A 57,671-nucleotide genomic window follows, 5' to 3' on the forward strand; every position below is an offset into this window, starting at 1 on the left:
CAACAGCGATCCCATCATCACCGTCGCCGCCGGTACCACAAACGCGATGTCGGGGCCTATCAGCGGTGCCGGCGATATCGTGCTCAACGGGGGCGGCAGGCTGGTGCTGTCCGGAGCGAATACATATACCGGCGGCACCACGATCTGCGGCACTGCGTGCGGCGTTGCCGGCGGCAGCAGCGTGCTGCTAGTCGGCGTCGACACCGTGGGTACGCCGGGCGCGATCGTCTCGTCGGCGATCGGCACCGGCCTGCTGAGCTTCGACGGCGGGACGCTGCAGGCCGGCGGCAACTACACGATCGCGAACAACGCACAGGTCAACGCTACCGGCGGCAGCATCGACGGCAACGGATCCACCTTCACTTACTCGGGCAACATTGGCGGCGCCGGTGGACTGTCAGTGCTGGGCGCTTCGGCCTTCGTCGGCCGTGTGGTGTTGACAGGCTCCAACACCTATGCCGGCGGAACCACGATCTGCAATTGCGCAACGCTGCAACTCGGCGACGCCAGCCACACCGCCTCGATCGTCGGCGAAGTCGCTGTCAACGGCAGGTTCGAGATCGTCAACGCCAACACGGCGGGCATCACCAAGATCGTCAACGACGGCTCCAACGGCGCCAGCACGACGTTCCACAATTCCACGACGGCGTCGACGGCCGTGATCGTCAACCGGAATTTCGGCGCCACGGTGTTTCGCGACAGCAGCACCGCGGGCAATTCCACCATTACCAATGGTGACAACACCAATGGTAACAACGTCGGCTCGACGTATTTCCTCGAATTTTCGTCGGCGGCGTCGGCGAAGATGACGACGTCCGCCACCGGCTATATAAGTTTCTTCCAGAGCAGCACCGCGGCGAACGCGACCATCGACAACAGCGGCGTGACCTATTTCGGCCCGTTCGGCGAGGCGACCGAAGCGCCGACCGCAGGCAACGCGACGATCACCAACCGGTCCGGCGGCGCGCTGATCTTTGCCGCATATGCGACGGCCGGAAACGCCATGATCACGACCGAGAGCGGCGCGAGCGTCAAGTTCGTCGACAACGCGACCGGCGGTGCCGCGCAGTTCATCACCCAGGGAACCGGCTATGTCGACTTCGGCGGCAGCCTTGGGCCGAACGGTGATGGTCGCATCACCGCAGGTTCGATCGCGGGCTCGGGCACTTACTACATCGGTGGGGGCAACACGCTCGCGGTCGGTGGCAACAATCTCTCGACAGTCGTCAGCGGCGTGATCGCGGATTCCAATCCCTGCGGTTGCGGCCCGGCCGGGCCTGGCAATCTGGAAAAGACCGGCAGTGGCACGCTGACTCTCTCGGGTGTCAACGCCTATACCGGAACCACCGTTGTCAATGGCGGCATTCTGCAGGTCGATGGCTCGATCGTGTCGTCGAGTTCAGTCACGGTGAACTCAGGCGGTGCGCTCTCCGGCATCGGCACTGTCGGCAATACGACGATCGCGAGCGGTGGCATTTTGCTGCCAGGCAATGCGACACCGGGCACATTCCTCAACGTGGCGGGCAATGTCGCCTTCCAGTCTGGTGCGCTGTATCTGGTCGGCCTCAATGCGACCGCCGCCACATCAGCCAAGGTGACCGGTACCGCGGCGCTTGCCGGATCGGTGGGTGTCAGCATCGCTGCCGGCAGCACGATCGCCAGGCAATACACCATCCTGTCGGCGGCCGGCGGTCGCAACGGCGTGTTCGCCGGTGTCGCTTCAACAGGGTTGCCGTCGGGTCTGGTTGCAACGCTCGGTTACGACGCAAACAATGCCTATCTCAATTTCGCGCTCGATTACGCCGTGAAATCGAAGCTCAACGTCAACCAGAGCAACGTTGCCGCGACGCTGCAGAACTTCTTTAGTGGCAATGGCGGCATCAACGTGGCTTATGCGGGACTCTCGCCGAACGGCCTGACCCAGGCCTCGGGCGAGGGGGCGACCGGATCGCAGCAGGCGACGTTCAACGCGATGAACCAGTTCCTAGGTCTGCTGACCGATCCGTTCGTCGCCGAGCGCGATGGTGGTTTCGGTAGTGGCGCGAGCGCTACGCCGTTTGCCGAGGAGAGCGCGTCGCTGGCGTACGCGGCGCGCACGACCGAGCCACGCGATGCGCTGGCCGCGATTTACGCCAAGGCACCGCCGCCGCTGCAGCCCGACTTCGAGCAGCGCTGGAGCATCTGGACAGCGGGCTATGGCGGTTCGCAGACCACCAGCGGCAATGCGGTGCTCGGCTCGAACAACACCAGCAGCAGCGTTTACGGCACCGCGGTCGGAGCCGACTACCGCTTCTCGCCGAACACCATTGCGGGCTTTGCGCTCGCCGGCGGTGCTACCAGCTTCAGCACCAACGGTCTCGGTTGGGGTCGCTCCGACCTGTTCCAGGCCGGCGCGTTCGTTCGCCACACCGTCGGCGCGGCGTATCTGAGCGCCGCGCTCGCCTATGGCTGGCAGGACATCACCACCGACCGCATCGTGACCGCCGCGGGCGTCGACCACCTGCGGGCGAACTTCAACGCCAATGCGTGGTCGGGCCGGCTCGAAGGCGGCTATCGTGCCGCCACGCCTTGGATCGGGCTGACACCTTACGCGGCGGCGCAATTCACCAGCTTCGAGCTGCCGGGCTATGCGGAGAGCGTGGTCGCCGGTGGCGGTGCCTTCGCGCTGAACTATGCGGCAAAGAGCGTTACCGACGTCAGGAGCGAACTTGGCATCCGCTCCGACAAATCCTTCGCGGTCGATGGCGGCATCGTGACGCTGCGCGGCCGCGTCGCCTGGGCGCACGACTTCAACCCGAACCGCAGCGCCGCGGCCGTGTTCCAGGCGCTGCCGGGGGCGGCCTTCGTGGTCAACAGTGCGGCGCAGGCCAGCGAGTCCGCGCTGACCACCGCCTCGGCGGAGATCAAGTGGCGCAACGGCTGGTCGGCGGCTGCGACTTTCGAGAGCGAATTCTCCAGCGTCACCCAGTCCTACGCCGGCAAGGGCGTTATGCGCTATACGTGGTGACCCTCCGTGCTATAGCCTCCCGCAGCGAACGCCTGTCGCGGACTTGATCCGCGACCATGTATTTCGCGAGACGAAATACGCATCAAAATGAGTGGGACAAAACCCACGCGGGAGGAAACATGCGCGCAGCGATCTTCAGAAACGGCGAGATTGTCGTCGACGAGATGCCGGAGCCGAAGCCGGGCGCCGGCCAGGTACTGGTCAAATCGCTCGCCTGCGGCATCTGCGGTTCCGATCTGCACGCACGCAAGCACGCCCACCGCATGGTGGAGCTGAGCAAGTTCCTGCCGGGCCGTACGCCGATGGACCTGTCGCGCGACGTCGTGTTCGGCCACGAGTTCTGCTGCGAGATCCTCGATTACGGCCCGGGCACCACGCGCAAGCTGAAGCCCGGCACGCGCGTTTGCTCGCTGCCGGCGCTGCTGACGCCGGAGGGCCCGAAGGGCATCGGCTATTCCAACGATTATCTCGGCGCCTATGCCGAGCAGATGCTGCTCAGCGAGCCGCTGCTGCTCGAAGTGCCGAACGGGCTTGCCGCCGAGCACGCCGCGCTCACCGAGCCGCTCGCGGTCGGCGTCCATGCGGTGGCGATGGCGAACATCAAGGGCGGCGAGGTGCCGCTAGTCATCGGCTGCGGGCCGGTCGGCCTTGCGGTGATCGCGGCGCTGAAGATCAGGGGACTCGGCCCGATCGTTGCCGCCGACTATTCGCCGGCGCGGCGCGCTCTCGCCGAGAAGATGGGCGCCGATGTCGTGGTCGATCCCGCCAGGACGCAGCCCTATGCGAGCTGGGCCGAGCACGCCCAGATGACCCAGGCGGAGAAGGCGGCGCGGCCGCCGATGCAGGCACTGCTGCCGCCGCTGAAGCCGGCGCTGATCTTCGAATGCGTCGGTGTGCCCGGGGTGTTGCAGCAGGTGTTCGAGGGCGCCCCGCGCAGCGCCCGAGTCGTGGTGGTCGGGGTCTGCATGGAGACCGACAAGTCCGAGCCGATGCTCGGCATCATCAAGGAGCTCAACGTCCAGTACGTGCTCGGCTACACGCCGGAGGAGTTCGCCTATTCGCTTCGGCTGATCGCGGAAGGCCAGGTCGATGCGGCATCGCTGGTCACCGGCCGCGTCGGCATCGACGGCGTCGCGCAGGCCTTTGCCGATCTCGCCAATCCCGAGGCGCACACCAAGATCCTCGTCGAGCCGTGGCGTTGAGTTGACGGCGCCGGTTTGCATTTCGCGACGCCGAACCTATAGTTCGCCGTCTCATATCGCACCGACAGCACGCACCTCATGCGCGTTTCAATCATCACGGGAGGCGGCTCCGGCATCGGCGCCGCCGTTGCACGCCGGCTTGCCGGCCCTGATCAGGGGCTGATGCTGCATGGCCAGGGCGCCGAAGCCAGCGGGCTCGCGCGGCTGAATTCGGTTGCGGAGGAATGCCGCAGCAAGGGCGCGAAGGTTGCGGTCTCTACCGGCGACCTCGCCGGGATCGGTGCGGGTACGTCGCTGGTCGAGGCTGCGCGCGCCGCGTTCGGGCCGATCGATGGCATCGTGCATGCCGCGGGCTTTGCCGACCGCCGCGAATTCGCCAGTCTGCCGCGCGAGGCGCTGGAGCGTGCCTTTGCCGTAATGGCGGCTGCATTTCATGAAATCGCGGCGGCTGCGCTGCCCGATCTCGCGCGCAACGCGCAAGGCCGCGTCGTCGCGGTATCGAGCTTCGGGCCGCATCGTTTTGTGCCTGGCGCCACCTATCCGGGATCGGCCGCCGCCAAGGCTGCGCTCGAAGTGCTGGTGAAGGCGCTGGCAATCGAGCTTGCCGCATCGGGCGCGACCTCCAATGCGGTGATGCCCGGCTATACGCGCAAGGATCCCGGCCTGTTCGGCGCGCTCGACACCGCGACCTGGGAGCGGGTGGCGAAGGCCAATCCGATGCAGCGGCTGGCCGAACCCGACGAGATCGCCGCGGTCGTCGCCTTCCTGCTGTCGCCGGAAGCGGGCCACATCACCGGCGCCACGCTGCCGGTCGATGGCGGTCTGACCTTGATGTGACGGCATGAGCGAAGCCGCGTCCGCACAACAGGTTGACGTCGTCGTGCTCGGCGCCGGCATGGTCGGCGTCTCTGCCGGCCTTGCCGCACGGCAGCGCGGGCACTCCGTCATCATCGTCGACCGCCGTGAGCCGGGCAGCGAGACCTCCTACGGCAATGCCGGCATCATCTCGTCCGGCTCGATCCTGCCGCTCAACACGCCATCGCTGCTGAAGAACCTGCCGAAATACCTCACCAACACGCATCCGGCGCTGCGCTGGAATCTTCCGTGGGCGGTCGCCAATGCCGGCTGGGTGATCCGCTTCCTCGCCGCAGCGACGCCGGCCCAGACCAAGCCGCGCGCCGCCGCGCTGCACGGCCTGATCGGGACGTCGCTGACGCTGCATCGCGACTGGATCGTGCAGGCGGGCGCCGGCCATCGCATCCGTGAGACCGGCTGGCTGAAGGCCTGGCGCGGCGACGGGCTCGCGGCCGCCAGGGCCGAGCAAGCGGCGCTCGCCGAATTCGGTATCAAAAGCGAAGTGCTCGATCGCCAGGCGATCTCCGCACTCGAGCCGAACATCATCCCTGCCTACAGCGTTGGCCTGCTGCACAGCCAGACGGCATCGGTCGATTCACCGGGCGCGGTGGTCAAGGCCTATGCGCAGATGCTCGCCGGCAACGGCGGCACGGTGCGGCAATCCGAGATCCGGCGGATCGCACAACAAGGCGCCGGCTGGCGCGTGCAGCTTGTCGACGGCGAGATCGCCGCGCGACATGTCGTGGTCGCGCTCGGGCCATGGTCGGCCGAACTGTTGCGGCCGCTCGGCTATCGCGTGCCGCTGGCATTCGAGCGCGGCTATCACCAGCATTTCGTGCCGAACCCGGCACGCAAATTGCTGCGGCCGATCCATGATGCGGAGGGCAGCTTCCTGATGACGCCGATGGAGCAGGGCGTTCGCGTCACCAGCGGCGTCGAGCTCACCGCGCGCGACGCGCCGTCGAACTATGCGCAGCTCGAGGCGGTGGTGCCGATGGCGCGCGAGGTGGTGGAATTTGGCGACGCGGTCGGCGAGCGCTGGCGCGGCGCGCGGCCGACGCTGCCCGACAGCCTGCCGATGATCGGCGAAGCGCCACGGCATCGCGGGCTCTGGCTCGCCTTCGGCAACCAGCATATCGGCTTCACCACCGGGCCCGGAACGGGTGCTGCGGTCGCGGCGATGATCGCAGGCGCCACGCCGCCGTTCGACGTGAGGGCGTTTTCGCCTGCCCGGTATATCGCGTGACTTGCGCGAGGCCGCCTGCGATGCTGGGCGTCATACGCGGCAACCGAGGGGCAGGATGAACTACGTCTGGGATTTCGGGATCCTCGCCAAGTACAGCCATCTGTTCTGGCTCGGGCTCGGCTGGACCGTGGCCTACACCATCGGCACCATCATCCTCGGCACCTTGATCGGCCTGATCGTCGGGATGCTGCGGCTGCGGCGCATTCCGGTGATCGACTGGCTGCTGATCGCCTATATCGAAACCTTCCGCTGCACGCCGCTGCTGGTGCAGATCATCTGGTTCTACTACGCGTTTCCGGTCGTGATCGGCGTCAACATCCCGGCGCATGTCGCAGCCGTCAGCGTGCTGTCGCTCTATGGCGGCGCGTTTTATGCCGAGATCGTCCGCGGCTCGATCGAGAGCGTGCCGGTCGGGCAGTGGGACGCGGCGAAGGCGCTCGGCTTCCGCGGCTGGCGGCTGATGCGGCTCGTGATCCTGCCGCAGGCGCTGAAACCGATGATGGCGCCCTACGTCAACCAGTCGGTGACGCAACTGAAGAACACCTCGCTGGTCTCGATCATCGCGGTGCCCGATCTCGTCTACAACGCCACCCTGATCAACGCCGACACCTACCGGCCGCTCGAGGTCTACACCATCGTGGCGGTGATCTACTTTGCGATCCTGTTTCCCTCGACGCTGGTGGCAAGGCGGCTGGAGCGCGGGCTGACCTACGACAAGGTCTGAGACGGCCCTTCTCGCTCTCCCCGCTCTTCGCGGGGAGAGGTGAGGCGGAGTCAGCCTGACGTCAGATATTCAGCTCCACCGGCACGTCCTCGGCCTTGACGCCGGCGAGGCCGAGGCCCTTGACGAACCATTCGCGCATCTGGCCGATGCCGCGATTGTAGTCGATCCACACCGAGAGGAAATCGCGCCACCGCTTGTCCTGTTCGCGCCGCACCGCCGTGCCGCTCGCGATCGTCACCGACGGCGAGGCCAGGATCTTGTAGGTGCCGAGGTTCGGGTTCTTGGCGATCGCGGTCAGCCCGAGCACCAGCGCATTGACCACGCAATCGACGCGGCCCGACGACATTTCCAGCATCACCTCGTCGCGCGACTTCAGCGACTTGATGGTGGCGTTCGGCGCAAAGCGCCGCGCCACGGCCTCGTTGGCCGAGCCGACGTCGACCGCGATCTTGACCTCGGGCTTGTTGATGTCGGCCCAGGTCTTGGCCTCCAGCCCCTTCTTCAGCATCGCGCCGAACGGATGCGGGAACACCAGGCTGGTGAAGTCCACCACCAGCGCCCGCTGCGGCGTCGGGTTGAGCGCAAAGCCGAGATCGATCTTGTTGGCCTGCAGATCGAGAATCGAATTGCCGTAGGTCGACTCGACATATTCCAGCTTGACGTCGAGCAGTTTGGCGAGGTCGTTCGCCATCTCGATCGAGAAGCCGGACCAGGTGCCGGTGGCGAGGTCCTTGTTGAAATACGGCAGCTCGCCCGGCAGCACCGCGATCCGCAGCACCTTGTTGGCGCGGATGCGATCCAGGGTGTTGTCGGCGGTCTGCGCCGAGGCCGGGGTTGCCATCGCGGCCGCGAGTGCTACGCCGCTGCCGATCCCGAGCGCATAGCGCAGCGCGTCGCGGCGATCTTCGGAAATTGCGATGTCGTCGGATTGAGTCAAGCGGGCCTCCCTGCACCAGATCGGGGAAGCCTAGCGTCGGTATCCGGCGCCAGCAAGGGCGCGGGCCTGCGCCCAAAGTAGGCGAGCCGAAGAGGAGATGCCTATCTCTTAGCCTGGCCCAGCTTGCGCCAAGCTATCGCATACAGCCGGCTTCCGCAGGGGCGCACTGCCAAAATATCGAAAACAACCCCATGCACAGTAGCCGGGGCGTACCTGCATTCGACACGTCGACTTGACATGTCGGGCAAATCAGTGGCACTATTCTATTATTCCGAAACTGCGCAGGTGCGGCCTTCCCCTCTCCCCGTGAGAGCGGGGGAGGAGAAATCGAGACTGCCCAGCTCAATACCGTCCCGGCACGTACATCTCCGGCGGGATCGGGCCGCGGTGATAATCGGGGTTGCGCACCCGCGGCGGCAGCACCACCGGTTGGTGGGCGACCTGCTGATAGGGAATCTGGCTGAGCAAATGCGAGATGCAGTTGAGCCGGGCGCGCTTCTTGTCGACGGCATCGACGATCCACCACGGCGAGTCCGGCAGGTGCGTGCGCTCCAGCATCGTCTCCTTGGCCTTGGTGTAGAGCTCCCAGCGGGTCCGCGCCTCGACGTCCATTGGGCTCAGCTTCCACTGCTTCAGCGGATCCTGGATCCGCATCGAGAAGCGGAACGCCTGCTCCTCGTCGGTGATCGAGAACCAGTATTTCAAGAGGATGGTGCCGGAGCGGATCAGCATACGCTCGAATTCCGGCACCGACTTGAAGAACTCCTCATACTGCTCGTCGGTGCAGAACCCCATCACCTTCTCGACGCCGGCGCGGTTGTACCAGCTGCGGTCGAACAGCACGATCTCGCCGCCGGCCGGCAGGTGCGAGACATAGCGCTGGAAGTACCATTGCGTGCGTTCGCGCTCGTTCGGTGCCGGCAGCGCCGCGACGCGGCAGATGCGCGGATTGAGCCGCTGGGTGATGCGCTTGATCACGCCGCCCTTGCCGGCGGAATCGCGGCCCTCGAACAGCACCACGACCTTCTGCTTCTCGTGCTGCACCCAGTCCTGCAGCTTGACCAGCTCGCCCTGCAGCCGCAGCAATTCGCGGAAGTAGAATTTGCGGTCGATCGACGGCTTGCCGGCGGCGCCGTCGTGGTCGAGCTCGTCGAGCCTCATGTCGTCGAGCTCGAGCTCGAGCTCCTCGTCGAGGCTGTCGGCCATCTCCTGATGGATGCGGGCGCGCAAGGCTTCGTCGCGGGAGGCTTCATCACGGGCGGCTTCGTCGGTGAGGTCGGAGGCGGTCATGAAGGTCCGTCTTTCAGTGTGTTAGATGGAGCGACGGAAGCATTGACGGGCGATGTTACCCCTCTATGACAACGGCATGACCGCTGTTTCACGCCAGCGCGCGGACTGTGCTATCAAGCGCTGACAAGATCAAAAAAAGGAGACGCCGATGATTTCGCTCACGCCAAAAGATATCCTGCCGGAGGACGGCACCGCCGGCACGCTGGTCGGACGGGTCTGGCTGCCGCAGGCCGGCGGCCCGGCCGTGGTCGCGGTGCGGGCGGACGGCGTGTTCGATGTCACCGCGCGTTTCCCGACCGTAAGCGCGTTGTGCGAGGAAGCCGATCCCGCGGCGGCGTTGCGCGGCACGCGCGGCGAGCGGATCGGCGATTTCGAGGCCATTCTCGCCAACACACCGCCCGACGGGCGCGACGTGACAAAACCGCATCTGCTCGCGCCGGTCGATTTGCAGGTGCTGAAAGCCGCCGGCGTCACCTTCGCGATCTCGATGCTGGAGCGGGTGATCGAGGAGCGGGCGCGCGGCAATCCGTCGTCGGCGGAGGCGATCCGCAAGGAGGTGGTGCGCCTGGTCGGCGACGATCTCTCCAAGTTGAAGCCCGGCTCCGAGCAGGCGATGCGGTTGAAGCAGGTGCTGATCGACCAGAACGCCTGGAGCCAGTACCTGGAGGTCGGCATCGGCCCCGACGCCGAAATCTTCACCAAGGCGCCGACGCTGTCCTCGGTCGGCACCGGCATGGATGCCGGGCTGCATCCGAAGTCGACCTGGAACAATCCGGAGCCGGAGGTGGTGCTGATCGTCTCCGCCGCCGGCAAGATCGTCGGCGCCGCGCTCGGCAACGACGTCAACCTGCGCGATTTCGAGGGCCGCTCCGCGCTGCTGCTGTCGAAGGCCAAGGACAACAACGCCTCCTGCGCGATCGGCCCGCTGCTCCGGCTGTTCGACGGGACCTTCTCGCTCGACGACGTCAGGAAGATGGATGTCGGCCTCACCGTGAAGGGCGCCGACGGCTTCGTGCTCGAGGGGCATTCTTCGATCAGCAAGATCAGCCGCGACCCAACCGATCTGGTCGCCCAGACCATCGGGCCCGTGCATCAATATCCCGATGGATTTGCGCTGTTCCTGGGCACGATGTTTGCGCCGGTCAAGGACCGCGACGCCAAGGGCGAGGGGTTCACCCACAAGCGCGACGACATCGTCACCATCGACGCGCCGCAGCTCGGCAAGCTCGTCAACCGCATGCGGGGCAGCGACGAATGCGAGCCATGGACCTTCGGCGTTGGCGCGTTGATGAAGAACCTGGCGCAGCGCAAGGTGCTGTGACGTAGAAACGTCGCGCGCAGGGTGTGTTGGACGGGCTCCGGCGCAACCCGTCCTGTCACGTGGCGATGCACGCCGCTCTGTGACGTGCTATACTTCGCTGCTGCCGCCCTCGTTGTCGAACATGTTCAGAAACCTGGGCGGCAGATCAATCGCATGCCGCAACTTGTGCGCGCGCAGATGCGCGAAACTCGGAGCGACCGCTTGTCGCGCCGTTATGTGAACCAGTTCATCCTCGTTCGCGCCGATCCGTTTCAGCATATGGGCTCGACGCGAACAGAAGGAGTCGCGGACATGAGCGAGCAGCCATCAAACGGAATGCCCGATTGGCTCACGACGGACATGCTGGTGATCGCCGTCGCACTGGTGATCATCGTGATGGGCATCTGGATCGCGCCGTAGCTGCGCGGCCTACGCGGCGATGCCGCGCCTTACAGGCCGATCATCCGGAAGATCATGCCTCCGATATTCGGGCCATGATGGTGGTGGCGCCGATGACGGCCTCGCGGAGGTTCGTCGTTGCCTGCGGCCATCGAGGTCCTGCCGCCGTCTTGCTCCGGGCCGACCGCGTCGAACGCGGCCTTCTGCTCGTCGCTGAGCGAGCCGTAGAAGGTGTCCAGCGCCGGACGCACCGTGCCGATCGCCTGAAGCATCGTGTCGAGCCTGGCTCCGACCGCTGCAAGGCGTGCCGGTGGCGTGCGCGCGTCGGTGGGCGGACAGGACGATTTCAAGATGTCCTCGGCTTTTGTCGCCGCGTCGCGCAGGGCATCAAGGCTCGCCCGCTGCGCGTCTGTTGGCTTGACGTCGCGTTCGATGACGTCACCGGGCCACGAGATGGCAGAAGGCTGCGCCGTGTTGCAGGTGGCGTTGTCCGACGTCGCCTCACGCTGGCCGCGGTGCTGATCGGCCACCAGCGCGGTCACCTTGGCTTTCTGGTCGTCGCTGAGCAGCCCGTAAAACTTCTCCAGCGCCGGCTGCAGAATGCCGACCGCGTCGCGCATCGCCTGAAGCCGCTGCTGCATCGCGGCGAGGCGGCTCGGTGCGGTCAGCGGCACGTCCTTGGGACACGAATTGAGGATGGTCGCGGACGCCTTCTGCGAAGCGTTGGCGAGGTCGTCGAGCGCGGCGCTCTGCTCCGCGTTGGGTTGAATGGCGCTGCGGAATTGCTCGATCGGGAAGCCCGCGATATCGCCTCTGTCGCTGCCGCACATGTCGGCAAGGGTGGTGGCTTGCGCGCGTGCGCTGGACCGGCCTGTTGTCGGCGGACCGGCGCGGCCGGGCAGGTAGTCGGCATAGCCGCTCAGGGCATCGTAGTCATAGGGACCGAACAGACCGGTGTAGAGGTCGCCATAGCCGTAATCCCAGAAGTACGGGTCATAGCCCCAGCCCCACCAGGTGTAGTCATAGAGATCGTAATAGGCATACGGCCAGAACACCGGGCCGACCCAGCCATAGCCGCCATGCGGATGGCGCCACCACCCGCCGTTTTGATGGCCCCAGGCTTGATGGCCCCAGGCAGCGCCGGCGGCGGCGGTCGTGATCGCGGCGCGCGTCATCGGGTTGCGCAGGCCGCCGGGTCTGCCCATCGCGGTTCTGATCTGGCGTGAGCCCAGCGAGCGTCCGACGACGTTCGCATTGTGCCGCATCGCGGCGGGTGAGGCGGCATGCCGGCCGGCGGCTATGCCCGGCGCGCTGCGTGCGGCGCGAGCGGCAGGACGGAATTGAGGGTGGTGCGCGCCGGCGCCGCTGAACCTCGTCCCGGCTCTTGCTGCGGGACGAATGGTGTGAAAGCCGCCGCCGCGCGGAGCGCTGGCGTGAAAGCCGCCGCCATGAAACCCGCCGCCGCCACCGCGAAATCCTCCGCCGCCGTGGAAACCGCCGCCACCATGAAATCCACCGCCGCCCCCATGGAAGCCGCCACCGCCATGACCTCCCCCTCCGCCACCATGGCCTCCGCCGCCGCGCGCGGCATCGGCACGACCTGCGAACAGCGCTGTCGATGCCGCCACTGCGATGATCGCGGCGAACGCCAACACGGCGTATTTGCTGCGGGCGCCCGTCAGCATGGGTTTCACCCTTCGAACAGTGATGCCTGATGTCAACATCGCACGCCGCCGCCGGGTTCCAGCGGCGATGCGGATATTTGCCGGATCGCCCTGGTGCCTATTGAACCGCGAACCATTCACCGCCGTCGTCCTGGCGTAAGCCAGGACCGATTACCCCAAATGGCAATCGTTGTGCGACACCGGGGCCACGATCCCGTTCATCACCGAATGCGATGGTTATGGGCCTGGCTTTCGCCAGGACGACACTGTGGTGTAGCTGCAGTTCGATTCACCAACCCTACACCGGCAGCGCCGTCGAATACTTCACCTGGCTCAGCGCAAAGCTCGACTCGATCGAGGCGATGCCGTCGAGCCGGGTCAGCTTGTTCTTCAGGAACGCTTCGTAGGAGGAGAGGTCGGCGGCGACGACGCGCAGCAGATAGTCACGGTTGCCGGTCATCAGATAGCATTCGAGCACCTCGTCCCATTTCGAGATCGCGCGCGCGAAGCGGTTGAGGTCCTCCTCCTTCTGCCGCGCCAGCTTGATCGAGATGAAGACCGAGACATGCAGCCCGATCGACTTCTGGTCGACGGTTGCGATGTAGCGGGAGATCACGCCGCGCTCCTCGAGCAGCTTGACCCGGCGGTGGCAGGGCGACACCGACAATCCGACCTTGTCGGCGAGGTCCTGCATGGTCATGCGGCTGTCGGTTTGAAGCAGACTCAGGATCTTGCGGTCGATGGCATCGAGGGCAGGCATTGGGATGAACTCGTAGGTTAAGGCCGGATCGTGGGAATTTATCCCAATTTTTCCTCTGCTGTCGCGTGGAATTGAGATTTTCGGCGGCTGCCGCGGCAGTAACATCGGAGATATCGCCCGGACGATTGCCAGGAACACTGACATGGGTATTGCGCCTGAACGCCTCGACATGCTGTCCGCTTTGGCCCGCAAGGTGCTGTGGCTGTCGTCGTGGACCATCCACCACGCCAACCATGTGCGGCCCTCGACCGACGGGCTGAAGGTCGGCGGTCACCAGGCCTCGTCGGCGTCGCTCGCCAACATCATGTCGGCGCTGTATTTCTCGGTGCTCCGCCCGCAGGACCGCGTCGCGGTGAAGCCGCATGCGAGCCCGGTGTTCCACGCGATCCAGTATCTGTTCGGCCACCAGACCCGCGACAAGCTGGAGAATTTCCGCGGCTACAAGGGCGCGCAGTCCTATCCGTCGCGCACCAAGGATGTCGACGATGTCGACTTCTCCACCGGCTCGGTCGGGCTCGGCGTGGCGCAGACGCTGTTCGCTTCGCTGGTGCAGGACTACGTCAAGGCGCATGGCTGGATGGGCGACCGGCCCGAGGGCCGCATGATCGCACTGGTCGGCGACGCCGAGATGGACGAGGGCAACATCTTCGAGGCGCTGCTGGAGGGCTGGAAGCATGGCCTGCGCAACACCTGGTGGGTGGTCGACTACAACAGGCAGTCGCTGGACGCCGTGGTGCGCGAGGGGCTGTGGGCCAAGTTCGAGACCATGTTCCGCAATTTCGGCTGGGACGTGGTGATCGTGAAATACGGCAAGCTGATGCTGGAGGCGTTCGCCGAGCCCGGCGGCGAAGCGCTCAAGCGCTGGATCGACAACTGCCCGAACCAGATGTACGCGGCGCTCTGCTTCCAGGGCGGCGCGGCATTCCGCAAGCATCTGCGCGACGATATCGGCGACCAGGGCGACGTGTCGGCGCTGATCGAGCGCCGCAGTGACGACGAGTTGCTGGCGCTGATGTCGAACCTCGGCGGCCACGACATGGCGAGCATGATCGAGGCCTTCGAGGCGATCGACCATGACCGTCCCGTGTGTTTCATCGCCTACACCATCAAGGGCGTCGGCCTGCCGATGCAGGGCCACAAGGACAATCACGCCGGCCTGATGACCGTGGCACAGATGGAGAAGTGGCGCACGGCGCAGAACATCCGCACCGGCCATGAGTGGGACAAGTTCGAGGGCCTGTCGCAGGAGCCCGCGCAGCTCGAGGCGTTCCTCGCCGCGGCACCATTCAACCGCGAAGGACGCCGCCGGCTCTCGGCGCCTCAAATCGACGTGCCGGAGCGGCTGGCATTCAAAGCCTCCGCGCAGATGTCGACGCAGCAGGGCTTCGGCCTCGTGCTGCACGAGCTGGCGCGCGGCGAGACCGAGCTGGCGTCGCGCATCGTCACCGTTTCGCCCGACGTCACGGTGTCGACCAACCTCGGCGCCTGGGTCAACCGCCGCGGTCTGTTCGCGAAGGCGGAGAACCATGACCTGTTCCGGCAGGAGAAGATCCCGTCCGCCTACACCTGGGAATACTCGCCTGACGGACAGCACCTCGAACTCGGCATCGCCGAGATGAACCTGTTCATCATGCTCTCTGCGCTCGGCCTGTCGCACCAGATCAACGGCGCACGGCTGCTGCCGGTCGGCACGCTGTATGATCCCTTCATCGAGCGCGGCCTCGATGCGCTGAACTATGCCTGCTACCAGGATGCCCGCTTCATGGTGGCCGCGACTCCGTCAGGCATCTCGCTGGCGCCGGAAGGCGGCGCGCATCAGTCGATCAAGACGCCCTTGATCGGGATCGGACAGGACGGGCTCGCCTCGTTCGATCCGGCCTTCGTCGATGAACTTGCCGTGATCATGGGCTGGGGCTTTGGCCACATGCAGCGCGAGGGCGCCGAAGGTGGTTCGGTTTACTTGCGACTCTCGACGAGAACGCTGGAGCAGCCGCAACGGATCATGACACCGGACCTGCAGCGCGACATCACCGATGGCGCCTACTGGATGCGCAGACCGGGCCCGAACTGCGACATCGTCGTTGCGTATACCGGCACCGTCGCGCCGGAGGCGATCGAGGCGGTCGGCCTGATTGGCGAGAGCCACCGCGATGTCGGTCTCCTGGCGGTCACCTCTGCCGATCGGCTCTATGCGGGGTGGTCCGCCGCACGGAATTTGCGCCGCGACCGCCGCGGCACGCAGCATTTGAGTCATATCGAGCGCATGCTGGCGCCGCTCGGCCGCGACTGCGGCATCGTGACCGTGATCGACGGCCATCCGGCCTCGCTCGGCTGGCTCGGCAGCGTGCGCGGCCACCGCCTCGAGGCGCTCGGTGTCGAGCATTTCGGCCAGACCGGCACGATCGGCGACCTCTACCGGCACTACGGCATCGACGCCAACGCCATCATCGACGCGGCGGAAAGCGTGTCGGTCGGCGCTCCGGTGCGGCATCGCAAGATGGCGGTGTGAGCCATCATTCTGCCCTCGTCATTCCGGGGCATGCGAAGCATGAGCCCGGAATCCATCGGGCTGCGGAGTTGGTGGAGGAATGGATTCCGGGCTCGCGACTACGTCGCGCCCCGGAATGACGGTTGGAGCAAGCCTTGCCACGCCAGCGGCAGCGACATTATATGCCGTTCGCGTGCACGAGCCGCGCCCCGCATATGGCGGGTTCAATTCGCCCTGCTTTCGTGCAAGGATGCCTGCCGAACGCTTTCCGTTCCCCTTATCCATACGCCCCCTACAAGAGGTTTCCGATGGTCAATCGCATGCAATTCTACATCGACGGCGCCTGGGTCGATCCCGTCGTCAAAGGCAAGTCCACCCCCGTCGTCAATCCGGCGACCGAAGAAGCGATGTATGAGATTGCGCTCGGCTCCAAGGCCGATGTCGACAAGGCAGTCGCCGCCGCCAAGCGCGCCTTCGAGACCTATTCCCAGACCAGCCGCGAGGAACGCGTCGCGCTGCTCACCAAGATCGTCGAGGTCTACAAGGGCCGCATGAAGGAGATCGGCGCCGCCGTCTCCGACGAGATGGGCGCGCCGCTACCGATGGCCGAGAAGCTGCAGGCCGGCGCCGGCCTCGGTCACCTCATGAACACCCTCGAAGTGCTCAAGAAGTACGAGTTCGAGGAGACCATGGGCACCGCCGTGATCGTGCGCGAGCCGGTCGGCGTCGTCGGCATGATCACCCCCTGGAACTGGCCGCTCAACCAGATCGCCTGCAAGGTCGCGCCCGCGCTCGCCGCCGGCTGCACCATGATCCTGAAGCCGTCGGAGTTCACCCCGACCTCGGCGCTGATCTTCGCGGAAATCCTCCACGAAGCCGGCGTGCCGAAGGGCGTGTTCAACCTGATCAACGGCCTCGGCCCGGAGGTGGGTGCGGCGATGAGCGAGCACCCGGACATCGACATGATCTCGTTCACCGGCTCGACCCGTGCCGGCGTCGACGTCGCCAAGCGTGCGGCGCCGACCGTGAAGCGCGTCAGCCAGGAGCTCGGCGGCAAGTCGCCGAACGTGATCCTCGAAGGTGCCGACCTGACCAAGGCGGTGACCGGCGGCGTGATGCACATGTTCAACAACTCGGGCCAGTCCTGCAACGCGCCGTCGCGCATGATCGTGCCGCTCTCCAAGATGAAGGAAGTGGCCGCGATCGCGAAGGGCGTCGCCGACAAGACCAAGGCCGGCGATCCGCGCGCTGACGGCACCACGATCGGTCCTGTGGTCAACCGGGGCCAGTGGGACAAGATCCAGGCGCTGATCCAGAAGGGCATCGACGAGGGCGCAACGCTGGTCGCCGGTGGCCCGGGCCTGCCCGAGGGCGTCAATAAGGGCTTCTATGTCCGTCCGACCATCTTCGCCGACGTCACCAACGACATGACGATCGCCCGCGAGGAAATCTTCGGACCGGTGCTCACCATCATCGGCGCCAAGGACGAGGCCGAGGCGGTGAAGATCGCCAACGACACGCCCTATGGTCTCGCCGGTTACGTGTCGGCCGACACCGTGGAAACCGCGCGCCGCGTCGGCCGCCAGATCCGCGCCGGCAATATCAACCTGCAGGGCGTGCCGAACGAGCGCACCGCGCCGTTCGGCGGTTACAAGCAGTCCGGCAACGGCCGCGAGTGGGGCCGTTACGGTCTGGAAGAATATCTCGAGGCCAAGGCCGTCGCCGGCTACAACGCCGCGTAAGCTCGATCCACGAGAGACACGATTTCCGGCGCCGGGGCAGGCAACTGCTCCGGCGTCAGACGTTTTGGAGACGCAAGATCTTGAAAGTGCGAATCTTGCGAAGATGAAGATTGTAGTTTCGCCGTCATTGCGAGCGAAGCGAAGCAATCCATCTCTCCTCACGCGCGGACAGATGGATTGCTTCGTCGCTTCGCTCCTCGCAATGACGGCCGGGCTAACCTCCCGGCGCCCCCTGGGTGTTGACGTAGAGCGCATAGATCGACTGGCTCGCCGCCATGAACAGGCGGTTGCGCTTCAGTCCGCCGAAGCAGAGGTTGGCGCAGCGCTCCGGCAGCGCGATGCGGCCGATCATGACGCCATCAGGTGCGAACACCACGACGCCGTCGAGTTCGGGATCGCCCATGCCCCAACCGCACCAGAGATTGCCGTCGATGTCGCAGCGCATGCCGTCGGGCGTGCCGCGGCCGGCATCGATGAACACGCGCTTGTTGGAGATTGTTTTGCCGTCGGCGGAGACGTCATAGGCGAGGATCTTGCGGTTCGGCTCGCCGCGGGATTCCACGACGTAGAGGATCTCCTCGTCCGGCGAGAAGCACAGCCCGTTCGGGCCGAGCACGCCTTCGGCGACGACGCTGGCCTTGCCGGTTGCGGGATCGAGCCGGTAGACGTTGGGCGCGATTTCCGGATCCGCCTTGTAGCCTTCGTAATTGCCGAGCAGGCCGAAGATCGGATCGGTGAACCAGATCGAACCGTCTGATTTCACCACGATGTCGTTCGGCGAGTTCAGCCGCTTGCCGCCGAAGGAATCGATCAGCACCGTGATCGATCCGTCATATTCGGTGCGCACCACGCGACGGCCGCCATGCTCGCAGGTGATCAGCCGGCCCTGGCGGTCGCGGGTGTTGCCGTTGGCGAAGTTCGACGGCTTGCGGAAGATGCTGACCGCACCGCTCTCTTCCTCCCATTTGAGGATGCGCTGGTTCGGGATGTCGCTGCACAGCAGATAGCGCCCGTCGCCGAACCACACCGGACCTTCGGCCCAGCGCAGGCCGGTGGCGATGCGCTCGACGGCGGAAAGCTTCAGCCAGTATTTCTCGAAGCGCGGATCGAGCGCGTGGATCGCGGGATCGGGATAACAGGTCGCGGGACGCCAGCCGGCGGAATGAACATCGGACATTTGCTGTTCTCGTTGTTGTGTATCGATGGTGTTTCCTTGAGCGCATGGTTTGCTATCATTGTCGGCCTGCGACCGCAATTCGGCTGCAGCAAACCGGAAAGACGAGGGACGGCATGCCACGCATATTGATGACCGGCGCATCGGGCGGAATCGGCACGAGCCTGCGCAAGCTGCTGCCGCCGATCTATCCGGACCTGCTGCTGAGCGACATCAAGCCGCCCTCCGATCTCGGCAGCAACGAACAGTTCAAGGCGGCCGATCTCGCCGATCTCGCAGAGGTCGAGGCGATCTGCGAGGGCGTCGACGGCATCCTGCATTTCGGCGGCTATTCGGTCGAAGGCTCGTGGGACGCGATCCTGCAGGCCAACATCATCGGCACCTACAACCTGTTCGAGGCGGCGCGCAAGCAGGGCGTCAAGCGCGTGATCTTCGCCTCGTCCAATCATGCGGTCGGCTTCTACCCGCGCCATCACCGCATCGGCACCGACGTCAACGCGCGGCCGGACAGCCGTTACGGCGTGAGCAAGGTGTTCGGCGAGGGCGTCGGCGCGCTCTATGCCGACAAGCACGGCATCAAGGTGACCTGCATCCGGATCGGCAATTTCGGCGAGGCGCCGCTCGATCACCGCAGGCTCTCGATCTGGCTCAAGCCGGAAGATCTGGTGCAGCTCTGCCGCATCGGGCTCGAACATCCCGACATCCATTTTGAGGTGCTGTACGGCGCGTCCTACAACGAGCGCTCCTGGTGGGACAATCACCGCGCCTATGATCTCGGCTATCGTCCGACCGGCCGTGGCGAAGATTTTCGCGAGCACGCGATGGCCGAGCAGGCCAAGCTGCCGCCGGACCCGGTCGGCGACTTCTACCAGGGCGGCACGTTCTGCAGCATGGAGTTCGACGGCGATAGGACAAAGGTGATCGACTGGAAGAAGTGATCAGTCGTCGCACTGCGGCAGCTGCTTCACCGCTTCAGTGTGCTCTCGCTGCGGCTCGTTCGAGCTTTGCCCCGAAGCCTTCGGTGCGCTTCCGGGCCCGTCATAGGTCTGGGAGAAGTGCGCGAGCGGGAAGGTGAGGCTGATCTTCTGCCCGGTCAGGTTCTTGGCTTCGACCACGATCGTTTGCGCGTGCTTCAGCCGTTCGATCAGCTCGCCATTGGCCTCCAGCGTGCCGCCGCAGCCGAGCGTGTAGCAGTGCGTCCTCGCGACCTGCATCGGCTCGTCCTGATCGATCTTGAGGCTGATGGTGCCTTCCAGCATGGTCCGCGTGCCGACATTGGCGGTGAGCAGCGCGCGCGTGCTGGTCTGCGGCGAGATGCTGATGGTGCCGCCCGACGGCGCGCACTGGCCGCGTGCGGCGGCGGCGACGAAGCAGCTCGCCTCGGTGAGGCACGTCTTGGTCCAGGGCTCATAGGTGAGCTCGGTTGCGCGCGGATCGGCCGCCTCGGCAATTCCGCCGAGCGCGAGCTGTGCGGCAATCGATCCCATCAACAAAGCCACGTAGCGCATCGCCGTCTCCTTCACGAGGAGGCCGCGTATCGCGCTATTGCGGCTTTTTGTCGTTGGAGATGCGCACGAGGTAGTCCGCCTTGCTGTACTGCATGTGATCGACGCAGAGCTGCGCCAGCGCCCAGCTGTCGCGGCCCCTCAAGAGCTCGATCATCAATTCGTGCTGGCGACGCGACAAGGCGAGCCCCTCGCTGTCGGCGAGGTTCTTGGCGCGCATCGGCAGCGTCAGGTTCATGTAGTCCTGCAGCGAGCGGACCAGATAGGGATTGCCGCAGGCGGAGAACAGCGCGAGGTGGAATGCATCGTTGCTCTCATGGATGCCGCGCATGTCCTGCGCGTCGGCCCTGAGGCAGTAGTGCCGTTGCAGCTCGCTCAACTGGTCGATCAGCCTGTCAGGCGCGGGCAGGGCGATCATCAGTGCGGCCTGGCGTGTCAGCATCTCGCGCACCTCGTAGATCTGCCGCACTTCCTCGACCGAATAGAACCGCACGGTGGCGCCGACATTCTTCTCGCGCAGCACGATGCCCTGGCGCTCGAGCTGGAACAGCGCCTGGCGGACGAAATGCCGGCTCGCGCCGTAGCGCTGCATCAGGGTATCCTCGACCAGCCGCAGGCCGGGCGCGAAGCGGCCGAAGATGATGTCCTCCTCCAGCCGGCGGATCACTTCCGCCTGTTCCTCCTCGCGCGAGGGGGCCTGGAGTTCGGGCAAGGTGGGCTCGGCTGTCATGCGCGCTCGGCTTCGGGTCGATGCCGGAGGTCAGCACGACGCTATGGTTATTGTCAATAATGGGGGCGATTTTGCCGCAAAGCGGCCAGGCTTCTGCGCCAGATTATCTCGTATTGACAATAATTCCCGCCGCTCCTTAAGTGCGGCCGACCAATGACGGGAAGAGAAGAAAATGGCCGACGGACTTCGCAAGGGACTGACCAGCTATGGTGACGCCAGCTTTTCGCTGTTCCTGCGCAAGGCGTTCATCAAGGCGATGGGCTATTCGGATGATGCGCTCAATCGCCCGATCGTCGGCATCACCAACACCTACAGCGACTACAATCCCTGCCACGGCAACGTGCCGCAGATCATCGAGGCGGTGAAGCGCGGCGTGATGCTGTCGGGCGCGATGCCGTTCGTGTTCCCGACCATCTCGATCGCCGAGAGCTTTGCGCATCCGACCTCGATGTATCTGCGCAATCTGATGGCGATGGATACCGAGGAGATGATCCGCGCCCAGCCGATGGATGCGGTGATCGTGATCGGTGGTTGCGATAAGACCCTGCCGGCGCAGCTCATGGCCGCGATCAGCGCCGATCTGCCGACGGTGGTGATTCCGGTCGGGCCGATGGTGGTCGGCCATCACAAGGGCGAGGTACTCGGCGCCTGCACCGACTGTCGCCGGCTGTGGGGCAAGTATCGCGCCGGCGAGATCGACGATGCCGAGATCGAGGCGGTGAACGGCCGCCTCGCGCCATCGGTCGGCACCTGCATGGTGATGGGCACCGCCTCCACCATGGCCTGCATCACCGAGGCGCTCGGCCTGTCGCTGCCGATGAGCGCGACCATCCCGGCGCCGCATGCCGAACGCTTCCGCTCCGCCGAGGCCAGTGGCCGCGTCGCCGCCGAAATGGCCAAGACCAAGGGACCGAAGCCGAGCGAGATCCTGACGCCGGCCTCGTTCCGCAACGCCCAGATCGTGATGCAGGCGATCGGCGGCTCCACCAACGGGCTGATCCACTTGACCGCGATCGCCAACCGCTCGCCGCACAAGATCGACCTCGAGGCGTTCGACAGGCTCGGCCGCGAGGTGCCCGTGCTGGTCGACCTCAAGCCGTCGGGCGAACACTATATGGAGCATTTCCATCATGCCGGCGGCGTGCCGAAGCTGATGGCGCAGCTCGGTGACCTCATCGATCTCGATGCCAGAACCATCACCGGCCAGACCCTGCGCGAGGTCGTCGCCAATGCGGAGGACGTGCCGGGGCAGGATGCGATCCGCTCCAAGGCGAACCCGATCAAGTCCGAAGGCGCGATGGCGATCCTGCACGGCAATCTCGCGCCGCGCGGCGCCGTCATCAAGCAGTCGGCGGCGAGTCCAAAACTGCTGCAGCACACCGGGCGTGCGGTGGTGTTCGAGTCGGTCGAGGACATGACGCTGCGGGTCGACGATCCCGCGCTCGACGTGACTGCCGATGACGTGCTGGTGCTGCGCAACGCCGGCCCGAAGGGCGCGCCCGGCATGCCCGAGGCGGGCTATTTGCCGATCCCGAAGAAGCTTGCGCGCGCCGGCGTCAAAGACATGGTCCGCATCTCCGATGCGCGGATGAGCGGCACGGCGTTCGGCACCATCGTCCTGCACATCACACCGGAGTCCGCGGTCGGCGGACCGCTCGGCCTGGTGCGGAACGGCGACATGATTCGGCTCGATGTCGCGAGGCGCAGCATCGATCTTTTGGTCGACGAGGCCGAATTGCAGAAGCGCCGCGCCGCGCTTGCGCCGACCGGCACGCCGGATTGGGCCAAGCGCGGCTACGCGCATCTGTTGAACGAAACCATCTTGCAGGCCGACGAGGGCTGCGATTTCGACTTCATGCGTGCCAAGGGGAAGTAGCGCGCGTCGTTCGGCGAGGCTGCCGAATTGTCGATAATTTAAGCGACGCAGCGCTCGTTGGCGCCTACTGCGAGCTGAATATCTCTGTTTTATTGACAATCCCGCGGGACTGGTGGGATGATCGCGTCAATCAAAAACAGGGGGAACGTCGCGATGGGCTATTCAGCTGGGATCGTCGGGATCGCCATGGCCGCGGCAGCGCTGCTGCTGCCGGCGCGCGCCAGCGCGCAGGAGGTCAAGCACTTCCGCTTCGCCTATGACCAGCCGCGCAACACCGGCTACTCGGTCGCCGGCGATCTGTTCGCCGAGAAGCTCAAGGAGTTGAGCAAGGGCACGATGATCGTCGACCAATATCCCGGCGCGCAGCTCGGCCAGGAACCGCAGCTGCTGCAGCTGGTCAAATCAGGCGATATCGAGTTCGCGATCATCTCCTCGGCCAACACCGCGACGATCTCGCCGCAGGCCGGCGTGATGTCGCTGCACTTCCTGTTCCGCAACGACGCCCATGTGATCAAGGCGCTGGCGGATCCGCAGGTGTTCGACGCCATCAGAACGATGATCGACGAGACCGCGCAGGGCCTGCATGTGATCGGCACCGGCTCGCAAGGCGTGCGGCACATCTACAGCAAGCGGGAGATCCACAACGTCGGCGACCTCAAGGGCATGAAGGTGCGCGTGCAGGCGACCGCGACCGAGGACGCCATGTTCCCGGCCTATGGCGCGCAGACCGTGCACATGCCGTTTGGCAGCGTCTACACGTCGCTGCAGACCGGCGTGGTCGATGCGGCCGAGAACAGCATCAACGTCTATCTCGTCAACAAGCACTATGAGGTCGCGCCGGTGCTGTCGATCACCGAGCACGAAGCCAATAATGCGCTGCTGTTCGTCTCCGACAAGCTCTGGCAGGGCCTCTCCGCCGAGCAGAAGCAATGGGTGCAGGCCGCTGCCAACGAGGTCAGCGCCAAGGAGCCGCAGAAGGCCTTCGAGCTGGAGCGGACTGCGTTGACCAAGCTCAAATCGTTCGGCGTCAAGGTGGTCGAGGACGTCGACAAGAAGAGCTTCACCCCGATCGCCGATCCCTATCTCGACAAGCTCGCCAAGGAGCTCGGCCCGCATGCGGAGAAGATCAAGAACCTGATCCGCGCGGTCAACTAGAGCCCGGGTCGACGGGAGCGCGCGCCATGGCCATCGCCGACAGGCTGGTGCTGCAACGGCAGCGGCATCTGAAGTGGCGGGCGCTGGATCGGCTCGAGCTGATCCTGATGATGCTGTGCGGCCTGTTGTGCTTCGGCTTCTCGCTCTCGGTCACCGCCGACATCGTCACGCGCACCATCGGTCACCCCTGGCTGTGGCTGCAGGAGGTGACCTCGACGCTGTTCATCTACGCGATCTTCATTGGGGCTGCGGTCGCGACCCGGCGCAACGATCATCTTTATCTCACCGCGCTCTCGGAGGCGATGCACGGCCGGTCGCGGCTGGTGGTCGAGATCGTCATCCGCCTGGTGGTGTTGGGCGTCGCGTTTTGCCTGGTCTGGTACGGCTATCAAAACTACCTTCGCGGCTTCGGCAGCTTCCGGCTGCCGTCCGGTACGCCGATCGCCTCGCTCTATGCGGTGATCCCGCTGTCCGGCATCCTGATCGGCCTGTTCACGATCGAGCAGCTCGTCAACGGCATCCGCAACGGCTTTGAGCACTCGGAGCCGCCGGACGAGGACCTTGCGATCCCAGCGATCAACACCGGCGCGACCACGGGAGTGCGGCCGTGAGCGCGCCGGTCGTGCTGGTGCTGATGTCGTCCTGCTTCCTGTTCTTCGGCTATCTCGGCGTGCCGGTGCCGTTCTCGCTGATGGCCGGCGTGTTCATCGGCGCGGTGCTGTCGGATGTGTCGCTCGCCGCGATCATCCAGAAGATCTTCGACGGCGTCGATTCCGAGGCGCTGCTGGCGATCCCGTTCTTCCTGCTGGTTGGCGAACTGATGAGCTCGGCGAACGTCGTGGTCCGCATCGCCAATTTGTCGGTGTCGCTGGTCGGGCATATCAGGGGCGGGCTATCGCAGGTCGTCGTCGTCTTCAGCATGTTCTTCTCGGAGATGTCGGGCTCGACCACCGCCGATGTCGCTGTGATGAGCCGGGCGCTCGGCGGGCCGATGCGAAGGGAAGGCTACGAGCCGGCCTTCATCGCCGCGATCATCGCCTCGGCCTCGACCATCGCGGCGCTGGTGCCGCCGAGCATCACGGCCGTGGTCTACGGCGCGGTCGGCAACGTCTCGATCGCCGGCCTGTTCATGGCGGGCGTCGTGCCCGGCCTGATGATCGGCTTCGGGCTGATGATCTATTGCTATTTCTTCGGCCCGTCAGGCCTGCGCAAGCCGCGCGCGCCGCTGCGCCAGATCGCGTTCGCCGCCGGCGACGCTGCGCTGCCGCTGATGATCCCGGTGATCCTGCTGGGTGGCATCCTGACCGGCTGGTTCACGCCGACCGAGGCCGGCGTGGTCGCCGTTGTCTACATCATCGCCGTGGTGATCCCGGCGCTCAATCGTGGTCATCTGAAGAAGATCCCGTACGATTTCTGTCTCGCCGGTCTCATTTTTTCGCTGCCGCTGATCACGATCGGGGCGGCGAACGCGTTCGGCTGGATGCTGGCCTATCTGCGCGGTGCGATCTACATCGCCGACTGGATCACCTCGATCGCCGGCAACGATCCGCATCTCATCATGCTGCTGATGGTATTGCTGTTCACGGTGGTCGGCGATTTCATCGAGCCGGTGCCGACCATCATCATCTTCATGCCGCTGGTCAACGCGCTGACCCAGGCCGGCGACATCAACGGCGTCCACATGGGCGTGGTGCTGATCGCAACGCTCGCCTTCGGCCTGATCACGCCGCCTTACGGGCTGGTGCTGCTGATGGCTTCGAAGTTCGTCGGCATCAGCTTTGCCAGAGCGCTGCGGGCGGCGCTGCCGATCTATGTCGTGTTCCTGGTCACGATCTGCTTCACTATCTATTTTCCGAAAGTCGTGCTGTGGCTGCCCAAGCAGGTAATCCCGGAATCGGTCGGCTGCTTCAAGGCGCCCGGCGGCACCGGATACATCTGCCCGAATTAGGCGTGTGCTCATCAATCCACTACGCATGCGACAAGCGATGACCGCTCCACCGCTGAAAGCGGACATCATGGCGTCGAAGGGCGAGAGCGGCTCTGGGCCAACATCAGAAATAGTCCGCCGCGCGGTTGGATTAACGAGAGATCTTTGTACCAACCGCCGGTTTGGACCAATTCGTCGTCACCTCATTCAATTCCGCATCGGTTCTTGAAAGAAAGGGTCGCTACTGATGGCGTTCACATTGCAGCGGCACCGTTTATTTGCAAACTTCCACGTTTGACGTGAGGCCGGAATTCCCAGTTCGGACCGCTTCAAGGTGACAGCCCGGTTTGACTGGCCGACACCCTCCCGACGAACTACATATCATTTGCCCTGTCGGCTGAGGTTTCGATTTCGCCTCTGCATTCGGCTTTGCACTCTGGGCATAGGCGCTCTCATTTAACCCACCCAATGCCGTTGATAGTAAAACTGCAACCAACGTAGCGCGCACACTAAAATTCGACATGCCCCGCCTCTTTTGCTCATATGGATCAAAATATTAATTTCTCGCGCGCACCCCGGCTAATACTGCGAGGCGCTTGCCAATACAGAAATCGTAACACTGCTTGTCACTCAGTGTCACTAGCGTCAAAGTCCGCTGCGGCTCAAAATGCGCCACTCGAATTCCTCGCAAGGTGCATGGAGCAGCAGCGAAGACTTTGCATGCGGCACGAAAATGCTGAGCCCGATCGCCTCAGGCACGCTTAAACCTTCAAATGAAGACCAGTTCTGGTCGATGGTCGCCCTTCGCAAGCGCGCAAGGCGGACGGTCCCGGACCTATGCATACCCGCCTTGGGAAGGCCGTCGCACGCCTACTTCGACTTGCTGGTGAACTTCTTCACCGCGACGCGGAAATCGTCGGTGTGCATCGAGGTGATGATCTTGTGTTCCTCGGCGTCGAGCTGCTGCTTGGTCGGCGTGGTGGCCGCCTGATAGACCAGCGCCTTGGTCCCGGCGATCGCGGCGGGCGGGTTTTTCGCGAGGCGCTCGGCGAGCTGCCGCGTCGCGGCCTTCAGCTCGGCGGCGGGGACGATCTTGACCACCAATCCCCATTCATAAGCCTGCTGCGCGGCGAAGCCGTCCTCGGCCAGGAAGATCTGCAGCGCGCGGCGGGTCCCGACCGTGCCGACGATACCGACCGTGCTGCCGCCGTCGGGCGACACGCCGATCTTGGCATAGGCGGGCGTGAAGCGGGCATCCTCCGCGGCGATGCACAGGTCGGTCACGAAGGCGAGGCCCATGCCGGCGCCGGCTGCCGATCCGTGCACGCTGGACAGCACGATCTTCGGCATTCGCCGCACCGCCTCGATGAAGGCGTGATAGTGATGAAGCATCTCGCCGACCACGGGGGCGACGTTGTTGGCTTCGGTCGCAGCGCCGATGGTCTGCAGATCGCCGCCGGCGCAGAAGGCGCGGCCTTCGCCCTCGATGACCAGCACGCGGACATCCTTGTTGGCTTCGACCTCGGCGGCGAGCTGCTCGAGCTTCTTGGCAATCGTCATATCGATCGCGTTGAACGCGGCCGGCCGGTTCAGCGTGATGGTCGCGATGGCGCCGTCGATGCGGAGCAAAGCGGGGTCGTTGGCGGAGGCGGGTGCTGGCATTTTTGAAGACCTTGGGCTTGTTGTTTCCGGGCATTTAAGGCCTAGGCGGCAGCCGTGGCAATCCGGCTCCGCGCGAAGGCGCGGTATAGGGTGGCCAGAATCCCCCGAGACCCCCTTGCATCGGCGCGAGCCATGAGGCCAAATGGCCGTCAGCCTTCGGTACGCAGACACGAGCGCTGTGGGGACGGGGCAAGCAAGCTAACATCGACAAGAGGAAACGGCATGGGTCACTCCTGCTCGCGCGTATGTGGGTTGTTCCGATGACAGGCTCGGTCGTCATCGTCGGCGCCGGACATGCCGGCTTCCAGCTCGCGGCATCGCTGCGCCAGGCCGGCTTTGCCGAGCGCATCGCCCTGCTCAATGACGAAGGCCATTTGCCGTACCAGCGGCCGCCTTTGTCGAAGGCCTATCTGAAGGGGACCGGTGGGCCCGAGACCCTGATGTTCCGGCCCGACAAGTTCTACCAGGACAACAAGATCGAGCTGATCACCGACCGCGCCCATGCGGTCGACCGCAACGCGAGGAAGGTGGCGCTCGCTTCCGGCACGTCGCTCGACTACGGCCATCTGGTGTTCGCGACCGGCGCGCGGAACCGGCTGCTCGATATTCCGAACGCCAGGCTCGACGCTGTCCGCTACCTGCGCATTCTCGACGAGAGCCAGGCGTTGCGCGATCTGATCGCACCCGGCATGCGCGTCGTCGTGATCGGCGCAGGCTTCATCGGGCTCGAATTTGCCGCCACCGCGCGGGCCAAGGGCCTCGAGGTCGACGTCGTCGAGCTCGCCTCGCGCGTGATGGCGCGCGCAGTGACCGCAGAGATCTCCGAGTTCTCGCAGTCGCGCCACAGCGCTGCCGGCATCCGGATCCATCTCGGGGTGCAGGTCACGGCGATCGAGGCCGATGGTACGAAGGTCACCGGCGTCAGCCTGAGCAACGGGACGCATATCCCGGCAGATCTCGTCGTGGTCGGCGTCGGCGTGCTGCCGAATGTCGAGCTCGCCGCAGAAGCCGGCCTGCCGGTTGCATCGGGCATCATCGTCGACGAGCATCTCTTGACCGCCGATCCGAACGTCTCCGCAATCGGCGATTGCGCGCTCTACACCAGCAAGCGCTTCGGCGGATCGCTCCGGCTGGAGTCGGTGCAGAACGCGACCGACCATGCGCGCTGCGTGGCGGCGCGGCTGACCGGCAAAACCGAGGTCTATGACGGACTGCCGTGGTTCTGGAGCGACCAGGGGCCCGACAAGCTGCAGATGGCGGGTCTCACCACCGGCTACGACCGCGTCGTGGTGCGCGGCGACCGCGCGCAGGGGGCGTTCTCGGCGTTCTGCTACCGCGGCGACAAGCTGCTCGGCATCGAATCGGTCAATCGCGCCGGCGATCACATGTTCGGCCGCCGGCTGCTCGGCGCCGGCGGTTCGATCACGCCGGAGCAGGCGGCGGATGCGAGCTTCGATTTGAAGAGCGCGCTGGCTAGTTGAATCGTCGTCCCGGCGTCGTGTGCGATTGCGCACGGGGCCGGGACCCATACTCCGCGGCGCTGGTTGGTGGAGACGAACGCAGTCACTGCGCGCGTGCCCCAAACTGTGGCCGGTGGCTATGGATCCCGACGTGTGGAGAGAACGGCCTTCACCTCTTCAACCGTCGGCATCGATGGCGCGGCCCCCATCCGCTGCACGCAGATCGACGCAGCAATGTTCGCATAAGCCAGCGCGTCGCCGAGCGGCTTGCCGATGGCGAGCTGCGAGGCGAGGGCGCCGACGAAGCAATCGCCGGCGCCTGTGGTGTCGACGGCCTTGACCTCGCGTCCGGGCACAAGCAGCGGTTGATCCTCGACCAGCGCCAGCACGCCGCGCCTGCCGAGCGTGACACAGACGGTCTTGCCATGCCCGAGGGTCCGGGCCGCCTCGGCGAAGCGGGATGGATCGTCGCTGTCGCGCAGCTCGGCTCCCGTCAGCAGGCCAAGCTCGGTCTCGTTGAGAATCAAAACGTCGACCAGATCGAGCAGTGCCTTGTCGGCCTGTTTCGCCGGCGCCGGATTGAGGATCGTGGTGGCGCCGGCGGCGCGGGCGCGGCTGAAGAACGCGGCGATCGTCGGCAGCGGGATCTCGAACTGGCTGACAGCGACGTCGCCCTTCGCAAGCACGGGTGCTGCGACATCGTCGGCATCGACCAACCCGTTGGCGCCCGGCACGACGACGATGGTGTTGTCGGCATTGGCAAGCGTGATGATCGCCGTGCCCGAATGGGTGCCGCCGGTGTCCTTGACGAAGGGGAGATCGACGCCTTGCGCGGCGAGGAAGGCTCTCAGCTCCTTGCCGAACGCGTCGATGCCGAGCCGGCCGACCAGCGTGGTCGGCACGCCCTGCTTGGCCGATGCCACCGCCTGGTTGGCGCCCTTGCCGCCGGGGAAATACAGCACCGCCTCGCCGGCGACGGTCTCGCCTATTTTCGGATGGCGCTCGGCGGTCGCCACCACGTCCATGTTGATGCTGCCGGCGACGAAGACGCGCCCCATGACCTGCCCCCTCAGCCCTGTCAGACCGCCGCGCCGAACTCCTGCTTGACCGCGGCGATGTCGGCGAGCGTCGGCAGGCCGGCCTCGTTGCCGAGCTTCTGGATCTTGAAGGTCGATGCCGCGCGCGCGAACTCGAAATGCTCATGCCAGGCTTTGCCGGGATTGGCGAGATAGGAATAGATATAGGCGCCGTGGAAGACGTCGCCGGCGCCGTTGGTGTCGATCACGCGCTTGCGCGGGATTGGAAACGCCGGCAGCGTTTGCACCTTGCCCGCCTCGTCGTACCAGAGCAGGCCGCGCTCGCCCATGGTGACGCCGCCGACCTTGCAGCCGCGGCTCTTGAGATAGTCGAGCATCTGCTCCGGGGTCTTGTCCATCTGCTCGCACAGCCGCTCGGCGACGATCGCGACGTCGATGAAGGCGAGCAACTCGTGGGTGTTGGTGCGCAGGCCGCCGCCGTCGAGCGAGGTCAGGATGCCGTCCTCGCGGCACAGCTTCGCATAATGGATGGCGGCGTCCGGCTGGTGGCCGTCGATGTGCAGCGCGCGGCAGCCCTTGATGTTCAGGAGCGGAAAGGGGTGGATGTGCTGGTCGTCGCGGCAGCGCACGATGGCACGCTTGCCGTCGTTCGGCATGATGAAGGACAGCGAGGAGGAGTTCACCTTGCGCGGATGGAACGAGATGCCGTACCTGTCGGCCATGTCCCAGAACATCCGTCCCAGCCAGTCGTTGGCCATGGTGGCGATCAGGTCCGGCTCGATACCGAGCTTGGCGCAGCAGAACGCCGCGGTCACCGCGTTGCCGCCGAACGACACGGCGTAGGCGTCTGCAACGTGCTTTTCGTCGCCGACCGGCATGTGATCCGTGATGAAGGTGACGTCGATATAGGTCTGTCCAATGAAGAGAGCCTGCATTCGCTTCCCGTCGTCGCTTGGTGTGGTCCCGGCCGACAATGAGACTAGCACCGCTGGTCGGCCGATATCGCTGAAATTATTCGCAACCCTGCTTGGTTTACAGGTAGAGATGATGGATGTGCCGTCCCGTTCTGGTATGCGGCATAACGGCCGGTAGCAGGTCGCGGTTCCGGGATTCGCAGGGAGAAGCACAATGACGGCAGATTCGGGGAGGCCAATGCCATGATTACCGGTCTCGATCACGTCGTCGTCCTCACCGGCGACATCGCTGCCGCCAGCGCCGCCTATGAGACGCTGTTCGCGCGGGCGCCGGCCTGGCGCAACAGCGGCGACGGCGCCGACCGCGTGCTGTTTACGCTCGACAACACGACGCTGGAATTGATGGCGCCGCGCGGCGACGACGCGGCCGCCCAGCGCGTCCGCAGCGCGCTCGTCACGCAAGGCGAGGGGCTTGCGAGCCTCTGCTTCCGCACCAGCGATATCGCCCGGACGCACCGCAGGCTGGACCGGTTGACGCTGAAGCCAGAGCCCGTCGCCGAGGTCGAGAGCCGCGACGAGGCCAGCGGCGCCACGCTGTCATGGAAGCGGACGCGCGCGGCGACCGACGCGACGCGCGGTGTGCGCATGTTCTTTTTGGAGCGGGAGCAGGAGCGGCCGCTGTCGGTGCGCACCACGCCGGCCTCGATCACCGCGATGGATCATGTGGTGGTCTCGACCGCCGATCCGGAACGCGCTGCCGCGCTCTATGGCGCGCGGCTCGGGCTCGACATGGCGCTCGACCGCTCGCATCCGGAGTGGGGCCGGCTGATGTTCTTCCGCTGCGGCGACCTCGTGGTCGAGGTCACGCACCGGCCGGCCAAGGACAGCAGCAAGGCGGAGACCGACGCGCCGGACCGGCTGCGCGGCATCTGCTGGCGCGTCGCCGATATCGAGGCCACGCGCGCGCGGCTGGTTGCCGCCGGGGTCGACGTCTCGGAGATTCGCACCGGCCGCAAGCCCGGCACGCGCGTGATGACCGTACGCAACGGCACATGCGGCGTGCCGACGCTCCTGGTGCAGCCCTCACAGGGGAAGCCAGACTAGGGGCGTTCGTTCTGCGTGTCGTCACGGCAGCGTGCGTGGCGCGCAAATGAGTTCTATTCGTCATTCCGGGCTCTCGCTGCGCGAGCCCCGGAATGACGAAAGAGAAATATTCCCGCATGGCCGTCACGACAACATTCGTTCTCAAACGCCGCGCGTCATGCTACACTTGACAGTTCAGCATCACCGGGCGATCGATTTGGCGAAAGCAAAGCGGATACAGAGATGGCAGCGCGATCCCCAGGGGATGCGGCTGCGGATTCTCGAGGCGGCCAAGCAGGAATTCGCCGCCCACGGCCTCGCCGGCGCGCGGGTCGACCGGATCGCGGCCAATGCCGACGCCAACAAGCGCATGCTGTACTACCATGTCGGCAACAAGGAGGATCTCTATCTCGAGGTGCTGGAAGGCGCCTACGAGAAGATCCGTGCCGAGGAGCGCAACCTCGATCTCGAGCATCTCGATCCGCCCGAGGCGATCGGACGCCTGATTGATTTCACGTGGAACTATTTTCTGCGCAACCCCGAGTTCCTGGCGCTGCTGAACACGGAAAACCTCGCCAAGGCAAAGCACCTGAAGCGCTCGACCAAGGTCAAGTCGATGCACTCGCCCTTTGTCGAGATGATCCGCACTGTGGTGAGGCGCGGGGTCGAAAGCGGCGATTTCCGCGACGAGGTCGATCCGGTGCAGCTCTATATCTCGATTGCGGGGCTGGCGTTCTTCTATCTCTCCAACAGCGCCACCTTGAGCGTGATCTTCGGCCGCGACCTGCTCAAGAAGGACGCCCGCGACGAGCGCCTCGAGCACATGACCGCGCTGGTGCTGGCGGCGCTGACCGGCAAGTCCACTGCAACGTTTGGCAGCGCGATGCCGGTGCTGCGCACGGCCGAACACAGGGCGGTGTGAACGCATCGCAGCCCTGTAGCCCGGATGGAGCGAAGCGCAATCCGGGCAACTCTATCCGTGGACAGATCGGTCCCGGATTGCGCTCCGCTTCATCCGGGCTACGCGTCCTTCATCGATAAAAATTTCGTCTGACGAAAGTCGCGTGCTTGCCGCGATTTTACCGCGCGCGAGGGGCTGGACAGTATTTATCCAACGGGTTAATTTCTGCACGAACAGAGAAGACTGCAAGGGAGTGTGGCGTGGCGGAGGCAAAGAGCCCTTCGGGCCTGTCGAGGGTGCTGAATGCGGCGTGGGTGCGTCCGTTCCTGTTCCTGGTGGTCATCGTGGTGGCCTGGGACCTCGCGATCCGTCTGTTCCACATCCCGGCCTATCAGATCCCGTCGCCTGGCGACGTCGTCGCGGTGCTGTGGAGCGACTGGCCGGAGTTGCTGCGGCAGTCCTGGCCGACCACCTATGCGACGATCTGCGGTTTCCTGCTCTCGGCGCTGTTCGGCATTCCCACAGCGATGCTGATCGCGGGTTCGAGGACTGTCGAGAGCTACGTCTATCCGCTCTTGGTGTTCTCCCAATCCGTGCCGAAGATCGCAATCGCGCCGCTGTTCGTGGTGTGGTTCGGCTTCGGCATCATCCCCAAGGTGATCTCCGCGTTCCTGCTCGGCTTCTTCCCCGTCGTGGTCTCGGCGGTGCAGGGCTTCAAATCGGTCGATCCCGATATGGTCGACCTGGCGCGCGCAATGCAGGGCAGCCGCTTCAAGGTGTTCTGCGCAGTCAACCTGCCGCATGCGATGCCCGCGATCTTCTCCGGCCTGAAGGTGTCGGTGACGCTTGCTGTGGTTGGTGCCGTGGTCGGCGAATTCGTCGGCTCCAATTCCGGCATCGGCTACGTGATGCAGCGCTCGATCGGCACCTTCGACCTGCCGACGATGTTCGCCGCATTGGTGATCCTGGCGCTGCTCGGCGTCATCCTGTTCTGGATCGTCGACCGCATCGAGCGGCTGGTGATCCCCTGGCACGTCAGCCAGCGCGACGACATCATCTTTGCCACGTAGGATTTGTGCACAGAAACAACAGCAAACGTCATTGCGAGGAGCGATAGCGACGAAGCAATCCATTTCCCCACTTGCTGCACGATGGATTGCTTCGCTGCGCTCGCAATGACGAAAAAGAACAACGGGAGGATTATCTGATGCGATTGCTCACTGCCGTTATTGCCGCACTGGCCTGGACCGCGCTCGCGGTGGGGCCGGCGGCTGCGGCCGACAAGGTCGTGCTGATGCTGAACTGGTACGTCTATGGCGAGCACGCGCCGTTCTATTACGGCAAGGCCAAGGGCATCTATGCCGCCGAGGGTATCGACCTCGAGATCCAGGAAGGCCGCGGCTCGGCTGCGACGACGCAGGCGGTGGCGGCCAAGACCGCCGATTTCGGCTATGTCGACGTGCCGACGATGATGCGCGCCGCGGTGAAGGGTGCGCCTGTGATCGCCACCGGCGTGCTGCTGCAGACCAGCCCGATGTCGGCGATGGGCTTCGTCGACAAGAACATCAGGAAGCCGGAGGACATCAAGGGCAAGACGGTCGCGATCACCCCTGCGGATTCGATGACGCAGATCTGGCCGCTGTTCCTGAAGAAGACCGGCCTGAAGGAAAGCGACTTCAATACCGTCGCCGGCGACGGCCAGACCAAGCTCAACGCCGTGATCAACGGCCAGGCCGATCTCCTGCTCGGCTATGTCATGGACCAGTCGATGAAGATCAAGGACGCCACCGGGAAGGACGTCTATCCGATCAAGTTCGCCGACTACGGCATCAACATGGTGTCGTCGGGCATCATCGCGAACTCCGACTATGTGAAGGCCAATGGCGATTTGGTCCGCCGTTTCATGTCGGCGACGACCAAGGCGGTGGAGGCAGCCGAGAAGGAGCCGAAGGCGGCGGCGCAGTCGATCCTCGACGCCAATCCGAAGGGCGGCAAGCTCGACACGCTGACGCAGGGCTTCGAGCTGACGATCCCGCTCTATCGCACGCCGGAGACCAAGACCAAGCGGCCGTTCCAGGTCACCGACCAGAACATGACCGAGTCGGTCGATCTGATGGTCGAGTATGGCGGCCTCGACGCCAAGGCGAAAGCCAATCCGAAGGCGTTTTACACCAACGACTATCTGCCGAAGGGTGACTCGTAAGCCATGAAATCGGCAATCAAGAGCGCTGCCGAGCAGCCCGCCGCGCATCTGCGCCTGGTCTCGGACCGCGCGGCCGGCGCCACCGCCGGCATCAAGCTGTCGGGCGTGTCGAAGACCTACCGCTCGCGCGACGGCGACGTGCCGTCGCTGCGGCCGCTCGACTTCACCATCAATGACGGCGAGTTCTTCGTCGTGGTGGGGCCCTCCGGCTGCGGCAAGTCCACGCTGCTCAAGATGATCTCCGGCCTGCTGCCGCCGACCACGGGCGAGGTGCTGGTCGACGGCGAGCCGGTGACGAAACCGCACGGCAATGTCGGCATCGTGTTCCAGAACGCGCTGTTGCTGCCGTGGCGCAACATCCTCTCCAACGTGATGCTGCCGATCGACATGAAGCAGCTCGCCCGCGACAAATATCTCGCCCGCGCCAAGGCGCTGCTGAAGCTGGTCGGGCTCGAGGGCTTTGAGAAGAAGCTGCCGTGGCAATTGTCCGGCGGCATGCAGCAGCGCGCCTCGATCTGCCGCGCGCTGGTGCACGATCCCAAGATCATGCTGATGGACGAGCCGTTCGGCGCGCTCGATGCCATGACGCGGGAGCGCATGAATGTCGAGCTGATGCGGATCCAGCGCGAGACCGGCAAGACGGTGCTGCTGATCACGCATTCGATTCCCGAAGCCGTATTCCTCGCCGACCGCGTGCTTGTCATGACCGAGCGGCCCGGCGCGATCGCCGCGATCTACGACGTGCCGATGCCGCGGCCACGCTCGCTAGAGACGATGTCCGATCCCGTCTTCACCGAGCTGGTGCAGCGGATCCGCAAGCATTTCTTTACCCAGGGGTCGCTGGACTAACACCGAGCCTCCAATGCCGCCTCGCATCAAAGTCAACGATATCGCCTTCTTCGAACGGCCGCTGCCGTTCGTCCGGCCATTCCGGTTCGGCGCGGTGACGATCACCGCGTCGACCCAGTTGTTCGTGCGGGTCGAGATCGAGGTGGAAGGCAAGGGCCGCGCCACCGGCGCCAGCGCCGAGATGCTGGCGCCCAAATGGTTCGACAAGCGGCCGCACCTGACGGAAGCGCAGTCGCTCGACGGCCTGCGCCGCTCGCTTGCGATTGCGCGCGAACTCTATCTGGCGAAGGGCTTTGACACCGCGTTCGGCCGGCATGCCAAATGTATCGGCCCGCAGGTTGCGGCCTGCGCCGCGGAGGATATTCCGCCGCTCACCGCCGGCTTCGGCCCGGCCGAGATCGACAAGGCGATCCTGGATGCGTTGCTGCGCGCGGCCGGCGTGAATTTCTTCGAGGGGATGGCCGGGAATATCGCCGGTATCGATGCGCGGCTAACGCCGGATCTCGACGACGCGGTCATCGCGCGGTTCCTGTCGACGCGCAGGCGGCTGGATCGTGTCGCCATCAGGCATACGGTCGGGATGGACGACACGGTTGAGGGGGACGGCGGCGTCGCCGACCCCAACGAGAATGCGGATGCGCGCTATTTCAAGCTCAAGCTGAACGGCGATCCCGCCCATGACGCCGCGCGGCTGGCGCGAATCGGCCGAGAGCTCGCAAGGCTGCCTTACGCCACCAAGGTCACGCTCGACGCCAACGAGCAATATGCCGACCTTGCGGCGTTGAGCGCACTTGTCGACCGGCTCGATCACGACGCGGCGCTTCGGCCGATCGCGGCAAACCTGTTCTACATCGAGCAGCCGATGCCGCGTGATATCACCAAAGCCTCGCCGCTCGGGGGGCTGGCCACGCGCAGCTTCATCATCGATGAGGCGGACGATTCCTATGATGCCTTCCCGCAGGCGCGGGCGCTCGGCTATCGCGGCATCTCCTCGAAATCGTGCAAGGGCATCTACAAGTCGGTCATCAACGCCACCCGCGCGGCAGCGTGGAGCGCGGATGGCGGCGAATATTTCATCAGCGGAGAGGACCTGACCTGCCAGGCCGGGCTCGGCGTGCAGCAGGACCTTGCTCTCGGTGCGCTGATCGGCGTCGCCCATGCCGAGCGCAACGGACATCATTACGTCGACGGCTTTGCCGACACCCCGGCCGATGAGGCCGACGCTTTCCTCACCGCGCATCCCGATCTCTACATGCGCGACGGCGGCAAGGTTCGCCTTGCGATCCATGACGGCGATCTGCTGACGGGATCGATCGCCGCAGCATCAGGCTTTGCCAGTTCGATCCATCCGGACTGGTCCACCATGCAGCCGCTCAAGCGGCCAACACCACGCGTTTCGCAGGAGCAGACGATATGACGACCAAACGCCTCGGCCTGATCATGAACGGCATCACGGGCCGGATGGGTCTCAACCAGCACCTGATCCGCTCGATCGTTGCGATCCGCGAGCAGGGCGGCGTGCTGCTCGCCAACGGCGACCGCATCATGCCCGATCCGATCCTGGTCGGCCGCGACGCCGAGAAGGTCGGCGCGTTGGCGAAGCGCTACAACATCGAACGGCACACCACCGATCTCGATCGCGCGCTCGCCGACAAGGGCGATACCGTGTTCTTCGATGCCGCCACCACGCAGGCGCGGCCCTCGCTGCTGACCAAGGCGATCAACGCCGGCAAGCATGTCTATTGCGAGAAGCCGATCGCGACCAATCTCGAGGAAGCCGTTGCGGTGGTGAAGCTCGCCAATGCCAAGGGATTGAAGCACGGCACGGTGCAGGACAAGCTGTTCCTGCCCGGCCTGAAGAAGCTCGCCTTCCTGCGCGACTCCGGCTTTTTCGGCCGCATGCTCTCGGTGCGCGGCGAGTTCGGATACTGGGTGTTCGAGGGCGGCTGGCAGGAGGCGCAGCGGCCGTCGTGGAACTACCGCGCCGAGGATGGTGGCGGCATTATTTTGGACATGGTCTGCCACTGGCGCTACGTGCTCGACAATCTGTTCGGCGAGGTCGAGAGCGTGGTCTGCATCGGCACCACGGACATTCCCGAGCGCTATGACGAGAAGGGCGGGAAGTACCAGGCGACCGCCGACGATTCCGCTTACGCGACTTTCAAGCTGAAGGGCGGCGTGATCGCCCATATCAACATGAGCTGGGTGACGCGGGTTTACCGCGACGACCTCGTCACCTTCCAGGTCGACGGCACCCATGGCTCGGCGGTGGCGGGCCTGACCGACTGCGTGATCCAGGCCCGCCAGGCGACGCCGCGGCCGGTGTGGAATCCGGACGAGAAGCGGCTGCACGATTTTTATGCCGACTGGCAGAAGCTGCCGGAGAACGTCGTCTACGACAACGGCTTCAAGGAGCAGTGGGAGATGTTCATCCGCCACGTCTGCGAGGATGCGCCCTACAAATACACCCTGCTGGAAGGTGCCAAGGGCGTGCAACTCGCCGAATGCGCGCTGAAGAGCTGGAAGGAGCGACGCTGGATCGATGTCGCCCCGATCGTGGTCTGAGAAAGGGCTTTGTCATGAACAAGCCGGTCCTGCCGATGTCGTCGCTGTCGCTGAAGCTGCCGACCGCTGGCGGCAGCCTCGAAACCTATCGCCTGGCGGCGTCGCGGAGCTTTCCGGCAAAGCTCGAGGGCGCGCTCAATCGCGTCGCGTTCTCCGCCGCCCATGTGGTCGCCGATCCGCGTGCCGATATCGATCCCTGGCTGGCGGCCGCGATCGACTGGGACCGGACAATCGCGTTCCGCGAGCATGTCTGGGATCTCGGCCTCGGCGTCGCCGAGGCGATGGACACCGCGCAGCGCGGCATGGGCCTCGATTGGCCGACCTCGCTCGAACTGATCCGGCGCTCGGTGAAGGCGGCGAAGGCCAGAGGCAACGCGTTGGTGTTCTCGGGCGCCGGCACCGATCATCTCGCGGTCGAGGACGCGAAGTCGATCGACGACGTGATCCGTGCTTATGAGGAGCAGATCGCGGCGGTGGAGAAAGCCGGCGGGCGCATCATCCTGATGGCCTCGCGCGCGCTGGCAAAGCTCGGTAGGAATGCGGAGGATTACGCCAAGGTCTATGGCCGCGTGCTGTCGCAGGTCCGCGAGCCCGTGATCATCCATTGGCTCGGCGACATGTTCGATCCGGCGCTCTCAGGCTACTGGGGCACGGCCGATCTCGACAAGGCGATGGACACCGCGGTCGTGATCATCAACGCCAATGCGGCCAAGGTCGATGGCGTCAAGGTCTCGCTGCTCGACAAGCAGCGCGAGATCGACATGCGACGGCGGCTCGATCCGCGCGTGAAAATGTACACCGGCGACGATTTCAACTATGCGGAGCTGATCGCCGGCGACGACAAGGGTTTCTCGCATGCGCTGCTCGGCATCTTCGACGCGATCGCGCCGGCAGCGTCCTATGCGCTGTCGCGGCTGGCTGCGGGCGACGCGGCCGGCTTCCACGACGTGCTGGGCCCGACGGTGCCGCTGTCGCGCCACATCTTCAAGGCGCCGACCCGCTTCTACAAGACAGGCATCGTGTTCATGGCTTATCTCAACGGGCATCAGGATCATTTCACGATGGTCGGCGGGCAGGAGAGCGCGCGCTCGACCGTTCATCTCGCCGAGCTGTTCCGGCTCGCCGACCAGGCCGGGCTGCTCGCCAATCCGGAGCTGGCGACGCAGCGGATGAAGACCGTGCTCGCGACGCGGGGCATCGACGCCTGATGCGCGACTTCTCCAACGACCATCGCTGGCTGTCGCTGAACACGGCGACGGTCCGCAAGCAGGGCGATCTCCTCGCCATCATCGATGCCTGTGCGCGTCACGGCATCCGCGCCATCGATCCCTGGCGCGACCAGGTCGCCGCCGTCGGCCTCGAGCGCGCCGCGCGTGCGGTGCAGGACGCCGGGCTCGACCTGTCAGGCTATTGCCGCGGTGGCATGTTCACGGCTGACAGCGCGCATCGCAGCGAGGCGCGCGACGACAACCGCCGTGCGGTCGACGAGGCGGCAGCGCTCGGCGCGTCCTGCATCGTGCTGGTGGTCGGCGGCCTGCCGCAATATTCGCGGCCGGGCAGCGCAGCGTCCAAGGACATCGCGGCGGCGCGCGATCAGGTGCATGACGGCATTGCCGAGCTGCTGGACTATGCGAAGCAGGCAAAGCTGCCGCTTGCGATCGAGCCGTTGCATCCGGCCTATGCCGCCGACCGCGCCTGCGTGAACACCACGAAACACGCGCTCGACATCTGCGACGCGCTCGATCCCGGCCGCACCGGCGCGATCGGAGTTGCGCTTGATGTCTATCACATCTGGTGGGATCCCGAGCTCAAGAGCCAGATCGCCCGCGCAGGCAAGGATCGCCTGCTCGCGTTCCATGTCTGCGACTGGCTGGTGCCGACCAAAGACATCCTCAACGATCGCGGCATGATGGGTGACGGCGTGATCGATATCAAATCGGTGCGCGCGATGGTCGAGGCGCAGGGTTTTGCGGGCTATTCTGAGGTCGAGATCTTCTCGAATGACTGGTGGGGCCGGCCGCTGGATGAGGTGCTGCAGACCTGCATCGAGCGGCATCGGACGGTGGTTTGATCCGACGGCAGGTTCGGTGGACAAGGCGAAGTGTGCCCGGTATTCCGGATGCGGTGGGTATGAACGGCGCTAAGGGCCGTTGAACCCCGCGGTCCGGACCTTCGGAGCACGACATGCGTTTGAGCGATTGCCACAATTTCCACGACTTCCGCGAGCTGGCGAGGCGGCGGCTTCCGGGGCCGATCTTCAACTATATCGACGGCGGGGCGGACGACGAGGCGACGCTTCGGCAGAACACCGCGAGCTTCGAGCGTTGCGATCTGGTGCCGAATATCCTGCGCGGCGTCGAGAACGTCGATCTCTCGGTCACCGTGATGGGCCAGAAGCTGGCAGCGCCGTTCTATTGTTCGCCGACCGCGCTGCAGCGCCTGTTTCATCATCAGGGCGAGCGGGCCGTCGCTGCCGCCGCGGCGAAATACGGCACGATGTTCGGTGTGTCCTCGCTTGGCACCGTGAGCCTGGAGGAATTGCGCAAGGCCTATGCGACGCCGCAGGTCTATCAGTTCTATTTCCACCGGGACCGCGGCCTGAACACGGCGATGATGCAGCGCGCTAAGCAGGCCGGTGTCGACGTGATGATGCTGACGGTCGACAGCATCACCGGCGGCAACCGCGAGCGCGATTTGAGGACCGGGTTCTCGATTCCGTTCCGGCTCACGCTCGGCGGCATGCTGCAATTCGCCATCAAGCCAGCCTGGGCCATCAATTACGTCACGCATGAGAGTTTCAAGCTGCCGCAGCTCGATGAGCATGTCGATATGGGCAGCGGCACCATGTCGATCGGGCGCTATTTCACCGAAATGCTCGATCCGGCGATGACATGGGACGACGTCTCGCAAATGGTCCGGCAGTGGAATGGCCAGTTCTGCCTGAAGGGCGTGATGTCGGTCGATGATGCCAAGCGCGCGGTCGAGATCGGCTGCACCGGCATCATCCTGTCCAATCACGGCGGCCGACAGCTCGATGGCTCCCGGGCGGCGTTCGATCAGCTGGCCGAGATCGTCGATGCCGTGGGCGACCGGATCGACGTGATGATGGACGGCGGCATCAAGCGTGGCAGCCACGTGCTGAAGGCGCTGTCGCTGGGCGCCAAGGCCGTCGGGCTCGGACGATTCTATCTTTATCCGCTGGCATCGGCCGGCCAGGCCGGAGTCGAGCGGGCGCTTGGTCTGTTGCAGGCGGAGCTGGTGCGGGACATGCGGCTGATGGGATGCTCCTCGATCAGCCAGCTCTCCCGTGCAAACCTGCGGTTCAGATAGCCGCCCATTATCCCGCCATCACGAAAGGTCCTGCGTCAACGCGGCGCCGATCTGCTCCAGCGCCCAATCGACCTGATCGGGCGTAATCACCAGCGGCGGGGCGATCCGGATGGTGTGGTCATGGGTGTCCTTGGCGAGGATGCCCTTCCCGCGCAGCACCTCGCAGTAGCGGCGCGCAGGACCGGCTTCGGGCCGAAGCTCGACCGCGAGCATCAGCCCGCGTCCGCGCACTTCGCGAACCGTGTTGGCACGAATGCTCCGCAATCCCTCGAGGAAGCGCGCGCCTTGGGCGGTCGCGTTCTCGATCATGCCTTCGTCGACCAGCACGCGCAGCGCCGCGCGCGCGATCGCGCAGGCGAGCGGATTGCCGCCGAAGGTCGAGCCGTGCTGGCCGGGCTTCAGCGTGCCGAGCACCTCGTTGTTCGAGAGCACTGCGGAGACCGGATAGAAGCCGCCGGACAGCGCCTTGCCGAGCAGCGTGACGTCGGCCTCGATGCCTTCGTGCTGTTCCGCCAGCAGCTTGCCGGTGCGCCCGAGCCCGGTCTGGATCTCGTCGAGGACCAGCATGATGTTGTTGCGGGTGCAGAGCGCGCGGACTTCGGCGAAATAGCCGGCGGGCGGAATGATGACGCCGGCCTCGCCCTGGATCGGCTCGACCAGGAAGGCGACGGTATTCGGCGTGATCGCATCTTCCAGCGCCCTGGCGTCGCCGAACGGAATGATCCTGAAGCCCGGCGCGAACGGACCGAAATGCTTGCGGGTATCAGGGTCGGTGCTGAAACCGACGATCGCAAGCGTGCGCCCATGGAAATTGTCGGCGCAGACGATGATCTCGGCCTGGTCGTCAGGCACGCCCTTGACCTCGTAGCCCCATTTGCGCACCGACTTGATGGCGCTCTCCACCGCCTCTGCGCCGCTGTTCATCGGCAGCACCTTGTGCGATCCGGTCAACTCGGCGAGTTCCTCGTAGAACGGGGCGAGCTGGTCGTTGTGGAAGGCTCGCGAGGTCAGCGTCAGCCGGCCGGCCTGCTCGACCATGGCGGCGAGGATCTTTGGATGGCAATGACCCTGATTGACCGCCGAATAGGCCGACAGGCAATCGAGGTAGCGTTTGCCGTCGGTATCCCAAACCCAGACGCCTTCGCCGCGCGACAGCACGACGCCGAGCGGCGCGTAGTTCTGGGCGCCGAACCGCGCTTCCCTTGCGATGAAATCGGAGACTGGCGGACGCATGCTTCGTCACTCCAGTTGGGCCGGCACGATGGGTGCCGCCCTGCATATTATCACTGATTTGGGTATCGGCCCGCGCGGCTTAAAGGATTGCTGTGGACCAAATTCGGTCCATTCTGTTCGTGCTACGAATCCTGATCGCGGTGCGCGAGTTCGAGCGTGACGAGCCGGGCGAGCAGCGTCGCCGGATAGAGCTGGCCGAAGATCGCCTCGACATTGCAGAGGCTGCGCGCAATCGGATGCAGCGGCGCGACGTCGCCATAGCCCGTCGTTGTGAGCGTGGCGAAGGAGAAATAGATCAGCTGGCTCGCGAGCGATGGCCGGTCCTCGACCTTCATGCCGGCAAACGCATCCGGCACCAGCGTGCCGATGAAGGTGTAGAGCGCCGCGAAGATCACCGCCACCGTAAGATACAGCAGCACCGCGCCGATCACGCGGTGATAGGTGACGCGTCCCGGCGCGAAGGTCGCGCGCGCGACCGTCACCGCCATCGTGATGCCGACCAGCAGCCACGAGGCGGCGAACAGATTGAGATCGAGGATCGAGGGCGAGCGCAGCCGCAGGATTGCGCCGGTCACGATCATCGCGAGCGCGACCAGCATCGTGACGACGGCAATGGCGCTGCCCGACATCACGAATACGCCGCCGACCAGGAAGATGGCGAGCAACAGCTCGAACACCTGGAACTCGAACAGGCCGAGCGCCTGCAGCGGCGCCACCACGAACATCATGACCAGCAGAAGCACGGTGAGCACCGTCAGCAGCGAATCGCCCCAGCGCTCGCGCAATTGCTCTGTCGTCATCGAATCAAGCACCGCGCCGGCATGGCACGCTGAGGAAGCCGCGGAAGCGCACCCGGCCGCCGCGCACCGGCTCGCCGTCGAGCACATAGTTGGGGAAGCGCTTGAGGAAGCGCGAGATTGCGATGGCGCCTTCGAGGCGCGCCAGCGCCATGCCGGCGCATTGATGCGCGCCTGTGCCGAAGGCGAGGTGGCGGTTCGGCGTGCGCGCGACGTCGAAGTCTTCAGGGTTGGGGAACTGTGCGGGGTCGCGGTTGGCGGCGCCGATGCACAGCGTCACCAGCGTGCCGGGCGGCAGCTTGATGCCGCCGAGCTCGGTCTCCTCCACGATCATCCGGTTGCCGAGCTGGTTCGAGCTCTCGTAGCGCAGCATCTCCTCGACCGCGGTCTTGATCAGCTCGGGCTGCGCGATCAGCCGCTGCTTCTGCTCGGGATATTGGGTGAGCGTCACCAGCCCGTTGCCGATCAGGTTGGTCGTGGTCTCGTGCCCGGCGTTGAGCAGGAAGATGCAATTGTGCAGCAATTCCTTCGCGGTCAGCCGCTCGCCATTGTCCTCACCCTGGATCAACCGCGTCAACACGTCGCGTTCGGGATTGCCCGGCTTGGCGCGGCGGCGTTCGACCAGGGTTTCGAGATAGGCGAGGAAATCCTTCACCGCATCATTGCCGCGGTCGAACGCGTCCTTGCCGATCACCGGCTCCAGCGCGCCCAGGATCGCCAGCGACCAGTCGCGCAGCGGCTCGCGCTCGTCGTGCGGCACGTCGAGCAAATTGCCGATCACCTCGACCGGGATTGCGGAGGCGAAGTCGCCGATCAGCTCGAAGCGGTCGCGGGTCTCGATCCGGTCGAGCAGGCTGTCGACCAGCGCGATCAGGTCCGGCTCCATGCCGGCGATCGCCCGCGGCGACAAGGCACCCATGATCAACCGCCGCACGCGGGTGTGCGCCGGCGGGTCATTGAAGACGAGGCTGGTCGTGTGATGCTCGTAGAGCAGCGAGTTACCGTATTTCGGCAGGAACTCCTTCTTCTTGTCGGAGGAGAACGTCCTGGTGTTCTTGTAGGCGGCGATCAGGTCGTCGTAGCGGGTGAGAAAATAGCAGCCGTTCGGCAGCCGCTTGACGGGCGCGTGTTCGCGCAGCGCGCGATAGGTCGGGTAGGGGTCGGCGTAGAAGTCAGCCGTCAGCTTTTCCAGGTCGAAGCGGTCAGCCAGCTCTCGCGCGTGCCCGTTCATGGCGGATATCCAGCCCTTTATTAGTTTCATTTGCAACTATCGTAAGCTGCGGGCAAGGGCCGCGCAACACAATTTGCAGGATCGGGAGCAGCGCGCCGTGCGCCGCGCGATGCGAGGAAATCGCAGAGCCATATGCGGTTTTGCGCTTTGATGAAGCTTGCGCGCGCCTCTACAGTCGCGACCAAACAACAGAGAGCCGGAAACGCCGATGCACGCCCGAGCCGAGTCCGCGGCCTCTTGGCCCGAGGAGATTTTTTCGATTTTGCAGCGCTTCGAGGTGCGTCAGGTGCCCTATGTGCCGGACGCCGGGCATTCCGAACTGATCGAGCGCGTACTGGGATCGTCTTCGATGCGCGGCATTGCGCTAACCACCGAGGAGGAGGGCGTGGCGCTGCTCGCAGGCGCCTGGGCCGGCGGCCAGCGCGGCGTGCTGCTGATGCAGTCGAGCGGGGTCGGCAATTGCATCAATATGCTGTCGCTGGTGCAGATCTTCCGCCTGCCGTTCCTCACCCTGGTGACGATGCGCGGCGAGTGGGGCGAGTTCAACCCCTGGCAGGTGCCGATGGGCTCGAACACCCAAGGCATTCTCGAATTGGCGGGGATCAAGGTGCTGCGCGCCTCGCGTCCGGACGAGGTGCGCGAGGTCGTCGAGGCCGGCGCGGCGCAAGCCTACAACGCCTGCACGCCAACCGCCGTGCTGCTGTCGCAGCGTCTGATCGGGGCAAAGGTCTTCACCAAATGAGCAAAGCCAATCTCCTCGACCGCCGCGCGGTGGTTTCCGAACTGCTCAGGGATCGCAAGGGCGCCTTCGCCGTCGGCGGCCTCGGCGCATCGACCTATGACATCGCCGCCGCCGGCGACCACGACCGCAACTTCTATCTCTGGGGCGGCATGGGCGGCGCCGTGATGATCGGGCTCGGCCTCGCACTGGCCCAGCCGACGCTGCCGGTCGTCGTGATCACGGGTGACGGCGAGATGCTCATGGGCATGGGAAGCCTTGCGACCGTCGCGCTGCAGCAGCCGAAAAACCTCTCGATGATCGTGCTCGACAACGAGGCCTATGGCGAGACCGGCGGCCAGGCCAGCCATACCGGCGGAACCGCCGATCTCGCGGGTGTTGCCAAAGCCTGCGGAATCGCCGATAGCCGCGCGATCAGCACGATGGCCGAGGTCGAGGCTTTTGCGTCGTCTTTGCAAGATGTTACGACCGGACCACGGTTTGCCAGCGCGAAGATCGATGGGACCAATCTGGAGCGCGTGCTGTCCAGCCGCGACGGCACCTACATCGTCAACCGCATCAGAGGGTCGATCGGCCACACTCCAATTTAAAGTAGCTCTCGCGGTGCAATAGAACCTTGACTTTTGGTAAAGTGAGTGATTACTCACGACCCAAATGTCGACCTTACGCATGACGAGTGACTTGCGGCGTCAGTTGATCCTGAGCGCCGCAAAGCGGTGTTTCGCCCGCAACGGCTTTGCCGGCACCACGACCAAGAGCGTGGCGGCCGCGGCTGCCATTTCAGAAGGGCTGCTGTTCAAGCACTTCCCATCGAAGGCGGCTCTCTACGCCGAGATTCTTGCCGAGGAGTGCGAGGCGGATCCCGATCTCGTGCATCTGCTCGGCCAGGAGCCGTCGACTGCGACGCTGGTTGAACTGGTGCAGGGCATGGTCGGCCACTTCATGCAGTTGCGCGACGCGCCGGACCAAGAAGAGGCGCAGCGGATGCGGCTGATGGTGACGAGCCATCTCGACGATGGCGAGTTTGCGCGCCTGCTCTACGACAAGGTCGGCAAGCTGATCGGCCCGACCTTCGCTGCCTCGCTCGAGCGCGCGATCGCCGCCGGCGAGGCGACGCGGATCGGCGACGAGCCGCTCAACCTGTTCTGGTTTGCGCACCATACCGTGCTTATGGGCGCGCTGACGCAGCTGCCTGCGACACCATGTCTCCCCTATGGCGATGCCGCTGCGGCCGAGCGGCAGCTCTGCCAGTTCATTCTTCGCGGCATCGGACTTACCGAAGCCGCAATTTCAACTCATTTGGGCCGCCAGCCGTCGCCGAGCGCAGGACCGTCGGTAACTGCAGAAAGTGCATGACATGAATATTCAGACCGAAAGCCACATCTCGGGGCAACCGATCAAGGAGAAGCAGGCCAAGCGTCCCGTCCGTCTGGTGCGCTGGTTCATCATCGTGGGATTGTTGCTGGCCCTGCTGGTCGGCGCGCTGGTCGGCTTCAACGCCTTCCGCAGCCACATGATCGCGCAGTTCTTCGCCAACAATAAGCCGCCGCCGTCGAACGTCTCGGTCGCCGAGGCGAAGACCGAGGTGATTCCGAACCTCTTGACCGCTGTCGGCGATCTCGTCGCGGTGCATCAGGTCAACGTCACCAGCGACGTGTCGGGGCGTATTACCGAGATCCTGTTCACGGCGGGCAGCCATGTGAAGGCGGGAACGCCGCTGGTCCAGCTGTTCGATGCTCCGGAGCAGGGCGACCTTGCCAACTACAAGGCGCAGGCGACCGTGGGCGAATTGCAACTCGATCGTGCCAAGCAACTCGCGTCGCGCCAGTTCGGTCCGCAGTCGACCGTCGACACGGCGCAGGCCGCTTACGACCAGGCCAAGGCGGGCATCGCCAAGACCGAAGCCCTGATCTCGCAGAAGCTGGTGCGTGCACCGTTCGAGGGCGATCTCGGCGTGCGCCAGGTCGAAGTCGGCCAGTATCTGACGGCCGGCACGCAGATCGTGTCGCTGACCGACCTGTCGGTGCTGTATGCGAACCTGACCGTGACCGAGAAGCAGAGCTCGCAGATCAAGGTCGGCCAGCTCGTGCGGGTCGCAGTCGACGCCTATCCGGGGCGCACCTTCGAGGGCAAGATCACGACCGTCGAGCCGCAGATCGCGACCGAGACCCGCAACATCCGGGTGCAGGCCACGATCCAGAATCCGGACAGCATCCTCAAGCCCGGCATGTTCGCGACCACCACGATCGTGATGCCCGAGAAGCCACCCGTCGTGACCATTCCCGAAACCGCGGTTGACTACACGCTGTACGGCGACTCGGTGTTCCTGATCACGGAGAAGAAGGGCGACGACGGCAAGACCACGCTGACCGCCGAGCGCACCTTCGTGAAGACCGGCAATCGTGTGCAGGGCCGCGTCGAGATCCTCAAGGGCCTGAAGGCCGGGGACAAGGTCGTGGCCGTCGGCCAGATCAAGCTGCAATCGGGCATGCCTGTCGAGATCTCGAAAGATCCGGCGCCGCCGGTTCCGGCCGAGCCGCCGCGCTACTGATCTTCACAATCTGAACTCGGAGGGCCGGTTGGCCCTCCGCCACATGTTGCCGCAACCGGCAGACAACACGAATCGAGTTGGCGATGGCCTTCACTGATATTTTCATCAAGCGCCCGGTGCTGTCGGTCGTCGTCAGCTTGCTGATCCTGTTGATCGGCTTGCGCGCGGCGATGGTGCTGCCGATCCGGCAATATCCGAACCTGTCGAATACCGTCGTGACGATCACGACGTCGTATCCCGGCGCGTCGCCGGAGCTGATCAACGGCTTCATCACCACGCCGATCGAGCAGGCGGTCGCGTCGGCCGAAGGCGTCGACTACATGACGTCGAATTCGGTGCTCGGCACCTCGACGATCCAGGTCTACGTCAAGCTCAATCACGATCCGAACCAGGCACTCACCGAAGTCCTCGCCAAGGTCAATTCGGTCAAATATCTGATCCCGAAGGAAGCCTTCGATCCGGTCGTGACCAAGGCGACCGGTGACACCATCGCCGTGATGTATCTCGGCTTCTCCAGCGAGGAGCTGACCGGATCGGCGATCTCGGACTATCTGACCCGCGTCGTGCAGCCGGTGCTCTCGACGGTCGACGGCGTCGCATCGGCCGACATCCTCGGCGGCCAGACCTTCGCGATGCGCGTCTGGCTCGACCCGACCCGGATGGCCGGACGCGGCGTGTCGCCGAACGACGTTGCGGCCGCGATCGCAGCCAATAACTTCCAGGCGGCCGCCGGCCAGACCAAGGGCTTCTTCATCGTCTCCAACGTCTCGGCCAATACCGACCTGCAGAACATCGATCAGTTCAAGCGAATGATCGTGAAGGCGAAGGACGGCGGCTTCGTGCGCATCGAGGACATCGCGACGGTGGAGCTCGCGGCGCAGTCGACCGACGCCAGCGTCGCCTTCAACGGCGAGCATGCGATCTTCATCGGCATCAAGGCGACGCCGCAGGGCAACCCGCTGACCCTGGTGAAGGGCGTCCGCGCGCTGTTCCCGGACCTCGAGCGCAACCTGCCGCCGTCGATGAAGATGAAGGTGGCCTACGACTCCACCAAGTTCATCCAATCGTCGATCGACGAGGTCGAGAAGACGCTCACCGAAGCGGTCCTGATCGTGGTCGTCGTCATCTTCCTGTTCCTGGCCTCGCTGCGCTCGGTGATCATCCCTGTCGTCACCATTCCGCTGTCGCTGGTCGGCGTCTGCATCCTGATGCTGGCCGCAGGCTTCAGCTTCAACCTGCTGACGCTGCTGGCGATGGTGCTGGCGATCGGTCTCGTGGTCGACGACGCCATCGTGGTGGTGGAGAACATCCATCGACATCTCGAGGAGGGCCTGCCACCGGTGCAGGCATCGCTGAAAGGTGCGCGCGAAATCGTCGGTCCGGTCATCTCGATGACGATCACGCTCGCCGCGGTGTACGCGCCGATCGGCTTCCTCGGCGGCGTCACCGGCACGCTGTTCCGCGAATTCGCCTTCACGCTGGCCGGCTCGGTGATCGTGTCGGGCGTGATCGCACTGACGCTGTCGCCGATGATGTGCTCGGTGTTCCTCAAGAGCGCTGAAGAGGGCCGTTTCGCCAAGCTGGTCAATCGCGTGTTCGGCGCGGTGACGCGTGCCTATGGCCGCCAGCTCGACCGTTCGCTCGACTACCGCCCGATCACGGCCCTGTTCGCCGTGACCATCCTGGGCCTGGTCGGCTTCCTCTACATGCACATCCAGAAGGAGCTGGCGCCGCAGGAGGACCAGGGCATCGTGTTCGCGGTGACCAAGGCGCCGAAATACGCCAACATCGACTACATCGATTTCTACGGCGACAAGATGGACAAGGAGTTCCAGAAGTTTCCCGAAACCGACCTGCGGTTCATCCTGAACGGCATCACCGGTCCGCAGGGCGGCTTCGCCGGCATGCTGCTCAAGCCGTGGGATGAGCGCAAGCGCTCGGCCCAGACGCTGCAGCCGCTGGTGCAGGCCGAGCTGTCGAAGATCGAGGGCGTCAGCGCGTTCGCGTTCAGCCTGCCGCCGTTGCCCGGCGGCCCCGGCGGTCTTCCGGTGCAGATGGTGATCTCTTCGACCGCCGGCTTCCAGCAGGTGTTCGACCAGATGAACAAGCTGAAGGAAGCCGCGCGCAAGAGCGGCCTGTTCATCGTCACCGACAGCGACCTCGACTTCAACCAGCCGGTGGTCCGCGTGAAGGTCGATCGCTCCAAGGCGAGCGACCTCGGCATCACCATGCAGTCGATCGGCGGCGCGCTGGCGACGCTGCTCGGCGGCAACTACGTCAACCGCTTCAACCTGGAAGGACGCTCCTATCAGGTGATCCCGCAGGTGCCGCGCGCCGCCCGCCTCGCGCCGGAATCGTTCGACAACTATTATGTGCCGACCGCGACCGGGCAGCTGGTGCGGCTGTCGACCGTGGTTTCGGTCGAGACCGGCGTCGATCCGAACGCGCTGACCCACTACAACCAGCTCAACTCGTCGACCTTCCAGGCCGTGCCGATGCCCGGCGTCTCGATGGGCCAGGCGGTCGAGTTCCTGCAGGGTGAAGCCAAGAAGCTGCCGTCCGGCTTCAGCTACGACTTCCTCGCCGACTCCCGGCAGTACGTCCATGAAGGCAACCAGCTGCTGGTCACCTTCGCGTTCGCCATCATCATCATCTTCCTGGTGCTGGCGGCGCAGTTCGAGAGCCTGCGCGATCCGTTCGTGATCATGATCTCGGTGCCGATGGCGATCGTCGGTGCCCTGATCCCGCTGTTCTTCGGCGTTGCCACCATGAACATCTACACCCAGGTGGGCCTCTTGACGCTGGTCGGACTGATCACCAAGCACGGCATCCTGATGGTGGAGTTCGCCAACGAACTGCAGCTCAACGAGGGACTGGACCGCCGTTCGGCGATCGAGATGTCGGCCCGGATTCGCCTGCGTCCGATCCTGATGACGACGGCGGCCATGGTCACCGGCCTGCTGCCGCTGCTCACGGCCTCGGGCGCCGGAGCGGCGAGCCGCTTCTCGATCGGACTCGTCGTCGTCACCGGCATGACGATCGGCACGCTGTTCACCCTGTTCGTGCTGCCGATGGTCTACACCGTGATCGCGACCGACCACCAGGCCGCCGCCCGTTCGGACCGCGCCAAGCAGATCGCCGACTACGAGCTCGAAGGCCGCGGCGGCGCCTTGAAACCGACCTGAGCCCTCCAAGCTCATGCTCGCAGGGAAGGCGGCACTGGCGAAAGCCACTGCCGCCTTTTCTTCGTCTCGTGCTAGCCTCGCCGCAAAGATTGGGAGGAAGCAGGCATGGCGAGCGAATTTGCGGCGGGCAATTACCGGTTCATTCCGGCCGTGTTCCAATATTCAAGCGGTGCGCAGGCCAACGCTGGGTATGAGATCGAGCGGGTGCGCTTCGATCGCCTGGTGCCGCTTGCGGCAGGCTTTGCGCGGATTGCGGCCTACATCAAGGACGCCGGCCGGCCGCTGACCTCGTTCTGTGCCTGCGAGCTGCGTTCGCCGGCAGCCTTCACCGAGGACGGCTTCCGCGCCTTCAACCAGCACTATGTCAAGACGCTCGCCGAATGGGGCCTGTTCGACGGTACTATCAATCCGGTGGCGCGCAGCAATGTCTGTCCCGAGATCGATCCGCCGGCCGAGCCGTCGTTCCACGCGTTCTCGTTCACGCGGCCGAGCACGAGCACGTCACCGTCCTTCGTGATCGCCGGCGGCGCCGAGGCACGCAGCGGCACGGCGAGCTACCCCGACCGCATCGTCTGCTATCGCGATCTCAGCCCCGGCGCGTGGCGCGAGAAGGTCCGCTTCACTGCCAGTGAGATGGAGCGCCGCCTTGCCGAATTCAGCTTCGGCTGGCAGGACACGACCGCGGTGCAGGCCTACACCGTGCACGACATCCATCCCGTGCTCGCCGACGAACTGGTCCGCCGCGGCGCCACACGCTCGGGCCTGACTTGGCACTTCTGCCGGCCGCCGGTGATCGATCTCGAATACGAGATGGATTGCAGGAGGGTGCTGCGCGAGGTGGTGGTTTAAGTCGAGAGGCAGTTGATTTTGCCGGTCCCGTCATCCTCAGGGACGAGGGGAGCGAGCCTCGAAGGATGCACGGCCCGGCTGGTGGCCGCCGACCCTTCGAAACGCGCGTTCCGCGCTCCTCAGGGTGACGGGGAGAGGATAGGCGCTCGCTGTGGTACGACCCACTACCGCGCCTTCGGATCGAGCGCGTCGCGCAGACCGTCGCCGACGAGGTTGAACGACAGCACGACCAGGAAGATCGCGAGCCCCGGCCAGATCGCCATCCATGGCGCGCTGGTCAGGAAACGTTGCGCGGCGTTGAGCATGCTGCCCCAGGACGGCGCCGGCGGCTGCTGGCCGAGGCCGAGGAAGGACAGCGCGGCTTCGGCGATGATCGCGGCAGCGATCGACAGCGTGGCCTGCACCAGCAGCGCCGGCAGGATGTTGGGCAGGATGTGGACCAGCGCGATGCGCCAGCGCGGATTGCCCATGGCGCGCGCCGCCTCGACATAATCCTCGACCTTGACGCTCATCACCTGGCCGCGGGTCAGGCGGATGAAAATGGGTGTCGCCGAGACGCCGATCGCGATCATGGCGTTGCTGAGACTTGGGCCCAGGAACGCGGCGAGCGCAATCGCCAGGATCAGGAACGGGCAGGCCAGCATGGCATCGGTGATGCGGCTGATCAGCGCGTCGATGAAGCCGCCGCGATAGCCGGCGACGAGGCCGAGCGGCACGCCGATCGCAAGCGCGATGCCGACCGAGATGACGCCGGCGAGCAGCGAGGCGCGGGCGCCGAACACGACGCGCGCGAGCACGTCGCGGCCGAGCTCGTCGGTACCGAACCAGTGCTGCATCGACGGCGCCTTGCGCACCAGCGACCAGCTCGTCGCGACCGGATCGTAGGGCACGATCAGCGGCGCGAAGACGGCAAGCAGAACAAAGAGCGCGATCACGGCAAGGCCGAGCACGGCGCCCTTGCGCCGGATCAGCCGCCGCAAGGCGCGCCGTGCCGGGCTCTCCAGCGTCTCGGCGGCGGTAAGCGAAGCTTGTGTCCTGAATACGGCGTCGGTCATCCGGTCAGCCCCTCAGCCGAGGGTTGACCAGGATGTAGGCGATGTCGGCGATCAGATTGAGCGTGATGTAGATCGTCGCCGTCGTCAGCACCACGCCCTGCACCACCGCATAGTCGCGGTTGAATACGGCGTCGACGATCAGCTTGCCGAAGCCCGGGATCGAGAAGATCTGCTCGGTGAGAACCGCACCCGACAGCAGCGTGCCGAGCTCGAGCGCACCGAGCGTGATGATCGGCGTCAGCGCATTGCGCATCGCATGCTTGAGGATCACCGTGCGCTCGGACAGCCCCTTGGCGCGTGCGGTGCGGACATAGTCGCTCTCCAGCACCTGCAGCATCGCGCTTCGTGTGTGCCGCATCAGGACCGCTGCGATCGCATTGCCGAGCACGAAGGCGGGCATCACGGACGCGGCGAGGCTGGCGCGCCAGTTTTCGGTGAGCGGCACATAGCCGGAGGCCGGCAGCCAGCCAAGTTCGACGGAGAACAGGAAGATCAGCATGATGCCGAGCCAGAAATTCGGCGTCGAGATACCCCACAGCGCGAACAAATTGGCGCCGTAATCCCAAGCGGTGCCTTTCTTCACCGCCGAGATGATGCCAGCGGGGATGCCGATCAGGAAGGCGACCACGATCGCCATGCCGGCGATCTGCATCGTAACCGGCAGCTTCTGCGCGATCAGGCTCGACACCGGCATCTTGTTGCGCAGGGACTCGCCGAGGTCGCCCGTCAGCACGCCCTTGACCCAATAGGCATATTGCACCGGGATCGGTTGATCGAGGTGATATTGCTGGCGGATCTGTTCGATGACGGCCGGATCGCGCTCCTCGCCGGCCATCACGAGTGCCGGATCGCCGGGCAGCAGATGTTGCAGCGAGAAGATCAGCAGCGAGACGAAGAACAGCGTCGGGACCAGCTGAACCAGCCGCTTGGCGAGGAAGTTCAGCATGGTCGGTCTCGCATGCGCTGCGCTGTGGCGATCATTTCAGTTTCAGCCCGACCACGCGCACCAATCCATCCGGCATCTGCCGGTATCCCTCGACCTTGGTGGAGTGCGCGATCAGGAGCGTGCGGTGATAGAGATAGATGATCGGCTCGTCATTGAGCACGATCCTGGTCATCTTCTCGTAGATCGCCTTGCGCTGGGCGGGATCGTTGATCAGCCGCGCATCTTCCATCAGCTTGTCGGCTTCCGGGTTGGAGTAGCCGCCATCGTTCTGCGGCGCCCTGGTGTGCAGGAAGACGTAGGAATTGCCGTCAGGATCGATGCGGCCGCTCCAGTTGATCTGGAACACCTGGAATTCGCCCGCCTGGGCCTGCTTGAACGTCGTCGCAAATTCGACCACGCGGATCTTGATGTCGAAGCCCGCTTCGGCCGCCATCGACTGCACGACCTGGGCCACGGCTTCGTTCTCGGCCCCTTTAGGGACCATGTAGTCGATGGCGACCGGCAGGGTGACGCCGGCCTCCTTGAGCAGCGCCTTGGCCTTGGCAAGGTCGCGTCCCCGAACCGGAAATGTCTTCTGATAGTAAGGATGCGTCGGGCTGACCCACTGATTGCCCGGCGTGAACTCGCCGTTGAAGACGACCTGGTTGAGTGCCTCGCGATCGATCGAGAGATCGAGCGCCTGCCGCACCTTCTCCGACTGGCTGAGCGGCCCCTTGCTCTTGTCGTTGGCGATGTTGATGGTGAGGCCGAGATAGCCGAGTTCAGGTGCCGTCGACAGCACCAGCCGCTTGTCGGCGCGGACGTCCTTGATATCGGTGGCGAGCACGCGCTCGATCAGGTCGAGCCCGCCGGATTTCAGATTGGCGAGCCGCACCGTGGCATCGACGATCGGAAGGAACACGATGCGATCGATGAAGACGTTATCCTTGTTCCAGTAGTCGGCGAATTTCTCGAACACCATGCGGTCCTGCTGCACGCGTTCGACGAATTTGTAGGGTCCGGCGCAGACCGGATGCAGCCCGAATTTGTCGCCCGCCTCCTTCACCGCCTTCGGCGAGACCATCATGCCGGCGCGGTCGGTCAACTGGGCGATCAGCGGCGAGTAGGGCGTCTTGAGCACCAGCTTGATGGTCAGGGGATCGACGACGTCGACATGGTCGAGCGCCGCCAATTCCGGTTTGCGAAACGAGGCCGGCAGTGTCAGATGACGCTCCAGCGAGAATTTGGCGGCCTCGGCGTCGAATGGTTCGCCGTCGTGGAACTTGACGCCCGGCCGGAGCTTGATCGTCATCTCCTTGCCGTCGGCCGAGTTCTCGTAGGATAGCGCGAGCTGCGGAACGATGTTCAGCTTCTCGTCAATGTCGAACAGCTTGTCGCAGAACGCCGAAAACACGATGCGCCCGACATAGGTGCGCCCGATCGAAGGATCGAGAATGTCGGGGTCCTCGGCGATCCCGATGCGAAGCGTCGTCTCGGCACGCGCACTCGCTCCGCACCAGGTCACGAGGGCCGCCATCAGGACCGCCAAGCGCCAAAATCTCATCGCCAACCCCTTATTTCCTACGTCTTTATTTCCTGTGAAATAACCCCACGCCGCTCCGAGGCTTCCGCCGCATTGAACGCCGCCACCAGCTTTTCCAGTGCCGGCGAGAATCCGCCGTCGGACGGCACGATCGCCTCCGCGCCGGGCAGCTCGCCGGTCCGGTGACAGGCCGTTGCATATCCGGTGCCATCTTCGCGCAACTGCGGCACTTCGCTGCGGCAGCGCGCGACCACATAGGGGCAGCGGGTATGGAAGCGGCAGCCCGTCGGCGGATTGAGCGCGCTCGGCAGCTCGCCTTCCAGCACGATGCGGCTGCGTTTGGCACGCGGCTTCGGCACCGGGATCGCCGACAGCAGAGCGCGGCTGTAGGGATGGCGCGGGGCGGCGAACAGTGCTTGCGCCTCCGCCGTCTCGACGATGGTGCCGAGATTCATCACGGCGACGCGGTCCGCGATGTGCTTGACGACGGCGAGATCGTGCGAGACGAAGATGTAGGCGAGCTTCAGGCGATCCTGCAGGTCGCGCAGCAAATTCAATATCTGCGAGCGGATCGAGACGTCGAGCGCCGACACCGGCTCGTCGCAGATGATCAGCTTCGGCTCGACCGCGAGCGCACGGGCAATTGCGACGCGCTGGCGCTGGCCGCCGGAGAATTCGTGGGGATAGCGGCGCGCAAAGCGCGGCTCGAGCCCGACCAGACGCAACAGCTCTTCGACCCGCGCGCGGCGGTCTGCGGCCGGGACGAGATTGTGCAGCGCCAGCGGCTCGGTCAGGATCTGGCTCACCATCATGCGCGGGTTGAGCGAGGCGTAGGGGTCCTGGAAGATCAGCTGCGCATCGCGGCGGAACGCGCGCAAATGCGCGGCATCAAGCGTGCCGAGGTCGCGGCCTTCGAAGGTGACGCGGCCAGCGTCCGGCTCGATCAGCCGCAGCACCAGCCGGCTGACGGTTGATTTGCCGCAGCCGGATTCGCCGACCAGCGCCAGCGTCTTGCCGGCCTCGACCGTGAAGCTGACGCCGTCGACCGCCTTCACATGGGCGGTTGGCCGGCCGAACACCGAACGTTCGGCGACGAAATGCTTCACCAGCCCTTCGACCTCGAGCAGCGCAGTCATGACACCAGCCGCTCCAGCGGGGCGCGGATGCAGCGCGAGGCGTGGGTTGCGCTCAGCAGCGCGAGCGGCGGCGGCAACCGGGTGCACGCATCTTCCACGAACGGGCAGCGCGCCGCGAAGCGGCAGCCCGTCGGCGGGTTCGCCATATTCGGCACCATGCCCTCGATGGTGGCGAGGTGGCTGGTGCGGCGGTCGAGCCGCGGGATCGAGCCGAGCAGGCCGACCGTGTAGGGATGTTGCGGGTTAGCGAACAGCTCATCCACCGGGGCACGCTCGACGATCTCGCCGGCATACATCACCGCGACCTCGTCGCAGACCTCCGCGACGACGCCGAGATCGTGGGTGATCAGGATGATCGCAGCCCCGCTCGCGGCCTTCAGCTCGCGCATCAGGTCGAGGATTTGCGCCTGCAGCGTGACGTCGAGCGCGGTGGTCGGCTCGT

General features: G+C 65.0%; 49 protein-coding genes (2 of these 49 running past the window's edge). 30 read left to right on the top strand and 19 right to left on the bottom strand.

Annotated elements, in window-relative coordinates:
• From AKN83_RS29550 to AKN83_RS29570, 5 genes are all read left to right on the top strand, one after another.
• A protein-coding gene (locus AKN83_RS29550) for an autotransporter domain-containing protein (protein WP_063695586.1) crosses the window boundary here: on the top strand, positions 1–3,007 show its 3' portion. Its footprint begins 1,256 nt before the window's first position; 3,007 of the gene's 4,263 nt are visible here — the last part of the coding sequence; its start codon lies off the left edge, out of view; the stop codon is at positions 3,005–3,007.
• A gap of 119 nt (positions 3,008–3,126) precedes the next feature.
• Positions 3,127–4,209 (top strand): zinc-binding dehydrogenase, encoded by a 1,083-nt coding sequence (locus AKN83_RS29555; protein ID WP_050404602.1) that lies wholly within the window; start codon positions 3,127–3,129, stop codon positions 4,207–4,209.
• Between the two features lie 78 nt (positions 4,210–4,287).
• On the top strand, positions 4,288–5,046 hold the full coding sequence (locus AKN83_RS29560; protein ID WP_050404601.1) for an SDR family NAD(P)-dependent oxidoreductase: 759 nt from the start codon (positions 4,288–4,290) through the stop codon (positions 5,044–5,046).
• A gap of 4 nt (positions 5,047–5,050) precedes the next feature.
• On the top strand, positions 5,051–6,310 hold the full coding sequence (locus tag AKN83_RS29565) for an NAD(P)/FAD-dependent oxidoreductase (RefSeq protein ID WP_050404600.1): 1,260 nt from the start codon (positions 5,051–5,053) through the stop codon (positions 6,308–6,310).
• 55 nt (positions 6,311–6,365) lie between these two features.
• On the top strand, positions 6,366–7,034 hold the full coding sequence (locus AKN83_RS29570; RefSeq protein WP_050404599.1) for an amino acid ABC transporter permease: 669 nt from the start codon (positions 6,366–6,368) through the stop codon (positions 7,032–7,034).
• 61 nt (positions 7,035–7,095) lie between these two features.
• Here AKN83_RS29570 and AKN83_RS29575 read toward each other — a convergent pair whose 3' ends face one another.
• Positions 7,096–7,971 (bottom strand): transporter substrate-binding domain-containing protein, encoded by an 876-nt coding sequence (locus tag AKN83_RS29575; RefSeq protein ID WP_050404598.1) that lies wholly within the window; start codon positions 7,969–7,971, stop codon positions 7,096–7,098.
• Between the two features lie 342 nt (positions 7,972–8,313).
• Entirely contained in the window at positions 8,314–9,261 is a 948-nt protein-coding gene (gene ppk2 / locus AKN83_RS29580) for a polyphosphate kinase 2 (RefSeq protein ID WP_050404597.1), read from the bottom strand.
• Between the two features lie 148 nt (positions 9,262–9,409).
• Here ppk2 and AKN83_RS29585 point away from each other — a divergent pair, with 148 nt between their 5' ends.
• Positions 9,410–10,582, top strand: a complete 1,173-nt coding sequence (locus AKN83_RS29585; protein WP_050404596.1) for a fumarylacetoacetate hydrolase family protein — start codon at positions 9,410–9,412, stop codon at positions 10,580–10,582.
• 87 nt (positions 10,583–10,669) lie between these two features.
• Here AKN83_RS29585 and AKN83_RS41460 read toward each other — a convergent pair whose 3' ends face one another.
• The 3 genes from AKN83_RS41460 to AKN83_RS29600 form a co-directional block, all read right to left on the bottom strand.
• The gene (locus tag AKN83_RS41460; RefSeq protein ID WP_244522152.1) at positions 10,670–10,840 is read right to left on the bottom strand and encodes a hypothetical protein; all 171 of its coding nucleotides are present in this window, start codon (positions 10,838–10,840) and stop codon (positions 10,670–10,672) included.
• Positions 10,841–11,010: 170 nt separating this feature from the next.
• Entirely contained in the window at positions 11,011–12,645 is a 1,635-nt protein-coding gene (locus AKN83_RS29595; RefSeq protein WP_063695587.1) for a Spy/CpxP family protein refolding chaperone, read from the bottom strand.
• A gap of 277 nt (positions 12,646–12,922) precedes the next feature.
• The gene (locus tag AKN83_RS29600) at positions 12,923–13,384 is read right to left on the bottom strand and encodes an Lrp/AsnC family transcriptional regulator (RefSeq protein WP_050404592.1); all 462 of its coding nucleotides are present in this window, start codon (positions 13,382–13,384) and stop codon (positions 12,923–12,925) included.
• Positions 13,385–13,526: 142 nt separating this feature from the next.
• Between AKN83_RS29600 and AKN83_RS29605 the strand changes: the two genes are divergently transcribed.
• Together AKN83_RS29605 and AKN83_RS29610 are read left to right on the top strand one after the other, a co-directional pair.
• Positions 13,527–15,893: a transketolase gene (locus tag AKN83_RS29605; RefSeq protein WP_050404591.1), complete on the top strand. Its 2,367-nt coding sequence runs from the start codon at positions 13,527–13,529 to the stop codon at positions 15,891–15,893.
• 287 nt (positions 15,894–16,180) lie between these two features.
• Positions 16,181–17,614, top strand: coding sequence for an aldehyde dehydrogenase family protein (locus AKN83_RS29610; protein ID WP_050404590.1), 1,434 nt, complete (start codon positions 16,181–16,183; stop codon positions 17,612–17,614).
• Positions 17,615–17,828: 214 nt separating this feature from the next.
• On the opposite strand, the gene AKN83_RS29615 is transcribed toward AKN83_RS29610, so the two are convergent.
• A complete protein-coding gene (locus tag AKN83_RS29615) occupies positions 17,829–18,791 on the bottom strand; it encodes an SMP-30/gluconolactonase/LRE family protein (RefSeq protein ID WP_050404589.1) in 963 nt (320 codons plus the stop codon).
• A 113-nt stretch (positions 18,792–18,904) separates the two neighbouring features.
• On the opposite strand from AKN83_RS29615, the gene AKN83_RS29620 reads away from it, so the two are divergent.
• The gene (locus tag AKN83_RS29620; RefSeq protein WP_050404588.1) at positions 18,905–19,726 is read left to right on the top strand and encodes an NAD-dependent epimerase/dehydratase family protein; all 822 of its coding nucleotides are present in this window, start codon (positions 18,905–18,907) and stop codon (positions 19,724–19,726) included.
• Here AKN83_RS29620 and AKN83_RS29625 read toward each other — a convergent pair whose 3' ends face one another.
• Positions 19,727–20,296, bottom strand: a complete 570-nt coding sequence (locus tag AKN83_RS29625; RefSeq protein WP_157113628.1) for an invasion associated locus B family protein — start codon at positions 20,294–20,296, stop codon at positions 19,727–19,729.
• A 34-nt stretch (positions 20,297–20,330) separates the two neighbouring features.
• Positions 20,331–21,023: a GntR family transcriptional regulator gene (locus tag AKN83_RS29630; RefSeq protein ID WP_063695589.1), complete on the bottom strand. Its 693-nt coding sequence runs from the start codon at positions 21,021–21,023 to the stop codon at positions 20,331–20,333.
• A 172-nt stretch (positions 21,024–21,195) separates the two neighbouring features.
• Between AKN83_RS29630 and AKN83_RS29635 the strand changes: the two genes are divergently transcribed.
• The 4 genes from AKN83_RS29635 to AKN83_RS29650 all read left to right on the top strand — a co-directional run bounded on the left by AKN83_RS29635 (position 21,196) and on the right by AKN83_RS29650 (position 26,002).
• A complete protein-coding gene (locus AKN83_RS29635; protein ID WP_050404586.1) occupies positions 21,196–22,899 on the top strand; it encodes an IlvD/Edd family dehydratase in 1,704 nt (567 codons plus the stop codon).
• Between the two features lie 153 nt (positions 22,900–23,052).
• Complete coding sequence (locus tag AKN83_RS29640) at positions 23,053–24,054, top strand: TRAP transporter substrate-binding protein (RefSeq protein ID WP_063695594.1); 1,002 nt, start codon at positions 23,053–23,055, stop codon at positions 24,052–24,054.
• 26 nt (positions 24,055–24,080) lie between these two features.
• Positions 24,081–24,665 carry a TRAP transporter small permease gene (locus tag AKN83_RS29645; RefSeq protein WP_050404585.1) on the top strand — a complete coding sequence of 195 codons (585 nt, stop codon included), beginning with the start codon at positions 24,081–24,083 and terminating at the stop codon, positions 24,663–24,665.
• Positions 24,662–26,002 (top strand): TRAP transporter large permease, encoded by a 1,341-nt coding sequence (locus AKN83_RS29650; RefSeq protein ID WP_050404584.1) that lies wholly within the window; start codon positions 24,662–24,664, stop codon positions 26,000–26,002. Before AKN83_RS29645 ends, AKN83_RS29650 begins: the two co-directional genes overlap by 4 nt.
• Before the next feature lie 849 nt (positions 26,003–26,851).
• Here AKN83_RS29650 and AKN83_RS29655 read toward each other — a convergent pair.
• Entirely contained in the window at positions 26,852–27,643 is a 792-nt protein-coding gene (locus AKN83_RS29655) for an enoyl-CoA hydratase/isomerase family protein (protein WP_050404583.1), read from the bottom strand.
• A 260-nt stretch (positions 27,644–27,903) separates the two neighbouring features.
• Between AKN83_RS29655 and AKN83_RS29660 the strand changes: the two genes are divergently transcribed.
• Complete coding sequence (locus AKN83_RS29660) at positions 27,904–29,124, top strand: NAD(P)/FAD-dependent oxidoreductase (RefSeq protein WP_157113629.1); 1,221 nt, start codon at positions 27,904–27,906, stop codon at positions 29,122–29,124.
• Positions 29,125–29,240: 116 nt separating this feature from the next.
• On the opposite strand, the gene AKN83_RS29665 is transcribed toward AKN83_RS29660, so the two are convergent.
• Positions 29,241–30,161, bottom strand: a complete 921-nt coding sequence (locus AKN83_RS29665) for a ribokinase (RefSeq protein ID WP_050404581.1) — start codon at positions 30,159–30,161, stop codon at positions 29,241–29,243.
• A 20-nt stretch (positions 30,162–30,181) separates the two neighbouring features.
• Positions 30,182–31,075 (bottom strand): sugar kinase, encoded by an 894-nt coding sequence (locus AKN83_RS29670; protein WP_050404580.1) that lies wholly within the window; start codon positions 31,073–31,075, stop codon positions 30,182–30,184.
• A 222-nt stretch (positions 31,076–31,297) separates the two neighbouring features.
• On the opposite strand from AKN83_RS29670, the gene AKN83_RS29675 reads away from it, so the two are divergent.
• The 10 genes from AKN83_RS29675 to AKN83_RS29720 all read left to right on the top strand — a co-directional run bounded on the left by AKN83_RS29675 (position 31,298) and on the right by AKN83_RS29720 (position 41,985).
• On the top strand, positions 31,298–32,158 hold the full coding sequence (locus tag AKN83_RS29675) for a VOC family protein (protein WP_050404579.1): 861 nt from the start codon (positions 31,298–31,300) through the stop codon (positions 32,156–32,158).
• Positions 32,159–32,402: 244 nt separating this feature from the next.
• Positions 32,403–33,059 (top strand): TetR/AcrR family transcriptional regulator, encoded by a 657-nt coding sequence (locus AKN83_RS29680; protein WP_050404578.1) that lies wholly within the window; start codon positions 32,403–32,405, stop codon positions 33,057–33,059.
• Between the two features lie 239 nt (positions 33,060–33,298).
• Positions 33,299–34,108: an ABC transporter permease gene (locus AKN83_RS29685; RefSeq protein ID WP_050404577.1), complete on the top strand. Its 810-nt coding sequence runs from the start codon at positions 33,299–33,301 to the stop codon at positions 34,106–34,108.
• Between the two features lie 137 nt (positions 34,109–34,245).
• Positions 34,246–35,241 (top strand): ABC transporter substrate-binding protein, encoded by a 996-nt coding sequence (locus AKN83_RS29690; RefSeq protein ID WP_157113630.1) that lies wholly within the window; start codon positions 34,246–34,248, stop codon positions 35,239–35,241.
• Positions 35,242–35,244: 3 nt separating this feature from the next.
• Positions 35,245–36,090 carry an ABC transporter ATP-binding protein gene (locus AKN83_RS29695; RefSeq protein ID WP_050404576.1) on the top strand — a complete coding sequence of 282 codons (846 nt, stop codon included), beginning with the start codon at positions 35,245–35,247 and terminating at the stop codon, positions 36,088–36,090.
• A gap of 13 nt (positions 36,091–36,103) precedes the next feature.
• Positions 36,104–37,507 (top strand): hypothetical protein, encoded by a 1,404-nt coding sequence (locus AKN83_RS29700; protein WP_050404575.1) that lies wholly within the window; start codon positions 36,104–36,106, stop codon positions 37,505–37,507.
• Entirely contained in the window at positions 37,504–38,655 is a 1,152-nt protein-coding gene (locus AKN83_RS29705) for a Gfo/Idh/MocA family protein (protein WP_050404574.1), read from the top strand. The genes AKN83_RS29700 and AKN83_RS29705 overlap by 4 nt, the downstream gene beginning before the upstream one ends.
• Before the next feature lie 14 nt (positions 38,656–38,669).
• A complete protein-coding gene (locus AKN83_RS29710) occupies positions 38,670–39,863 on the top strand; it encodes a dihydrodipicolinate synthase family protein (protein ID WP_050404573.1) in 1,194 nt (397 codons plus the stop codon).
• Positions 39,863–40,726: a sugar phosphate isomerase/epimerase family protein gene (locus AKN83_RS29715; RefSeq protein WP_050404572.1), complete on the top strand. Its 864-nt coding sequence runs from the start codon at positions 39,863–39,865 to the stop codon at positions 40,724–40,726. The genes AKN83_RS29710 and AKN83_RS29715 overlap by 1 nt, the downstream gene beginning before the upstream one ends.
• Positions 40,727–40,839: 113 nt before the next feature.
• Positions 40,840–41,985 (top strand): alpha-hydroxy acid oxidase, encoded by a 1,146-nt coding sequence (locus AKN83_RS29720; protein WP_050404571.1) that lies wholly within the window; start codon positions 40,840–40,842, stop codon positions 41,983–41,985.
• Positions 41,986–42,003: 18 nt separating this feature from the next.
• Here the strand turns inward: AKN83_RS29720 and rocD are convergent, their stop codons facing one another.
• The 3 genes from rocD to AKN83_RS29735 form a co-directional block, all read right to left on the bottom strand.
• Positions 42,004–43,218: an ornithine--oxo-acid transaminase gene (gene rocD / locus AKN83_RS29725; RefSeq protein WP_050404570.1), complete on the bottom strand. Its 1,215-nt coding sequence runs from the start codon at positions 43,216–43,218 to the stop codon at positions 42,004–42,006.
• Between the two features lie 122 nt (positions 43,219–43,340).
• Complete coding sequence (locus tag AKN83_RS29730) at positions 43,341–44,018, bottom strand: potassium channel family protein (RefSeq protein WP_050404610.1); 678 nt, start codon at positions 44,016–44,018, stop codon at positions 43,341–43,343.
• Between the two features lie 4 nt (positions 44,019–44,022).
• Positions 44,023–45,246, bottom strand: coding sequence for a cytochrome P450 (locus AKN83_RS29735; protein WP_050404569.1), 1,224 nt, complete (start codon positions 45,244–45,246; stop codon positions 44,023–44,025).
• Between the two features lie 208 nt (positions 45,247–45,454).
• Here AKN83_RS29735 and AKN83_RS29740 point away from each other — a divergent pair, with 208 nt between their 5' ends.
• From AKN83_RS29740 to cnbZ, 6 genes are all read left to right on the top strand, one after another.
• The gene (locus AKN83_RS29740) at positions 45,455–45,988 is read left to right on the top strand and encodes a thiamine pyrophosphate-binding protein (protein ID WP_050404568.1); all 534 of its coding nucleotides are present in this window, start codon (positions 45,455–45,457) and stop codon (positions 45,986–45,988) included.
• Positions 45,985–46,575: a thiamine pyrophosphate-dependent enzyme gene (locus AKN83_RS29745; protein ID WP_050404567.1), complete on the top strand. Its 591-nt coding sequence runs from the start codon at positions 45,985–45,987 to the stop codon at positions 46,573–46,575. The genes AKN83_RS29740 and AKN83_RS29745 overlap by 4 nt, the downstream gene beginning before the upstream one ends.
• Before the next feature lie 64 nt (positions 46,576–46,639).
• Positions 46,640–47,341, top strand: a complete 702-nt coding sequence (locus AKN83_RS29750) for a TetR/AcrR family transcriptional regulator (protein ID WP_050404566.1) — start codon at positions 46,640–46,642, stop codon at positions 47,339–47,341.
• 1 nt (position 47,342) lies between these two features.
• Positions 47,343–48,536 carry an efflux RND transporter periplasmic adaptor subunit gene (locus tag AKN83_RS29755; protein WP_050404565.1) on the top strand — a complete coding sequence of 398 codons (1,194 nt, stop codon included), beginning with the start codon at positions 47,343–47,345 and terminating at the stop codon, positions 48,534–48,536.
• Between the two features lie 83 nt (positions 48,537–48,619).
• Positions 48,620–51,721: a multidrug efflux RND transporter permease subunit gene (locus AKN83_RS29760; protein ID WP_050404564.1), complete on the top strand. Its 3,102-nt coding sequence runs from the start codon at positions 48,620–48,622 to the stop codon at positions 51,719–51,721.
• 105 nt (positions 51,722–51,826) lie between these two features.
• Positions 51,827–52,570 (top strand): 2-amino-5-chloromuconate deaminase CnbZ, encoded by a 744-nt coding sequence (cnbZ, locus tag AKN83_RS29765; RefSeq protein ID WP_063695590.1) that lies wholly within the window; start codon positions 51,827–51,829, stop codon positions 52,568–52,570.
• Between the two features lie 164 nt (positions 52,571–52,734).
• Here cnbZ and AKN83_RS29770 read toward each other — a convergent pair whose 3' ends face one another.
• The 5 genes in view from AKN83_RS29770 to AKN83_RS29790 are tightly spaced (at most 31 nt apart) and all read right to left on the bottom strand, a layout consistent with a single transcriptional unit that may run on beyond the window.
• Positions 52,735–53,625 (bottom strand): ABC transporter permease, encoded by an 891-nt coding sequence (locus AKN83_RS29770; protein WP_050404563.1) that lies wholly within the window; start codon positions 53,623–53,625, stop codon positions 52,735–52,737.
• A gap of 4 nt (positions 53,626–53,629) precedes the next feature.
• The gene (locus AKN83_RS29775; RefSeq protein WP_050404562.1) at positions 53,630–54,571 is read right to left on the bottom strand and encodes an ABC transporter permease; all 942 of its coding nucleotides are present in this window, start codon (positions 54,569–54,571) and stop codon (positions 53,630–53,632) included.
• Between the two features lie 31 nt (positions 54,572–54,602).
• Positions 54,603–56,114, bottom strand: a complete 1,512-nt coding sequence (locus AKN83_RS29780; RefSeq protein ID WP_050404561.1) for an ABC transporter substrate-binding protein — start codon at positions 56,112–56,114, stop codon at positions 54,603–54,605.
• A gap of 17 nt (positions 56,115–56,131) precedes the next feature.
• Positions 56,132–57,229 (bottom strand): ABC transporter ATP-binding protein, encoded by a 1,098-nt coding sequence (locus AKN83_RS29785; RefSeq protein WP_050404560.1) that lies wholly within the window; start codon positions 57,227–57,229, stop codon positions 56,132–56,134.
• Positions 57,226–57,671, bottom strand: partial view of an ABC transporter ATP-binding protein gene (locus tag AKN83_RS29790; protein ID WP_063695591.1) — the final stretch only. It continues 544 nt past the right edge of the window; the window shows 446 of its 990 coding nt (coding positions 545–990); its start codon lies beyond the right edge, outside the window; its stop codon occupies positions 57,226–57,228. Before AKN83_RS29790 ends, AKN83_RS29785 begins: the two co-directional genes overlap by 4 nt.

This window comes from Bradyrhizobium embrapense, assembly GCF_001189235.2.
Taxonomy (GTDB): domain Bacteria; phylum Pseudomonadota; class Alphaproteobacteria; order Rhizobiales; family Xanthobacteraceae; genus Bradyrhizobium; species Bradyrhizobium embrapense.

Bases quoted from the DNA above. Each gene is read 5' to 3' on its own strand.
- AKN83_RS29700 (WP_050404575.1), top strand. From the start codon at position 36,104: ATGCCGCCTCGCATCAAAGTCAACGATATCGCCTTCTTCGAACGGCCG.
- AKN83_RS29610 (WP_050404590.1), top strand. From the start codon at position 16,181: ATGGTCAATCGCATGCAATTCTACATCGACGGCGCCTGGGTCGATCCC.
- AKN83_RS29655 (WP_050404583.1), bottom strand. From the start codon at position 27,643: ATGCCAGCACCCGCCTCCGCCAACGACCCCGCTTTGCTCCGCATCGAC.
- AKN83_RS29690 (WP_157113630.1), top strand. From the start codon at position 34,246: ATGCGATTGCTCACTGCCGTTATTGCCGCACTGGCCTGGACCGCGCTC.
- cnbZ (WP_063695590.1), top strand. From the start codon at position 51,827: ATGGCGAGCGAATTTGCGGCGGGCAATTACCGGTTCATTCCGGCCGTG.
- AKN83_RS29615 (WP_050404589.1), bottom strand. From the start codon at position 18,791: ATGTCCGATGTTCATTCCGCCGGCTGGCGTCCCGCGACCTGTTATCCC.
- AKN83_RS29750 (WP_050404566.1), top strand. From the start codon at position 46,640: ATGTCGACCTTACGCATGACGAGTGACTTGCGGCGTCAGTTGATCCTG.
- AKN83_RS29720 (WP_050404571.1), top strand. From the start codon at position 40,840: ATGCGTTTGAGCGATTGCCACAATTTCCACGACTTCCGCGAGCTGGCG.
- AKN83_RS29565 (WP_050404600.1), top strand. From the start codon at position 5,051: ATGAGCGAAGCCGCGTCCGCACAACAGGTTGACGTCGTCGTGCTCGGC.
- AKN83_RS29670 (WP_050404580.1), bottom strand. From the start codon at position 31,075: ATGCAGGCTCTCTTCATTGGACAGACCTATATCGACGTCACCTTCATC.
- AKN83_RS29775 (WP_050404562.1), bottom strand. From the start codon at position 54,571: ATGCTGAACTTCCTCGCCAAGCGGCTGGTTCAGCTGGTCCCGACGCTG.
- ppk2 (WP_050404597.1), bottom strand. From the start codon at position 9,261: ATGACCGCCTCCGACCTCACCGACGAAGCCGCCCGTGATGAAGCCTCC.
- AKN83_RS29620 (WP_050404588.1), top strand. From the start codon at position 18,905: ATGCCACGCATATTGATGACCGGCGCATCGGGCGGAATCGGCACGAGC.
- AKN83_RS29555 (WP_050404602.1), top strand. From the start codon at position 3,127: ATGCGCGCAGCGATCTTCAGAAACGGCGAGATTGTCGTCGACGAGATG.
- AKN83_RS29780 (WP_050404561.1), bottom strand. From the start codon at position 56,114: ATGAGATTTTGGCGCTTGGCGGTCCTGATGGCGGCCCTCGTGACCTGG.
- AKN83_RS29665 (WP_050404581.1), bottom strand. From the start codon at position 30,161: ATGGGGCGCGTCTTCGTCGCCGGCAGCATCAACATGGACGTGGTGGCG.
- AKN83_RS29630 (WP_063695589.1), bottom strand. From the start codon at position 21,023: ATGACAGCCGAGCCCACCTTGCCCGAACTCCAGGCCCCCTCGCGCGAG.
- AKN83_RS29730 (WP_050404610.1), bottom strand. From the start codon at position 44,018: ATGACGACAGAGCAATTGCGCGAGCGCTGGGGCGATTCGCTGCTGACG.
- AKN83_RS29680 (WP_050404578.1), top strand. From the start codon at position 32,403: ATGCGGCTGCGGATTCTCGAGGCGGCCAAGCAGGAATTCGCCGCCCAC.
- AKN83_RS29585 (WP_050404596.1), top strand. From the start codon at position 9,410: ATGATTTCGCTCACGCCAAAAGATATCCTGCCGGAGGACGGCACCGCC.
- AKN83_RS29605 (WP_050404591.1), top strand. From the start codon at position 13,527: ATGGGTATTGCGCCTGAACGCCTCGACATGCTGTCCGCTTTGGCCCGC.
- AKN83_RS29635 (WP_050404586.1), top strand. From the start codon at position 21,196: ATGGCCGACGGACTTCGCAAGGGACTGACCAGCTATGGTGACGCCAGC.
- AKN83_RS29695 (WP_050404576.1), top strand. From the start codon at position 35,245: ATGAAATCGGCAATCAAGAGCGCTGCCGAGCAGCCCGCCGCGCATCTG.
- AKN83_RS29560 (WP_050404601.1), top strand. From the start codon at position 4,288: ATGCGCGTTTCAATCATCACGGGAGGCGGCTCCGGCATCGGCGCCGCC.
- AKN83_RS29625 (WP_157113628.1), bottom strand. From the start codon at position 20,296: ATGCGCTACGTGGCTTTGTTGATGGGATCGATTGCCGCACAGCTCGCG.
- AKN83_RS29675 (WP_050404579.1), top strand. From the start codon at position 31,298: ATGATTACCGGTCTCGATCACGTCGTCGTCCTCACCGGCGACATCGCT.
- AKN83_RS29760 (WP_050404564.1), top strand. From the start codon at position 48,620: ATGGCCTTCACTGATATTTTCATCAAGCGCCCGGTGCTGTCGGTCGTC.
- AKN83_RS29570 (WP_050404599.1), top strand. From the start codon at position 6,366: ATGAACTACGTCTGGGATTTCGGGATCCTCGCCAAGTACAGCCATCTG.
- AKN83_RS29705 (WP_050404574.1), top strand. From the start codon at position 37,504: ATGACGACCAAACGCCTCGGCCTGATCATGAACGGCATCACGGGCCGG.
- AKN83_RS29600 (WP_050404592.1), bottom strand. From the start codon at position 13,384: ATGCCTGCCCTCGATGCCATCGACCGCAAGATCCTGAGTCTGCTTCAA.
- AKN83_RS29710 (WP_050404573.1), top strand. From the start codon at position 38,670: ATGAACAAGCCGGTCCTGCCGATGTCGTCGCTGTCGCTGAAGCTGCCG.
- AKN83_RS29715 (WP_050404572.1), top strand. From the start codon at position 39,863: ATGCGCGACTTCTCCAACGACCATCGCTGGCTGTCGCTGAACACGGCG.
- AKN83_RS29785 (WP_050404560.1), bottom strand. From the start codon at position 57,229: ATGACTGCGCTGCTCGAGGTCGAAGGGCTGGTGAAGCATTTCGTCGCC.
- AKN83_RS41460 (WP_244522152.1), bottom strand. From the start codon at position 10,840: ATGCTGAAACGGATCGGCGCGAACGAGGATGAACTGGTTCACATAACG.
- AKN83_RS29595 (WP_063695587.1), bottom strand. From the start codon at position 12,645: ATGCTGACGGGCGCCCGCAGCAAATACGCCGTGTTGGCGTTCGCCGCG.
- AKN83_RS29660 (WP_157113629.1), top strand. From the start codon at position 27,904: ATGACAGGCTCGGTCGTCATCGTCGGCGCCGGACATGCCGGCTTCCAG.
- AKN83_RS29755 (WP_050404565.1), top strand. From the start codon at position 47,343: ATGAATATTCAGACCGAAAGCCACATCTCGGGGCAACCGATCAAGGAG.
- AKN83_RS29740 (WP_050404568.1), top strand. From the start codon at position 45,455: ATGCACGCCCGAGCCGAGTCCGCGGCCTCTTGGCCCGAGGAGATTTTT.
- AKN83_RS29770 (WP_050404563.1), bottom strand. From the start codon at position 53,625: ATGACCGACGCCGTATTCAGGACACAAGCTTCGCTTACCGCCGCCGAG.
- rocD (WP_050404570.1), bottom strand. From the start codon at position 43,218: ATGCGTCCGCCAGTCTCCGATTTCATCGCAAGGGAAGCGCGGTTCGGC.
- AKN83_RS29645 (WP_050404585.1), top strand. From the start codon at position 24,081: ATGGCCATCGCCGACAGGCTGGTGCTGCAACGGCAGCGGCATCTGAAG.
- AKN83_RS29735 (WP_050404569.1), bottom strand. From the start codon at position 45,246: ATGAACGGGCACGCGCGAGAGCTGGCTGACCGCTTCGACCTGGAAAAG.
- AKN83_RS29745 (WP_050404567.1), top strand. From the start codon at position 45,985: ATGAGCAAAGCCAATCTCCTCGACCGCCGCGCGGTGGTTTCCGAACTG.
- AKN83_RS29640 (WP_063695594.1), top strand. From the start codon at position 23,053: ATGGGCTATTCAGCTGGGATCGTCGGGATCGCCATGGCCGCGGCAGCG.